This is a genomic window from Microcystis aeruginosa NIES-2549, from assembly GCF_000981785.2.
GTDB lineage: Bacteria > Cyanobacteriota > Cyanobacteriia > Cyanobacteriales > Microcystaceae > Microcystis > Microcystis aeruginosa_C.
Map to the genome: position 1 here is coordinate 1787982 of NZ_CP011304.1, position 56436 is coordinate 1844417.

Annotated in this window: 60 protein-coding genes, 4 pseudogenes and 1 other annotated feature (1 of these 65 cut by a window edge); of the genes and pseudogenes, 38 read left to right on the forward strand and 26 right to left on the reverse strand. The window is 42.6% G+C overall.

What is annotated here, in order from left to right:
* Positions 1–788: the 5' portion of an aspartate-semialdehyde dehydrogenase gene (locus myaer_RS08565; RefSeq protein WP_046661796.1), read on the reverse strand. It extends 250 nt beyond the left edge of the window; the window shows 788 of its 1038 coding nt (coding positions 1–788); its start codon is at positions 786–788; the stop codon falls past the left edge of the window.
* A 324-nt stretch (positions 789–1112) separates the two neighbouring features.
* On the opposite strand from myaer_RS08565, the gene tig reads away from it, so the two are divergent.
* From tig to myaer_RS08605, 7 genes are all read left to right on the forward strand, one after another.
* Positions 1113–2510: a trigger factor gene (gene tig, locus myaer_RS08570; protein ID WP_046661798.1), complete on the forward strand. Its 1398-nt coding sequence runs from the start codon at positions 1113–1115 to the stop codon at positions 2508–2510.
* Between the two features lie 291 nt (positions 2511–2801).
* On the forward strand, positions 2802–3503 hold the full coding sequence (clpP, locus tag myaer_RS08580; RefSeq protein ID WP_002797385.1) for an ATP-dependent Clp endopeptidase proteolytic subunit ClpP: 702 nt from the start codon (positions 2802–2804) through the stop codon (positions 3501–3503).
* A gap of 10 nt (positions 3504–3513) precedes the next feature.
* Positions 3514–4848 carry an ATP-dependent protease ATP-binding subunit ClpX gene (gene clpX / locus myaer_RS08585; RefSeq protein WP_046661801.1) on the forward strand — a complete coding sequence of 445 codons (1335 nt, stop codon included), beginning with the start codon at positions 3514–3516 and terminating at the stop codon, positions 4846–4848.
* 21 nt (positions 4849–4869) lie between these two features.
* Positions 4870–5079 (forward strand): hypothetical protein, encoded by a 210-nt coding sequence (locus myaer_RS08590; RefSeq protein WP_004160464.1) that lies wholly within the window; start codon positions 4870–4872, stop codon positions 5077–5079.
* A complete protein-coding gene (locus myaer_RS08595) occupies positions 5057–5914 on the forward strand; it encodes an alpha/beta fold hydrolase (protein ID WP_046661802.1) in 858 nt (285 codons plus the stop codon). The genes myaer_RS08590 and myaer_RS08595 overlap by 23 nt, the downstream gene beginning before the upstream one ends.
* A 15-nt stretch (positions 5915–5929) precedes the next feature.
* The gene (locus tag myaer_RS08600) at positions 5930–6154 is read left to right on the forward strand and encodes a peptidylprolyl isomerase (protein WP_103672700.1); all 225 of its coding nucleotides are present in this window, start codon (positions 5930–5932) and stop codon (positions 6152–6154) included.
* Between the two features lie 487 nt (positions 6155–6641).
* Positions 6642–7010 carry a helix-turn-helix domain-containing protein gene (locus myaer_RS08605; RefSeq protein ID WP_235614824.1) on the forward strand — a complete coding sequence of 123 codons (369 nt, stop codon included), beginning with the start codon at positions 6642–6644 and terminating at the stop codon, positions 7008–7010.
* 83 nt (positions 7011–7093) lie between these two features.
* On the opposite strand, the gene myaer_RS08610 is transcribed toward myaer_RS08605, so the two are convergent.
* Together myaer_RS08610 and myaer_RS08615 are read right to left on the reverse strand one after the other, a co-directional pair.
* Complete coding sequence (locus myaer_RS08610; protein ID WP_327348093.1) at positions 7094–7975, reverse strand: transposase family protein; 882 nt, start codon at positions 7973–7975, stop codon at positions 7094–7096.
* A 154-nt stretch (positions 7976–8129) separates the two neighbouring features.
* The gene (locus myaer_RS08615) at positions 8130–8324 is read right to left on the reverse strand and encodes a hypothetical protein (protein WP_046661804.1); all 195 of its coding nucleotides are present in this window, start codon (positions 8322–8324) and stop codon (positions 8130–8132) included.
* A gap of 112 nt (positions 8325–8436) precedes the next feature.
* Between myaer_RS08615 and myaer_RS08620 the strand changes: the two genes are divergently transcribed.
* From myaer_RS08620 to myaer_RS08635, 4 genes are all read left to right on the forward strand, one after another.
* Entirely contained in the window at positions 8437–8610 is a 174-nt protein-coding gene (locus tag myaer_RS08620; protein ID WP_235614853.1) for a hypothetical protein, read from the forward strand.
* A 57-nt stretch (positions 8611–8667) separates the two neighbouring features.
* Positions 8668–11382, forward strand: a complete 2715-nt coding sequence (locus myaer_RS08625) for a peptidase domain-containing ABC transporter (protein ID WP_046663662.1) — start codon at positions 8668–8670, stop codon at positions 11380–11382.
* 33 nt (positions 11383–11415) lie between these two features.
* Positions 11416–13110: an HlyD family efflux transporter periplasmic adaptor subunit gene (locus myaer_RS08630; protein WP_046661805.1), complete on the forward strand. Its 1695-nt coding sequence runs from the start codon at positions 11416–11418 to the stop codon at positions 13108–13110.
* Positions 13111–13189: 79 nt separating this feature from the next.
* A complete protein-coding gene (locus tag myaer_RS08635) occupies positions 13190–13927 on the forward strand; it encodes a peptidylprolyl isomerase (protein WP_046661806.1) in 738 nt (245 codons plus the stop codon).
* Positions 13928–14030: 103 nt separating this feature from the next.
* On the opposite strand, the gene myaer_RS08640 is transcribed toward myaer_RS08635, so the two are convergent.
* Complete coding sequence (locus myaer_RS08640) at positions 14031–14216, reverse strand: hypothetical protein (protein WP_046661807.1); 186 nt, start codon at positions 14214–14216, stop codon at positions 14031–14033.
* A gap of 444 nt (positions 14217–14660) precedes the next feature.
* On the opposite strand from myaer_RS08640, the gene myaer_RS08645 reads away from it, so the two are divergent.
* The gene (locus myaer_RS08645) at positions 14661–15023 is read left to right on the forward strand and encodes a DUF6972 family protein (RefSeq protein WP_002738203.1); all 363 of its coding nucleotides are present in this window, start codon (positions 14661–14663) and stop codon (positions 15021–15023) included.
* Positions 14983–15273: a hypothetical protein gene (locus myaer_RS08650; RefSeq protein ID WP_002737941.1), complete on the forward strand. Its 291-nt coding sequence runs from the start codon at positions 14983–14985 to the stop codon at positions 15271–15273. The genes myaer_RS08645 and myaer_RS08650 overlap by 41 nt, the downstream gene beginning before the upstream one ends.
* A 153-nt stretch (positions 15274–15426) precedes the next feature.
* Here the strand turns inward: myaer_RS08650 and myaer_RS08655 are convergent, their stop codons facing one another.
* Positions 15427–16530 (reverse strand): T3SS effector HopA1 family protein, encoded by a 1104-nt coding sequence (locus myaer_RS08655; RefSeq protein ID WP_046661808.1) that lies wholly within the window; start codon positions 16528–16530, stop codon positions 15427–15429.
* Between the two features lie 24 nt (positions 16531–16554).
* Positions 16555–17724 carry a phosphotransferase gene (locus myaer_RS08660; RefSeq protein ID WP_046661809.1) on the reverse strand — a complete coding sequence of 390 codons (1170 nt, stop codon included), beginning with the start codon at positions 17722–17724 and terminating at the stop codon, positions 16555–16557.
* 218 nt (positions 17725–17942) lie between these two features.
* Between myaer_RS08660 and myaer_RS08665 the strand changes: the two are divergent.
* A pseudogene (locus myaer_RS08665) lies at positions 17943–18383 on the forward strand (alpha/beta fold hydrolase); the annotation flags it as partial.
* A gap of 12 nt (positions 18384–18395) precedes the next feature.
* Here the strand turns inward: myaer_RS08665 and myaer_RS08670 are convergent.
* Positions 18396–19346: an undecaprenyl-diphosphate phosphatase gene (locus myaer_RS08670; RefSeq protein ID WP_046661810.1), complete on the reverse strand. Its 951-nt coding sequence runs from the start codon at positions 19344–19346 to the stop codon at positions 18396–18398.
* 272 nt (positions 19347–19618) lie between these two features.
* On the opposite strand from myaer_RS08670, the gene myaer_RS08675 reads away from it, so the two are divergent.
* Both myaer_RS08675 and dps read left to right on the forward strand, forming a co-directional pair.
* A complete protein-coding gene (locus myaer_RS08675) occupies positions 19619–20350 on the forward strand; it encodes a glutathione peroxidase (protein ID WP_046661811.1) in 732 nt (243 codons plus the stop codon).
* A gap of 213 nt (positions 20351–20563) precedes the next feature.
* Complete coding sequence (gene dps / locus myaer_RS08680; RefSeq protein ID WP_046661812.1) at positions 20564–21097, forward strand: DNA starvation/stationary phase protection protein Dps; 534 nt, start codon at positions 20564–20566, stop codon at positions 21095–21097.
* Positions 21098–21140: 43 nt separating this feature from the next.
* Here dps and myaer_RS08685 read toward each other — a convergent pair whose 3' ends face one another.
* Entirely contained in the window at positions 21141–22424 is a 1284-nt protein-coding gene (locus myaer_RS08685) for a protein kinase domain-containing protein (protein WP_046663665.1), read from the reverse strand.
* 194 nt (positions 22425–22618) lie between these two features.
* Between myaer_RS08685 and myaer_RS08690 the strand changes: the two are divergent.
* Positions 22619–22897 (forward strand): annotated as a pseudogene (locus myaer_RS08690) (transposase); the annotation flags it as partial.
* Between the two features lie 139 nt (positions 22898–23036).
* On the opposite strand, the gene myaer_RS08695 reads toward myaer_RS08690, so the two are convergent.
* The 5 genes and pseudogenes from myaer_RS08695 to gatA form a co-directional block, all read right to left on the reverse strand.
* A complete protein-coding gene (locus myaer_RS08695) occupies positions 23037–23222 on the reverse strand; it encodes a hypothetical protein (RefSeq protein WP_002731861.1) in 186 nt (61 codons plus the stop codon).
* Positions 23223–23491: 269 nt separating this feature from the next.
* A pseudogene (locus tag myaer_RS22465) lies at positions 23492–23894 on the reverse strand (tail length tape measure protein); the annotation flags it as partial.
* 368 nt (positions 23895–24262) lie between these two features.
* Positions 24263–26080: a protein kinase domain-containing protein gene (locus myaer_RS08705; protein ID WP_046661813.1), complete on the reverse strand. Its 1818-nt coding sequence runs from the start codon at positions 26078–26080 to the stop codon at positions 24263–24265.
* 499 nt (positions 26081–26579) lie between these two features.
* Positions 26580–27362 (reverse strand): Rpn family recombination-promoting nuclease/putative transposase, encoded by a 783-nt coding sequence (locus myaer_RS08710; protein ID WP_046661814.1) that lies wholly within the window; start codon positions 27360–27362, stop codon positions 26580–26582.
* Between the two features lie 205 nt (positions 27363–27567).
* Complete coding sequence (gene gatA, locus myaer_RS08715; RefSeq protein ID WP_046661815.1) at positions 27568–29019, reverse strand: Asp-tRNA(Asn)/Glu-tRNA(Gln) amidotransferase subunit GatA; 1452 nt, start codon at positions 29017–29019, stop codon at positions 27568–27570.
* A gap of 396 nt (positions 29020–29415) precedes the next feature.
* On the opposite strand from gatA, the gene myaer_RS08720 reads away from it, so the two are divergent.
* The 5 genes and pseudogenes from myaer_RS08720 to myaer_RS08735 all read left to right on the forward strand — a co-directional run bounded on the left by myaer_RS08720 (position 29416) and on the right by myaer_RS08735 (position 33025).
* Positions 29416–29778 (forward strand): ArsR/SmtB family transcription factor, encoded by a 363-nt coding sequence (locus myaer_RS08720; RefSeq protein ID WP_002738764.1) that lies wholly within the window; start codon positions 29416–29418, stop codon positions 29776–29778.
* A 52-nt stretch (positions 29779–29830) separates the two neighbouring features.
* Complete coding sequence (hetL, locus tag myaer_RS08725; protein WP_046661816.1) at positions 29831–30493, forward strand: heterocyst differentiation pentapeptide repeat protein HetL; 663 nt, start codon at positions 29831–29833, stop codon at positions 30491–30493.
* 371 nt (positions 30494–30864) lie between these two features.
* Entirely contained in the window at positions 30865–31326 is a 462-nt protein-coding gene (locus tag myaer_RS21605) for a HEAT repeat domain-containing protein (RefSeq protein ID WP_046661817.1), read from the forward strand.
* A gap of 182 nt (positions 31327–31508) precedes the next feature.
* Positions 31509–32267, forward strand: a pseudogene (locus myaer_RS22470) (DNA methyltransferase); the annotation flags it as partial.
* 137 nt (positions 32268–32404) lie between these two features.
* Positions 32405–33025: a PEP-CTERM sorting domain-containing protein gene (locus tag myaer_RS08735; RefSeq protein WP_046661818.1), complete on the forward strand. Its 621-nt coding sequence runs from the start codon at positions 32405–32407 to the stop codon at positions 33023–33025.
* Between the two features lie 90 nt (positions 33026–33115).
* On the opposite strand, the gene myaer_RS08740 is transcribed toward myaer_RS08735, so the two are convergent.
* The 7 genes from myaer_RS08740 to remA all read right to left on the reverse strand — a co-directional run bounded on the left by myaer_RS08740 (position 33116) and on the right by remA (position 38331).
* Positions 33116–33253, reverse strand: a complete 138-nt coding sequence (locus tag myaer_RS08740; RefSeq protein ID WP_002739211.1) for a photosystem II reaction center protein K — start codon at positions 33251–33253, stop codon at positions 33116–33118.
* Between the two features lie 50 nt (positions 33254–33303).
* Positions 33304–34428, reverse strand: coding sequence for a tRNA guanosine(34) transglycosylase Tgt (tgt, locus tag myaer_RS08745; protein WP_046661819.1), 1125 nt, complete (start codon positions 34426–34428; stop codon positions 33304–33306).
* A gap of 94 nt (positions 34429–34522) precedes the next feature.
* Complete coding sequence (locus myaer_RS08750; protein WP_046661820.1) at positions 34523–34984, reverse strand: hypothetical protein; 462 nt, start codon at positions 34982–34984, stop codon at positions 34523–34525.
* A gap of 211 nt (positions 34985–35195) precedes the next feature.
* On the reverse strand, positions 35196–35837 hold the full coding sequence (gene clpP / locus myaer_RS08755) for an ATP-dependent Clp endopeptidase proteolytic subunit ClpP (RefSeq protein ID WP_223210720.1): 642 nt from the start codon (positions 35835–35837) through the stop codon (positions 35196–35198).
* 18 nt (positions 35838–35855) lie between these two features.
* Complete coding sequence (locus myaer_RS08760; RefSeq protein WP_046661821.1) at positions 35856–37190, reverse strand: RNA-guided endonuclease InsQ/TnpB family protein; 1335 nt, start codon at positions 37188–37190, stop codon at positions 35856–35858.
* Positions 37191–37494: 304 nt separating this feature from the next.
* Positions 37495–38049 carry a guanylate kinase gene (gene gmk / locus myaer_RS08765; protein WP_046661822.1) on the reverse strand — a complete coding sequence of 185 codons (555 nt, stop codon included), beginning with the start codon at positions 38047–38049 and terminating at the stop codon, positions 37495–37497.
* A 12-nt stretch (positions 38050–38061) separates the two neighbouring features.
* Entirely contained in the window at positions 38062–38331 is a 270-nt protein-coding gene (remA, locus tag myaer_RS08770) for an extracellular matrix/biofilm regulator RemA (RefSeq protein ID WP_002737924.1), read from the reverse strand.
* 507 nt (positions 38332–38838) lie between these two features.
* Here remA and myaer_RS08775 point away from each other — a divergent pair.
* Both myaer_RS08775 and psbV read left to right on the forward strand, forming a co-directional pair.
* Entirely contained in the window at positions 38839–39045 is a 207-nt protein-coding gene (locus tag myaer_RS08775) for a hypothetical protein (RefSeq protein ID WP_004268575.1), read from the forward strand.
* A gap of 128 nt (positions 39046–39173) precedes the next feature.
* The gene (gene psbV, locus myaer_RS08780; protein WP_046661823.1) at positions 39174–39659 is read left to right on the forward strand and encodes a photosystem II cytochrome c-550; all 486 of its coding nucleotides are present in this window, start codon (positions 39174–39176) and stop codon (positions 39657–39659) included.
* Positions 39660–39711: 52 nt separating this feature from the next.
* Here psbV and myaer_RS08785 read toward each other — a convergent pair whose 3' ends face one another.
* Positions 39712–40413, reverse strand: a complete 702-nt coding sequence (locus myaer_RS08785; protein ID WP_002762377.1) for a DUF3226 domain-containing protein — start codon at positions 40411–40413, stop codon at positions 39712–39714.
* Positions 40406–41500 carry an AAA family ATPase gene (locus myaer_RS08790; RefSeq protein WP_046661824.1) on the reverse strand — a complete coding sequence of 365 codons (1095 nt, stop codon included), beginning with the start codon at positions 41498–41500 and terminating at the stop codon, positions 40406–40408. Before myaer_RS08790 ends, myaer_RS08785 begins: the two co-directional genes overlap by 8 nt.
* A gap of 180 nt (positions 41501–41680) precedes the next feature.
* Here myaer_RS08790 and myaer_RS08795 point away from each other — a divergent pair, with 180 nt between their 5' ends.
* From myaer_RS08795 to myaer_RS08825, 6 genes are all read left to right on the forward strand, one after another.
* Entirely contained in the window at positions 41681–43186 is a 1506-nt protein-coding gene (locus myaer_RS08795; RefSeq protein WP_046661825.1) for a UbiD family decarboxylase, read from the forward strand.
* A 375-nt stretch (positions 43187–43561) separates the two neighbouring features.
* Positions 43562–43678: a sequence feature (ribosomal protein L10 leader region), on the forward strand.
* Between the two features lie 98 nt (positions 43679–43776).
* Positions 43777–44325: a 50S ribosomal protein L10 gene (gene rplJ, locus myaer_RS08805; RefSeq protein ID WP_002737633.1), complete on the forward strand. Its 549-nt coding sequence runs from the start codon at positions 43777–43779 to the stop codon at positions 44323–44325.
* A gap of 43 nt (positions 44326–44368) precedes the next feature.
* Positions 44369–44761, forward strand: coding sequence for a 50S ribosomal protein L7/L12 (rplL, locus tag myaer_RS08810; RefSeq protein WP_016515259.1), 393 nt, complete (start codon positions 44369–44371; stop codon positions 44759–44761).
* A gap of 104 nt (positions 44762–44865) precedes the next feature.
* Positions 44866–44961 (forward strand): photosystem II reaction center protein T, encoded by a 96-nt coding sequence (locus myaer_RS08815; protein WP_012267019.1) that lies wholly within the window; start codon positions 44866–44868, stop codon positions 44959–44961.
* 127 nt (positions 44962–45088) lie between these two features.
* A complete protein-coding gene (nrdR, locus tag myaer_RS08820) occupies positions 45089–45604 on the forward strand; it encodes a transcriptional regulator NrdR (protein WP_046661826.1) in 516 nt (171 codons plus the stop codon).
* Positions 45605–45836: 232 nt separating this feature from the next.
* Positions 45837–46829, forward strand: coding sequence for a 30S ribosomal protein S1 (locus myaer_RS08825; protein WP_002737013.1), 993 nt, complete (start codon positions 45837–45839; stop codon positions 46827–46829).
* 138 nt (positions 46830–46967) lie between these two features.
* On the opposite strand, the gene myaer_RS08830 is transcribed toward myaer_RS08825, so the two are convergent.
* Positions 46968–48002 carry an adenylate/guanylate cyclase domain-containing protein gene (locus myaer_RS08830; protein ID WP_046661827.1) on the reverse strand — a complete coding sequence of 345 codons (1035 nt, stop codon included), beginning with the start codon at positions 48000–48002 and terminating at the stop codon, positions 46968–46970.
* A 51-nt stretch (positions 48003–48053) separates the two neighbouring features.
* Positions 48054–48755: a DUF3120 domain-containing protein gene (locus tag myaer_RS08835; RefSeq protein WP_046661828.1), complete on the reverse strand. Its 702-nt coding sequence runs from the start codon at positions 48753–48755 to the stop codon at positions 48054–48056.
* A gap of 161 nt (positions 48756–48916) precedes the next feature.
* Here myaer_RS08835 and myaer_RS08840 point away from each other — a divergent pair, with 161 nt between their 5' ends.
* The gene (locus myaer_RS08840; protein WP_046661829.1) at positions 48917–49585 is read left to right on the forward strand and encodes a hypothetical protein; all 669 of its coding nucleotides are present in this window, start codon (positions 48917–48919) and stop codon (positions 49583–49585) included.
* Here the strand turns inward: myaer_RS08840 and myaer_RS08845 are convergent.
* Complete coding sequence (locus myaer_RS08845; RefSeq protein WP_046661830.1) at positions 49582–50016, reverse strand: VOC family protein; 435 nt, start codon at positions 50014–50016, stop codon at positions 49582–49584. The genes myaer_RS08840 and myaer_RS08845 overlap by 4 nt on opposite strands.
* 16 nt (positions 50017–50032) lie before the next feature.
* Positions 50033–50548 (reverse strand): TIGR02652 family protein, encoded by a 516-nt coding sequence (locus myaer_RS08850; protein ID WP_046661831.1) that lies wholly within the window; start codon positions 50546–50548, stop codon positions 50033–50035.
* Between the two features lie 108 nt (positions 50549–50656).
* On the opposite strand from myaer_RS08850, the gene myaer_RS08855 reads away from it, so the two are divergent.
* The 7 genes from myaer_RS08855 (at position 50657) to myaer_RS08895 (ending at position 56390) form a co-directional block, all read left to right on the forward strand.
* Positions 50657–51208, forward strand: coding sequence for a gamma carbonic anhydrase family protein (locus myaer_RS08855; RefSeq protein WP_046661832.1), 552 nt, complete (start codon positions 50657–50659; stop codon positions 51206–51208).
* Positions 51209–51273: 65 nt separating this feature from the next.
* On the forward strand, positions 51274–51393 hold the full coding sequence (locus tag myaer_RS08860; protein WP_002747397.1) for a photosystem II protein Y: 120 nt from the start codon (positions 51274–51276) through the stop codon (positions 51391–51393).
* Positions 51394–51585: 192 nt separating this feature from the next.
* A complete protein-coding gene (locus tag myaer_RS08865; protein WP_046661833.1) occupies positions 51586–52920 on the forward strand; it encodes an FAD-binding oxidoreductase in 1335 nt (444 codons plus the stop codon).
* A 316-nt stretch (positions 52921–53236) separates the two neighbouring features.
* Entirely contained in the window at positions 53237–54532 is a 1296-nt protein-coding gene (gene purB, locus myaer_RS08870) for an adenylosuccinate lyase (RefSeq protein WP_045357973.1), read from the forward strand.
* Positions 54533–54604: 72 nt separating this feature from the next.
* Positions 54605–54937 carry a nucleotidyltransferase family protein gene (locus myaer_RS08875; protein WP_002781634.1) on the forward strand — a complete coding sequence of 111 codons (333 nt, stop codon included), beginning with the start codon at positions 54605–54607 and terminating at the stop codon, positions 54935–54937.
* 470 nt (positions 54938–55407) lie between these two features.
* A complete protein-coding gene (locus tag myaer_RS08890) occupies positions 55408–56055 on the forward strand; it encodes a COP23 domain-containing protein (protein ID WP_235614826.1) in 648 nt (215 codons plus the stop codon).
* Positions 56052–56390, forward strand: coding sequence for a hypothetical protein (locus myaer_RS08895; RefSeq protein ID WP_046661834.1), 339 nt, complete (start codon positions 56052–56054; stop codon positions 56388–56390). The genes myaer_RS08890 and myaer_RS08895 overlap by 4 nt, the downstream gene beginning before the upstream one ends.
* Positions 56391–56436 lie beyond the last annotated feature (46 nt).

The window sequence follows — 56436 nt, forward strand, 5'->3', positions numbered from 1 at the left end:
ATTTCTCTGGCCTTCACCACAGAAAAAGGCCGACTAAATTCTAGGTTAACCGATTCCGAATGGGCCCGCAGGACGGGAACCCGTACACAGGTGGCGCTAACCCGCAGTCCTGGACAAGCAAAAATCTTGCGGGTTTCGTTGACCATTTTCATTTCTTCCTCGCAGTACCCCTGACCATTAATCGGGGTATTGTGGGGAAAAAGATTAAAAGCGAGGGGATAGGGGAAGGAATTAGTGGGAGGTAGCCGATGCTCAAGAATTGCTTGTGCTTGCTCTTTCACTTCCTCCATGGCCCGCGCTCCAGCACCACTGGCGGACTGATAAGTAGAAACTACTACTCGCTCGATCGCCTGTACTTGGTGGAGAGGCCAGATCGCCACTCCTAAAAGAATTGTCGTACAGTTGGGATTAGCGATAATGCCCCGGTGATTGTCCACACTGTCGGGATTGATTTCCGGGACAACTAGAGGCACTTCGGGATTCATGCGAAAAGCGCTGGAGTTATCGATAATCGTCGCACCCGACTCGACAATAGTTTTCGCCCAAGCTTTCGAGGTGGACCCCCCCGCAGAAGCAAGAACGATATCCACGTCCTGAAAAGAGCGCTCGTTTACCGCTTCGATTAGGAGACTTTCGCCCTGAAAATCGAGGGTTTTTCCAGCAGAACGCTCGGAAGCGAGTAATTTTAGACTAGCGAGAGGAAATTGACGACTAGCTAATAACTCTAGTAATTCCGTTCCCACGGCCCCGGTGGCCCCTAAAATAGCGACCCGTACTTTTTGACTCAAATTGTGTGACCTCCTGACGAGTTGGGTGATGATAATGATCCGAAGAAATCGTTAAAGTAAAAAATCTTTTTTGTCCACCGAGTTATTCTAAAACTTGGCTTGATCGGCTTTTGATCGCCAAAAATTTCTGATTGGGCCTGACCGCCCCGAGGACGGAATAAATTAAATATACCCCATTGACCGCTAAAATAAAAAGATTGTGACAGCTTGGGGAACAACTGCAGCTATTCCCCTAGAATATCATGAGCGGGACGGATCCACCGCAGGCGCGAACACCGCTCACCCTATTATAAACGTTCCTTGTCGTAAGAGCTAGAAAAATCAATGAAAGTTATTCAGGAAAAGCTTCCTGCCAGTCAGATAGGTTTAGAAATTGAAATTCCCGCCGAAACCACGAAAAACACCCACGAGAAAGTGGTAAATAATTTAGCGAAGTCGGCCAATATACCCGGTTTTCGCCCCGGCAAGGTTCCCCGTCAGATTCTTCTGCAAAGATTGGGTTCTAAAGCTGTAAAAGCGGCGGTAATTGAGGAATTAATCGAAAATTGTCTCGAATCTGCCCTAAAACAGGAGGGGATCGAGTCCCTGGGTACTCCGCAGCTATTGTCTCAGTTTGAGGATTTGATCGCTGCCTATGAACCGGGTAAAGCTTTGACTTTTTCAGTTTCCGTGGATGTGGCCCCGACAATTATTCTCGGAGATTACGAAAATCTGAGCGTTACTGCCGAAGAAACCGTTTATGATCCCGAATCCGTGGAAAATTGGTTTAAAGAGCGTCAAGAACAGTTAGCGACATTGGTTCCCGTGGAAGATCGCGGGGCGCAGCTGGGAGATGTGGCGATCGTTGATTATCGAGGAAAATCCGCCGAAACTGGCGAAGATATCCCGGATATTGACGGCGAAGATCTGCGGGTGGATATGGAACCAGGACGCTTTATCGAGGGGATGGTAGAAGGAATTGTCGGCATGAAACCGGAAGAAGTCAAAGAGATGACTTTAACTTTCCCGGAAGATTATCCCAAAGAAGATGTGGCAGCAAAAGCGGTAATCTTTACCATTACGATGAAAGAGTTAAAAGCGAAGGAATTACCAGAGCTTGACGACGATTTTGCCCAAGAAGTCAGCGATCAGGAAACAATCGCCGAATTAAGAGCAAGTTTAGAGAAACGCTTCCAAGAACAAGCGGAGAAGGAAACCAAAGACAGCATTTATGATGCTTTAACTCAGGAATTAGTCAAGGGTGCGACTTTAGATTTACCGGAGACGCTGATCGAAAAGGAAGTGACGCATATTTTGACCCAAAGCTTCATGCAGTTCCAACAAATGGGGCTAGATGTCAACCAGTTGTTTACAAAAGATAATATTCCCAAAATGCGGGAAAGCGCTCGTCCCGATGCGCTCGAAAGTCTGAAACAGACTCTCGTGGTGCAGGAATTGGCTAAAGTCGCGGGCATTGAAGTCAGTCCCGAAGCGGTAACGGAAAAAATCGCTAAAATCATGGCCCAATTGTCCGATCGCGACATAGATAGGCAGCGTCTGGAACAGGTGATCACCGAAGAAATCCTGGCGGAAAACACCCTGGAATGGCTGAAAGGAAAAGCTACTATCACCCTCGTCCCCAAAGGTTCCCTAGAGGAGGAAGCAAGCGAGGAGGAGGAAACAGAAGAAACCTTCGCATTCACCGAAGTGGAAGTGTTGGCAGCCGAGGCTGAGGAAGAATAACCCTTGGCTATCTTGAAGTCGTCAGCCTTTTAGCCGTCAGCCGTCAGCCATCAGCTTTTTTCTCCCGATATCCCTGTTCACTGATGGCTGATAACTGATAACTGATCACTGATAACTGATAACTGATCACTGATAACTGATCACTGATAACTGATAACTGATTGCTGCCAACCGGGGGAAACTTAGGGCATAATAGATGGACAGAAGTGCTAAAGATGCTTAACATTTGCCAGTAAAAGCTCCACAGCCAAGCAAAACCCCTAAGATTGTGATAGCGGAACCGAAAAAATTATGCTCGAATCGAGATCACCTGACTACCCAATTACCAGTAATTGTCGCCCTGCTATCTACGCCAACACGGGGAGAAACTCCCTAGCTAACGTTTTACCCGTGGTAATCGAACAGTCTGGCATGGGTGAACGGGCTTTTGATATCTATTCTCGACTCCTGCGCGAGAGAATTGTCTTTCTGGGAACCCCCGTCGATGATCAGGTCGCTGATTCGATCGTCGCCCAACTCCTCTACTTGGAGGCAGAAGATCCCGAAAAGGATATCCAACTTTATATCAACTCCCCCGGTGGTTCCGTTTATGCCGGACTAGCTATCTACGACACCATGCAACAAATTCGCCCCGACGTGGCGACAATTTGTTTCGGTTTAGCCGCTAGTATGGGAGCATTCCTGCTTTGTGGTGGCGCGGCAGGTAAACGGATGTCCCTACCCAGTAGCCGGATCATGATTCACCAACCCCTCGGCGGCGCCCAAGGTCAAGCTAGTGATATCGCCATCCAAGCCAAAGAGATCCTCTATATTAAACAGAGACTCAATACCATGCTGGCTCATCACACCGGTCAACCCTACGATCGCATCGCCAACGACACCGAACGGGACTTTTTCATGTCCGCCGTCGAAGCTAAAGAATATGGGTTAATCGATCAGGTGATTTCCCGTCCCGAACTGCCCGATCCTACCGTTCCCGTTACTTCCCTGTAAATAATAAACTATGTCTAAATACGACTCCCACCTCAAGTGTTCATTTTGCGGCAAATCCCAGGAACAAGTGCGAAAATTAATCGCCGGGCCGGGGGTCTATATTTGTGACGAGTGTGTGGAACTGTGTAACGAAATTCTCGATGAGGAATTGATGGAACCGCCCAGTCCGGTCGCCCCAGTGGAGGAACGTCCCAACAAACGGCGATCGGGCCAAAACAAAACCACTTGGGAACAAATTCCCAAACCAAGAGAGATTAAAAAATACCTCGATGACTACGTTATCGGTCAAAATGAGGCGAAAAAAGTGCTTTCTGTGGCCGTTTATAACCATTACAAACGCCTCAAAGATATCCAAACCCAAAAAGCCGGTGGCGGTAGTCCAGAAGATAGCATCGAACTGCAAAAATCCAATATTCTGTTAATCGGGCCGACGGGATCGGGAAAAACCCTTCTAGCTCAAACTCTTGCTAAAATCCTCGATGTACCTTTTGCCGTCGCCGATGCCACCACTTTAACCGAGGCCGGTTATGTGGGGGAAGATGTGGAAAATATTCTCTTGCGTCTGTTGCAAGTGGCAGATTTAGACGTGGAAGAAGCGCAGCGGGGCATTATCTACATCGATGAAATCGATAAAATTGCCCGCAAGAGCGAAAATACCTCGATTACCCGGGATGTGTCCGGAGAAGGGGTACAGCAAGCTTTACTGAAAATGTTAGAGGGAACGATCGCCAATGTTCCCCCCCAAGGCGGCCGCAAACACCCCTATCAGGATTGTATTCAGATTGACACCAGCAATATCCTGTTTATCTGCGGTGGGGCGTTTGTCGGTTTAGATAAGGTGATCGATCAGCGTCTCGGTAAAAAATCCATGGGCTTTATTCAACCGGGAGATGGCCAAGCTAGTAAGGATAAGGTAGCGGCAGGGTTATTAAAACAAATGACTCCCGATGATTTAGTCAAATTTGGCATGATTCCAGAGTTTGTCGGTCGGATTCCCGTCCTAGCGGCGCTTTCACCCCTGGATGAGGAAGCTTTAATCGCTATCCTGACGCAACCCCGCAACGCTTTGGTGAAACAGTATCAAAAACTGTTGAAGATGGACAATGTACAGTTAGAGTTTAAATCTGATGCCGTCCTAGCGATCGCCCAAGAGGCCTATCGTCGCAAAACTGGGGCCCGGGCCCTACGGGGTATTGTCGAGGAATTAATGCTCGATGTCATGTACGAATTGCCCTCGCGCAAGGACGTGAAACGCTGTTTAATCACCCGCGAAATGGTGGAAAAACGTTCCACGGCAGAGCTATTGGTTCATCCTTCCTCTCTACCTAGTCAAGAATCCGCTTAAGGGGAAAAATCGAGGTTAACCATGCTGAACACCGTTCCTGCGATCATCAAAGAAGGCCGGATCGAACTCCTCGAATCCGTGCCGATTCCAGAGGGTACTAGGGTTTTAGTCACCCTCATCCCGGAGGAGACAAACTCGGATTTCTGGCAAAAAGTCAGCGAAACTGCACTGGCTAAGATTTGGGATAATCTGGAAGACGACATCTATCATGAAAACTCAAATAATCGATAAAACAGTCACTGTCCGCGGTGTTCCCCACTATTACGAGTGGATTCGACAGTCGGAATCTGCCCAGAAAAAGCCAGTCATGGTGTTTATTCATGGTTGGGGAGGATCGGGACGCTATTGGCGATCGACGGCTGCGGCAATTTGCGATCGCTTTGATTGTTTATTGTACGATATGCGCGGTTTTGGTCGGTCTAAATTGCCGGAAAAATCCCCCGATCTTTCCTACGATTTAGAAGAATATGCCCTTGATTTAGCATTGTTTTTAGATAGTTTGGAAATTGAAAAAATCTATCTAAATAGTCACTCTATGGGGGCATCGGTGGCGACTTTTTTTATTACTATGTACCCCGAAAGAGTGGTCAAAGCAGTTTTAACCTGTAATGGCATTTTTGAGTATAATAAAGCGGCTTTTGCTGCCTTTCATAAATTCGGTAAGTATGTGGTACAGTTTCGTTATGATTGGTTTTTAAAAGTCCCTTTTGCCGATCAATTATTTATGGCGAGATTTTTGCATCGATCGATCCCAAAATCAGAAAGAATTGCTTTTTTAGAAGATTTTTTAGCGGCAGATTACGAGGCCGCCCTAGGCACAATTTATACATCTGTGAGTGAAAAGGCAGTGGAAATTATGCCTGGTAAATTTGCAGAGATTAAGGTACCAACTCTTTTAGTATCAGGGGAAAAAGATATTATTATCCCTGCCAAAATGGGCAAAATGGCGGCGGATTTGAATAATAATATCCAGTATGTGGAGATGGCTAATACCGCTCACTTTCCCATGTTAGAAGATGCCCCTACTTATCTACAAAAATTGCAAGATTTTTTAGAAATTAATTAGGGTTTGCTAGGGGAAATGAGTTTCTATGATGTGACTGACAAGTATATTGAGGATAAAGAGTTACGCCGTCAGGGTGGATATTTGGGGGTACAGCGTCGCCAGGATTTAAGACCAGAAATATCTGCTGCTGTGTTTGCTACGAAACCTCCTCAGTTGCTTAAACCTATTGTGAAAGCTAAAGGGATAAGCTTGATTTTAGTGGAGGAAATTATACAGCGGAATTGGATGATAAGTACCTAAGCAAAATTAATTACACATATCTAACTACCTCTTACCTTCTGGGCTCTTCTCAAATTTGTGTGATAATTTTTGCTTATGTAAGGTTAAATGTTTACTGGTCAGGACTTTTAGGACTATTTTGAAAGAAGAAACTATCAGTATAGACCTCGTTTCCACACAGAAACCAGAAGAGCCATAAATGAACAACACTATGTTAAGGAATGTAAAAGAGGCGGTTTTCGCTGCTGCATACAGCTTTCTACCCTATTTACAAAACTTTATACAGCAGCGAAAACTTATGTCCGACTACTTAAACCAGAAGTATCTGGTATAATGCTCAAAAAGCATGGGCGACATACACCGTGCTAACTGCCCACCATCTGTTCTACGAGTACGAGGTAATACCCGTGTCTAATTGATTTATACCGCAAATACGCAACGCCAAATTTTGTTTTGCAAAGATGTCGCAGATTGTCCAAAATCCTCTAATGTCAATGAGTATCAGCTTATGAAATCATCTCAAATTGGTATTAATTTTCCCAATAACTCTGGTCGATTTCTCAGTGCTTTTCAGAGAAAACACTTAGAAAAAAGCCTAGAAAAAGGGTTGTCTAAGCGCCATTTTCAACGAATTCAAATTATGCTGCTGGCAGATGAGGGTAAAACCCAAACCCAAATTTGCCAAGAGTTGGGCTGTTCCCATAGTACAGCACGCCATTGGATAACCCTCGCCAAGTCTGGTCAGGCTCACCAGTGGAATATTGGCCCAATTGGCAGACCTCAAACTGTAGACGAGGAATGCTTGCAGCGTTTGAGGAAGTTAGTCAGTCAAAGCCCTAGAGAAGTTAAAGTCCCTCACCGTGATTTTAGTTATTAGACCTCTCCAAAAATTTATAAGTCAGTCACAGCAAGGAAGAGAGGCAGATTAGACCAAGAGTCAAAATTAGCTCTCAAAACCGATTAATCAGGGTTTGAAGAGACAAAATCCAATTTTGACGGAAAACTATGGCTAATTATAACGTCAATTACTTCCCCTGATTGCTCCCCTTCTATTACTTCTAAAATTAGCGCACTAATTCTCAACCTTACTAAGCCACAAACGGTCAGTAAAACCGATTTATATCGACTTTTATTTAATCTAAATCTTTCTTGAACTACTTTAAATACTTTGACAACTCGAATTAAATGCTCAACAAAAATTCGCCGAGATGATAAAACTTTATTTTCTTTAATTTGATTCTCGGTTAATTCTCCATTCTTAGGTTTTTTATCAGGAGTTCTGATTTGATTTTCTCCTAGGTAAGCTTTATCTCCAATAAAAGTTTGTTGAGAATCGAATTTGCTTAAAGTTTGCCGACAGATTTTTATGTCGCTCGTCGGACCAGGTTGACCAATAACTACATCAACAATATCTTCAGCTTTTGGCAAGACAATAAATTGACTTTTTAAAGTATGTCTTTTTTGCTTTCCCGAATAATATATTTTTTGTTCTTGATAATCGGTCGGCCTCTCCACGGGCTGTTCTGCGCTATCGACAATCAACTCATAATCCCTTAATTGTTCAATTATTATTTCCTCTTCTTGGCACTTCTTTATTTGTTCTAACAAACTTGGCGGTAACTCTCCTTCAAAAAGTTTTTGCCAATAGGTAAAGATATTATGAGCCGTTGATTCACTCACTTGAAATATTAGTCCTAAGATTTGAAAGCTTAGATGATGTCTTAAATAAACCAACATTAGAACAATTTGTTCCTCTTCTGATAATTTACTGACAGGGGGACAAGACCTCTCAAAGCATTGTCCACAAAGGTTTTGAGGCTCCTCAGTTACAAACAGATACATCGCTTTCAGCCAAAAAGCTAACGAAATAATCAGGGATTTGGGCGAGCTTACTAGAAATATTTATCAACAACGGGGGGTGAGCTGCATCGAACTTTTTCGCTCCAACACCCCAAAAAGCTTGTGATGTAAGGAGTTCAGCCAGCTTGTCCCCCTGTCAGGATAATTTAGGAGGTGTTCCGCTTCCTGGTTGATTAATCCTAATTTTGGTTTTTTCGATTTCTGATTGGTTTTTCCGATGTATAAGTTTTCCAAGTGCCATCAGTTGTTCTAGTTGTTGGTAGTCAATTCCTAATAGTCTTTTAGTTTGTTTCGGATATTTTTGAATGTATTCCCAAGTGTAGTTTTTCATGGCTTTTTTGAGTTACTATTTGTTTTATTATATCCTATATATTGTGATTTAATTAAATTATGGAGAGGTCTATTCGGCTTCCCGATGGACTGCTAAGAAACTCAGCGAGCACCTGAGCGCAGAATTAGGAATTAAAATCAGCGATCGCCATATCAACAGACTACTCAAACAAATGGGTTTATCTACCAGACCAAAATCGAATAACCTTGAAAAAAATGAGCCGAAAAAATCCAGTAAAAGCGGCATTGTGATTAGGGACATTCCAGAGGAGGTGGCATTTTCTTAATCATCATGAAAAATCTATTAAGTGCTATTAAGTGTTGGCAACACTATCGAGGGAGAAATGACTACCAAAGAATATCTATCTGGTCTAATCGGTCAATTTTTATCAGAAGAGGATTTAGCCAGTTTAGTTGAGTCGGCTGAATTTTCAAAACCTAACCCCGGTTTGTTGTTGGAAAGTATCTCAGCATCCGATGGCTTATATATTTTGGTCGCTGGCAAAGTAAGACTGGTTAACAGTAGCCTGGACTTAATTAGCACCCTGCATCCGGCTCAACTATTTGGGGAATGTACTTTGTTTCCTGAAGCCGGTTTTTTAGATTATGCTGTCAGGGTTTCGCCTCAAGCAGAGCTATGTTATATTCCCGGTAAAGTTTTGCGCTCTATCATTCATAAAAATTCCCGATTTAAGGAGTATTTGTACAATTTAGCTACCGCTAAAGATAATGAACAAAAAAGGAAATTTTCCATAAATACTCAACTAGATTTATCCGTAAACGACGACCAGGAACTAATTGCGGGAATTAGCACAATCAAAGATGAAATATATCTAAAAACCCACAAGCAAAAAGTTAACAAGGCTTATTTCCCTAGCCCCACTCAGCGCGTTACTCATCTATGGCAGCATATTACTAGACGCTATCCTTTTTTTGAGCAACAAAGTGGTTCTGACTGTGGTGCTGCTTGTTTAGTAATGGTTGCCCGTTATTGGGGCAAAAAGTTTAGTGTCAACCGCATTCGAGATATTGCTAATGTAGATGCCAATGGGGCTTCTTTGCGAGGACTATCCGCTGCGGCGGAAAGTATCGGATTTTCCACTAGACCAGTTAAAGCCAGTATTGACCAACTAGCTAAACAAAAATTACCCGCAATCGCTCACTGGGAAGGCAAACATTATATCGTAGTTTATGAAATCACTCGCAATCAAGTCATTGTTGCTGACCCTGCTATTGGTCAACGGAGTTTAACATATCCAGAATTTAAAACAGGTTGGCAGGGTTATACACTACTCCTACAACCGACAGCTTTAATCAAGGAACTCAAAAATCATACTACCCCATTTTGGCAATTTTTTAATTTAGCCAGTCCTCACGGTCAAGTATTACTAGAAGTATTTATTGCTTCCTTAGTCATTCAAATTTTCGGATTAGTTACCCCACTATTTACTCAGTTACTCCTCGACCGGGTAGTTGTTCAAGGCAGTACATTAACCTTAACGGCTGTGGGATTAGGGTTAGTCATTTTTGGTTTATTTCGGGTTGCTTTGACCGGATTACGACAATATCTCCTCGACCACACTGCCAACAAAGTAAATTTAGCCATGATTGTGGGATTTATTACCCACACTTTCCGATTACCCCTGCGTTTTTTTGAGTTTCGCTATGTGGGGGATATCATGGCCAGGGTGCAGGAAAACCGCAAGATTGAGAGATTTCTAACGGGTGAAGCCCTATCTATTGTATTAGATTTACTCACGGTCTTTATCTATGTGGGACTTATGTTCTGGTATAGCTGGAAAATGGCTTTACTGGCATTAGTCATTGTGCCACCTTTTTTCCTGCTTGCTATCATTGCTACTCCTTTCCTACAAAAGATATCCAGAGAAATATTTGCGGCCTTAGCGGAAGAAAGTGGTTATTTAATCCAATCTTTGACTGGTGTACGCACGGTCAAATCTCTGGCAATTGAGCAAGTAGTGCGCTGGCGTTGGGAGGAGTTTCTCAACAAGTCAATTCGCAAAAACTTTTCTGGGCAGATTATTAGCAACCGACTCCAAGTATTTAGCTTAACCATTGAATCTTTAGTGACCACTGGGCTGCTTTGGTTTGGGGCTTGGTTAGTGATTCAAGGAGAATTAACCATCGGGCAGTTGGTGGCTTTTAATATGTTAATTGGCAATGTAATAAACCCTTTTCAGCGGTTAACGGTTCTATGGAATGAGTTACAGGAGGTAATTATTGCAGTGGAGCGAATTAATGATGTGATTGATACCGAACCAGAGGAAGATTTGCAATCTCAGGCTCGTTATTATTTAACAGATTTACGAGGAGATATTATTTTTGACAAGGTGACATTTCGTTACCACCCAGAAAGCGAAACTAATGTTTTAGAGAATCTCAGCTTTGAAATCAAAGCCGGACAGACTGTAGCTTTAGTGGGGCGTTCTGGTTCAGGAAAAACTACTATTTCTAAGCTAGTTTTGGGGCTATATACCCCTACAGATGGGAAGATTTTCATTGATGGTCATGACATAACTAGCATTTCTTTATCTTCTTTGCGTCAAAGGGTTGGTGTTGTTGACCAGGATACTTTTTTATTTGGTGGCACAATTCGGGACAACTTGACCCTAGCGCGACCTTCTGCAACTCAGGCGGAAATTATCGAAGCCGCTCAATTAGCAGGTGCTGACGAGTTTATTCAAAAGTTACCGATGAGTTATGAAACCCAGATTGGTGAAGGTGGAGGGTTATTGTCTGGTGGTCAACGGCAAAGATTAGCCATCGCTAGGGCGTTATTAGGCAATCCTCGTCTATTGATTTTTGATGAGGCAACTTCCCACTTAGATGTGGAGTCGGAGCGAATTATTCAGACTAATTTGAATAGAATTCTTAAGGGACGTACTACATTAATTATTGCCCATCGCTTATCTACCGTTAGAAATGCTCATATAATTTTAGTTTTAGATAGAGGAGTATTAATAGAGCAAGGAAATCACGAGCAGTTAATGGCAAAAAAAGGGCATTACTACTATTTAAATCATCAGCAACTTAACTAATGTTCATAAATCTGAGCAAGATTTTCATAAATTATGACCCAGTTTAATGAGATTAACCAAGCAGACTTAAATGGTCGTAAAAGCGACCAAAATCTACCAGGAAGTAACCTAAATTCTTCGGCGGATTGGTCTTTTGCCACAAAGGAACTGTTGGATGCGTTACCTCAGCGGTGGACGCGAGGACTGCTCTATTTTTTAATCGTTTTTGTGGCGATCGCTTTGCCCTGGGGAATGTTGTCTCGGGTAGATGAAACGGGTAGTGCTAGGGGACGGTTAGAACCGCAAGGTGGTACAATTAAGCAAAAGCTAAATTTAACCTATACATCTGCGGCTCTTAATTCCCAAACGGCTAAAGTTGAAATGCTAAATATTGAAGAAGGAGACATGGTAAAAGCTGGGGATATTTTAATGGAACTGGACAGTCTCCCTATTCGTGAGCGAATTACCCAACTGCAAATTCAACTACAAAGTCAAAATAATCGGCTGAATGCACTAAAGCAACAAAAAAATCAGCTAGAAACCGAACTGCGTACCCAAGAACGGCAAAATCAGTCCCAACAATTAGAGAAACTATCTCAGGTAGAACAAGCTCGACAAACCTTTCAGTCTCTTAAGACAACATACAATTTGCAAGAACAGGAAAAACTGACTCAAATTGCTCAAGCGGAGCAAAATCTGGCAGCACTCAGAAGAACCTTAAATTTACAAAGAGAAGAGAAACTGACTCAAGTTGCCCAAGCCAAACAACAGTTAGAGGATAGCAACACCGCTTATAATTTAGCAGAATTGCGCTTACAAAAAGCCTTGAGGGAAGTCGAACGTTACCAGAATCTTTTCCATAATGGGGTGATAGCGGAAGTTCGGGTCGTTGAACAGGAAAATATCGCCGATGAAAGACAAAGTATTTGGAAGCAAAGTCAAGCAGATATTGAGCAAGCCAGACTGCGATTAGAAGAGCAGAAAAGCAGTTATGAGAGAATTGTTAATCAAGGGAAGGCGGATATTGAGCAAGCGGAGTTACGATTAATCGAACAAAAGAGGATTTATCAGAGAATTGTTAATCAAGGGGAAGCGGACATTGAGCAAGCGAAGTTGCGTTTAGCCGAGCAAGAGAATAGTGTTCAAACCCTTACTCATGCGGGGGAAATTGCTCTGTCTAAAATTCAAGAACAGCTAAAAAGTTTGGATAGCCAAATCAGTAGTCTTAAATCTGAGGTGACGCAAACAAAGAAAGAAATTGATTCTTTGAAGTTTGAGTTAGAGAAACGGATTGTTAGAGCCCAAGAAGGAGGCACTATTTTTAGTTTGCCGATTACTGGGGTGGGAGATGTGGTACAACAAGGAGGAATGATTGTAGAAATAGCGCCCCAAAAAGCGGATATTTTATTGAAAGCAGAAATGGCCACTACACAAAGTGGTTCATTACAGAAAGGAATGGCGGTTAAGATGAAGTTTGATGCTTATCCTTTTCAGGACTATGGGGTAGTTGATGGAAGTTTAATTAAAATTTCCCCAACCACCAAAATGCAAGAAACATCTCAGGGACGAGTAGCAATTTATGAACTAGAAATTGAGTTAAATAAAACTTGTATTCCTAGTGGAAATGACTGTATTCCATTACGTCCGGGAGATACGGCTACGGCTGAGGTGGTGGTGCGTCAGCGTCGCGTTATTGATTTTATTCTTGACCCATTCAAGAAGTTACAAAAAGGAGGTTTAGAATTTTAGAAAGCTTTTGTTCGAGGGCCTGTCATTCCCGCGAATTGCGGGAATCCATAAAAATGTTTTGATTACCCGGAGAAAGATTATGTCACAATCTGTTGCCATTACTGCTGAAGATATTCTGAAACAAGTTAAGCTATCTCTTCAAATTCCCGATATAATCGAGTCTATTATTAGTCGTCAGATTATTACTGATGCAGCTACGGAAGCCGGGATAACTGTGGATAATGAGGAACTTCAGCAAGCGGCGGATACTCTTAGACTTCTTCAGAAACTTCGTGGCGTACAAGAAACTTTTGCTTGGCTAGAGAAACACCATTTGTCTGTTGATGATTTAGAAGAAATTGCCTACATCACCGTTATTTCCGAAAAGTTGATGACTCATCTATTTGCCGAGAAAGTTGAGCCTTACTTTTATGAAAATCAATTAGATTATACTGGGGTAGTGATGTATGAAGTGGTGTTAGACGATGAAGATTTAGCGATGGAATTGTTTTATTCTATTCAGGAAGAGGAAATGAGTTTCTATGATGTAGCTCACCAATATATTCAGGATGTAGAATTGCGTCGCCAAGGAGGATATCGGGGAATATTGTCTCGTAAGGATTTGAAACCAGAGATTTCTGCGGCTGTTTTTGCGACGACACCACCAGAAGTTCTTAAACCGATTGTGACTTCTAAGGGAGTGCATTTGATTTTGGTGGAGGAGATCCTTCAGTCCGAGTTAGATAATAAGTTACGCTGTCAAATTGTTTCAGAGTTGTTTGGCGAGTGGGTTATCAATCAAATTGAGTCAGTGTCAGTTGTCACCAATTTGGGATGAATAGCACTAACACGAATATCATCCAGTCAGGTCAACCTAACTGGATGATAGAGATATTTTAGTAAAAACTGGGCTAGTTTCTTAACAAGAACCTGGAGTTTTTCTAATCCCAACAAATAGAGATAGAGCGCCATCTGGTTGTTTTATTTTGCCAACAAATAGTGATAGAACCACCGCCACCTAATGTATCAAGCATTTCCGAATCGGTCAAGTCAGTAAGGTAACTCTCAGAATCGGAGAACAAATCTGCACCAGCAGGACGTAAATCAGAAATAGTAATGTTAGCCATTTTCGGTTCCTCTTGGAATAAGTTTTACTTTGAGGTAATCAGATTAATTATGCTCTTCCTTTCCCTATGATTATTATTGTTGCCTAACTCTCAAATAATGACAATAGCTTGAGCAACTTTAAGGTTCATCTAACTAGCACAATTATGTCTCAAATTCACCGACCAAAACACCGTAATTTCATGTAGATTATGACCGCAAATTCCCATGATTTCGTATCACCGAGCTTTGTTTTTGAGACAGAACTAGCACAATTATGTCTTTTTTATATCTCTCTCCCCTGGGTTCGGGTGGTGGCGGGTCAAAAAAATAGCCCTATGCCCTAATGAGACTAAACTTTAGCGATGGGCCGATCGCTACTTTATTTTAAGATAGGCGATAAGCCTGACGGCATAGCGACCCTTACCGCTTTTTGTTATAGTAAGATGGCTAGTTAAACAAATCACATGAGTGGTATTAACAGAGAAATATATCTAGAAAACCGAACCAGTCTGATTGACAAACATTTACCCGAAACCGAAAAATCCCAAAGAGAACTGGAAATCGAAGGAATCGTCTATTTGTTTAACAATCGCCAGACAATGGAGAGAGTGGCAGAGGAAATTAAGCAAAGAGGAGAGAGAACGGGAGCAGCAGATTCAGAAGACAAATACGAACGCTATGGATTATTTTTTGCCGAACCAATTGGGTATATCCTAAAATTAGATGGAACGAGAATCCCTCTCCACTATGGAGAAATAAAAATAAAAAAAAGCACAGGAAAATATCATGTCATACCTCGTACCAGACCGCGCACCACAAAATCCTGAAAACGCAAAAACGCAAATTACGCCAACAGAAAAAACACAATGGGAATTTGCCGAAATCTGGGTAGATCCTTGGCTTTCACCCCCCTATATTCTGATGTTAGTTAAAGAACAATCCGGTAAATTCTCGATTCAAAATCCCGCACAAAACTATCAATCTATCTTTACCAGCGATACTTACGAAGAAAGTCTTATGTGGTTACTGGAAGATGAATATGAGCGAGTCACAGGTCGCTTTTGCCAACCAGAGTAAAAGCAAGGCGATAAGCCTATTTTACCCGAAAAAGAAACCCGGTTTCTGAGTCTCCGAGTTCTGCGCCAAGAAAGAAACCGGGGTTTTTTCTATGCTTTACCCAGAATAACTCAGGAAAATAGTAAAAACCCGGTTTCTGATTTTCTCTTAGCATCAGCTTGCCAACTCTAATCCCTGATAAACATCCTCAGAATCAGCATTCAAATAAGGACGCTGCCAATCAATCCCCAACCCAGAAAACTGCTCAGAAATAGCAGCAATCCGACCCGCCGCAGAATTGTCCTCCTGTTGCCAAGCCATCAACAACCCATTGGCTATAATCTGACAGCGATTCATCCCAAAACTTTCCTCACTGCCAAACTTTTTGTCCGGTTCCTCCGCTAACCCCAATCCCGGTGCTAACTCCAGAGTAAATAAAGGTATTTCAGGCTTAAAAACAGACTGATTCTGCTGATAAACATTAGCCACAACCTGCCTGACCAACTCATAATCTGTTTTGCCAAAATAAAGCACCCCAGCATCATACCGTTGATAATCAACCGGATTATACAAAGCCTTAAAACTAAAAGGAATGCCCCTCTCATTTAACCTTTCAGTCAACCCAGCCATCACAGCCACCGCACCTTCAGGAGTAACATTAAAATAGAGCCGCACCATCGCTTCCTCTCTCTGTAAACCGGCATTACCCACCGCCATATAAAAGCCATTTTGCACCAAATTCTTAGGCATCAAAATTGACACAACATCCCCCACAGCCGCCGCTTTTTCAGACTCTTGAAGATGCTTGTCCCGTTGGATATGCAGTCGCAAACCGCCCTTAGTCACAGCCAAACTGCCATCGGTTTCCTCTCTCAAAATTGACCAACCTGAATCAAAATATCCCTCCCCCTTGTTCGCTGCTTCCAACTGTAAATAAAAGTCCATAGCTACGCCAGCAAAACTATTATTCTCCAAATCTAATTGCTGACCCTTATTCTCAGAACCTAATGCTTGCGATGCCTGCATTGACCCATTATAATAAATGCCATAAAGAAAACTCCGCAACTGTAAGCTCATATATTTATCCTGTATTTCCTTCGGTAAAGCCTGAATCCTAGACAACATCTCAGCAGGCAGTTCCCAGGGTTGATAATCAGGATGACGAATCGAAAAATTAGCGGAAATTTCGACATTTTCAACAATATCTAACAAAACTTCCTTTAACCGACCTCTAACCTCAGGGGCTAAATGATGGAATTGAGAATTAAGTAATGACATAATTTTTCAAGATACTCAACGATATTAAACTTTGCCAACAACAGAAGAATTAATCTGATTTAACTGAGTAGCAGTAGCGCCAAAAATCGTGGGCATTGACGATTCAGGACGAGATAACAAAGCCTTGGCTACCTGAAGCATAGCAATCCCCGTATTATTAAAGGTTTTTTGATACTGAATCATTGCCAAAATCCCAATAATTAAAGAAAAACCAGCCAACTGTACCACTTGCTTTAAGAAATCAGGACGATATTCTAAGATTTCTGGGAAAGTTTCTAAATAAGCTAAAGTTAACCCACCGATAGATGGCTGCAGCAATTCTAGGGGAGTAGTGGCTAGTCGCAGAGACTCTTCAATACTGAGAGAATTACTAATCACCAAGCTACCCAACCAAATTTGTAGATAACTAGCGATTGCCATTCCCAAATCAAATGCTGGATCTCCCCAATCAGACCTTTCCCAATCAATCAACCGGATCGCATTTCCATTAATATCTTCCCAGTTTCGATTCAGAAGAATATTATTCAGCTTGATGTCATTGTGAGTCAGACAAATAGGAGAAATAGTTTCACTGGCTCGATGAACTGCTTCTCCTAAGCTATCATATCGTTGATAAAGTGCAAAAAATTTCAATCCATCCATCGGAGCCATACCAAAAATTTCAGGACCGATCCTTTCCAAACTCTCTAATAATAGCGGAGATACTTTCGGTTTTCCAGCAAACTCTTCTTTGACAAAAAATTCCCGATAAATACTCTGATTCCAGGTATCACGGTGAATTGTCGCCAAACAACTGCCGATTTGAGTAGCAACCTGAGCCGGAAAGAGATTCTCTTTAGAATAAAACTCTGCTAAATCCTGATAATTATCCAGATAAGTAGAAACTAAAATTGAGTTATCAGCATCGTGGAGCAGTAATTCTGGCAGAAAACTACGCCAATGGTCAATTTCAGGAAAGTTCTCTAGAAATTTGGGGATTCGCCATTCCCCAAAAAACTCACCCACCGTTTCCTTTTCTAAATTAATAAATTGTTCTTGTTTAACCAGTAACTTTCGCCCCTCTGGTAAAGTCACTAATAAGTTAAAATTTTTAGCCTGAATCTGCTCTACTCCCGGATTTTCTTGTGAGCGATCGCAGATTTTTTGGTCGATTAAATAGTCATAAACATTTTGAGAACTTAACACAAATTTCATAATTACAATTATTCTCAAATATCGCTGATCTGTTTTTATTGATTTTAATTATAATTGATGATAGCCTTATTGCCAAGCTATTCATCTGCATTAAAAAAACATAATTAACACAATTATGTCTAAACTTCAACTAATCGCGCCAGTCAACCTACCTGTTAGATTGGTTTAGGGCTAATTGCGATCGCTCCATAGACAAAGAAACCGGGTTTCTCCACAGGGACAAGGCGGCTTTTGCTGCCTTTCATAAATTCGGTAAGTATGTGGTACAGTTTCGTTATGATTGGTTTTTAAAAGTCCCTTTTGCCGATCGATTATTTATGGCGAGATTTTTGCATCGATCGATCCCAAAATCAGAAAGAATTGCTTTTTTAGAAGATTTTTTAGCGGCAGATTACGAGGCCGCCCTAGGCACAATTTATACATCTGTGAGTAAAAAAGCAGTGGAAATTATGCCGGGTAAATTTGCCGAGATTAAAATACCAACTCTTTTAGTATCAGGGGAAAAAGACATTATTATCCCTGCCAAAATGGGTAAAATGGCGGCGGATTTGAATAATAATATCCAGTATGTGGAGATGGCTAATACCGCTCACTTTCCCATGTTAGAAGATGCCCCTACTTATCTACAAAAATTGCGAGATTTTTTAGAAATTAATTAGAATGCCAAAAGGTCAGGAAAAACGCCCCAAGGCCACACCAATCAGGATAGTAACCCCGAAAAAGAGACGATACCAGACAAAAACCCAGGTACTCTGTTTTTTGAGATAATCTAATAACCAAGCGATCGAAAGATAGGAAAATAGCGCCGAGGAAATTACCCCAATAGCGAGGGGAATTAATTCACTGGTGTTAATCTGGTCGAGAACTCCTTTAAATTCCACTAAACCGGCTAAAGTTATCGCCGGAATCCCCAGCAGAAAGGAAAATCGCGCTGCTACGGCCCTTTCTAAACCCATGAATAACCCGGCAGTTAAGGTGGACCCAGAACGAGATACCCCCGGTATTAGGGCTAAAGCTTGGGCTAATCCCATTAAAACCCCATCTTTTTGTCGCAAAGTCTCGAAACTGCGTTTATGTTTCCCGATTTTTTCGGCCGTACCTAAGAGTAAAGACATGACTATAGAGGCACAGGCGATCGCAGTCATGCTTCTCAGGGGGGAATTATCTAAATCGGGAATGAAAAGTTTCATTAACAAACCGAAGAAAACGATCGGAATTGTGCCTAGGATAATCCCCAGGGCTAAACGAAAATCCTGGGAACGATAATCGGAACTAGCCACCGCTTTCACCATTCCCGTGGATATTTGCCTTAAATCCTGCCAAAAATAGGACAATACCGCCGCAATACTGCCCAATTGAATCACTGCCGTATAGGTGACACCGGGATCTCCCCAACCCAAAAAGACGGGAATCGCTTTTAGATGAGCGGTACTACTAATCGGCAAAAATTCCGTCACTCCCTGCACAAATCCCAAAAAAATCGCCTGTAACCAGTTAATTTTTGCCAGAGGTATGGCGCTAGTGGTTGATTGGGCAATGGCGGCGGGTGTAATCGCCAAAATCACCGTTATTATCGCTAGTCCTAGCCATTTATAGCTTTTTTTCAGCAAGGGAAACATCATTTTTCAGTAAAAAAAGGGGTTGGGTGTGGGGAGCTTTTTTCAGTTATCAGTAAACAGTAACCAGTAATCAGTGAAAAGACAACAGCAATTTCTCTTTTAGTAAACAATAAAAAGTAATCAGTGAAAAGAAGACTCCGGACTTGCCACTTAATACTATTCACCGATGGCTAATTTAAGTATAAATACTTGTTGACAACTCATAGTCGTTATGAGTACACTTAATTTAGACAAACTCGAAATGAGTACGACTTAGCAATTAGGAGTTGACGATTATGTTACCAAACCGAGAAGGACAGAGAGTTCCTGATGTCACCTTTCCCGTGCGTCAAAATAATCAATGGGTGAACATCACCAGCGAGGAATTATTCAAAGGAAAAACCGTTGTTCTTTTTGCCTTACCCGGGGCATTCACTCCCACCTGTTCCACCTCCCATTTACCCGGATATAACGAATTAGCCCCAGTTTTTCGGGAAAATGGCGTAGATACTATTGTTTGCTTGTCGGTGAATGATACCTTTGTCATGAACGAGTGGGCAAAAGACCAAGAATGTGATAATGTCGTCTTGATTCCCGACGGCAACGGCGAATTTAGCGCAGGAATGGGGATGTTAGTCGATAAAGCTGACTTAGGTTTCGGTAAACGTTCTTGGCGCTATTCGATGCTAGTCAAAGATGGTGTTATCGAGAAAATGTTCATCGAACCGGAAGAACCGGGAGATCCTTTCAAAGTCTCCGATGCAGAAACGATGTTACACTACATCAACCCAGAAGCCAAAAAACCGCCTTTAGTCTCTCTTTTCTCGAAAGTGGGCTGTCCCTACTGCCTCCGGGCTAAGAAAATGTTAGAAGAAAAAGGCCTACAATACGAAGAAATTATCCTCGGACGCGATGCCACCAGTCGTTCTCTGCGGGCCATGAGTGGTAATACCACCACCCCACAAGTCTTCATTGACGGCCAATTAATTGGCGGTTCGGAAGAATTAGCGGCTTATTTAGGAGCATAATTTGTCAGCTATCAGCTATCAGCCTCTGATTTTCCAATTAATTAGCCATTTTTCTAGTTATCCACACTACTATGCAGCTGAAGGCTGACGGGGATGTTAATCAATTCTGAAAGGGGATGTGTATAACTTGAGCTTAATTGTAGGATCAAAATCAGTCCCTTATGCACCCACAAGAATTATCGAGTATTTGTTAACTCATCAAGGAGAAAGATTATGGTAGCCACTCCAGTCAAAACCAAAACCACGGGACAATACTACTCCACCCGCATCGATTTAGCATTAGATATCCGCAAAGCTATTGTTGAAATCTTAAGCCAAACCCTTGCCGCTAGTTTAGACCTAAAAACTCAGGTTAAACAGGCCCACTGGAATGTAAAAGGTTTAAATTTCTACCAATTGCACAGCCTCTTTGACGAAATGGCCACGGAATTAGAAGGCTATGGGGACATGGTAGCAGAACGGATTACCGCTTTAGGTGGAACCGCTTTGGGAACAGCACGCATCGCCGCCGCTAACTCGATTCTGCCGGAATATCCGGCTGATATCGTCGATGGTAGTGAACATCTCGTTGCTTTAGCCGAACGTTATGCCTTATACGCTTCCCATCTTCGTTCTGCTATTGATAGCACTGGCAATCAAGGGGATGCCGACACAGCAGATCTCTATACGGAAATCTCCCGGGATATCGATAAACGTCTCTGGTTCCTAGAAGCGCATCTGATTAAATCGGAAGATGTTATCGGTTAATTTATAGATAAATTTGGGGTGTGTTAACGTAGCTTAATACACCTTAAATTCTCGTAATCGGTAAACGTAGCCAATCACTTAACTGCTGTGCCAACCAATCTAATTCGGCTTCGCTAACATCTTCACTGGCAGTGATAATATATTCTCGATGGTTGGCAACGAGAACCAGAGAAGGAGGAATAATATTAACATTTTCTCCCTGCATAGTGACAGTGACATTGCGACGAATGAGACTATAAATTTCCCAACTAGCGGCATCGGCAGTTAGTTTAAATTTCAGCCCCCAGAGTTTTTGATAGAGAGAAACTTTTTTGGGGGTAATTTTTAACTCTAGTTCCCCCTGCCAAAAAGATTTCCATAACTGCCAAGATAAACTAGAGGAGATTAAATTGAGCAGAAAAATTAGGATAATCGGGATTAAAAAAGCGACCAGTTTCAGATCATAAATACCGACTATAGTTAAGAGAATGATCGTAAAAAATAGGGATGGTAAAAACTGTCTTAACTGGGTTTTGAGATTGTTGAAAAACTTTTGTTTGGTTTTACTAGCTATTTTTATTTCTAGGAGATTATCTGTTTTATAAACAGTAACTTCGCTGCCGTAGGGTTTGGTCAGATTACCAATAGATACTAAGATCAATTGACAACTATATAAGCTGGCTAAAGCTTCTGTCACCGAACGAAAATGAGAGTCGGGGTGGGAGTTTGATAATCTTTTTAACCAATAGATGAAAAAAGCGCTTAGATTAGTTTTTTGCTCAAAGTTTTCGGGTATGTAACGATGCTTAATCCCCGTGGCTAAACTGATCAAAGTTTTGCCTATATCCTGTAAGTCGGTGGTGGGAGAATCGGAATCAAAGGCAAAATCAACTAGATAAAAACGATGGGACTGGGTATCCAAGAGGATATTACTAAGTTTAATATTGCCGTGGTTAATGGGGAAATCCTGCTGATGGAGATAGGAGAGAATCTCCAAAAGATATTTGGCAATTTGTTTGAGATCTTGTTCTGCTAATAAATAACTGGAGTTAAGATAGTTTTCTAAAGGCTGCGCCGATAAATAAGGTCGGACAATAGCGATGATTTGTTCCTGGGATGAATCTATCTCAAAGCTATCGAGGTATTTGGGGAGAGATGGGTGAGAGAGTTGTCGCAACAGGGCAATTTTACTGGTTATTTCTCCGATAAACTGATTTCCTTGCCCCCTAGGAACAGAAATAAGTTTAATGATAACTAACTGGGTGGTGTGTCTGTCCCTCGCTAAGATTGTTTTTTTTCCCAGTAACTGTTGGACTTGATAACGACTATGGAGAACTTGATCGAGCATGGGCGAGGATAGCATAAGTAGTACCTCTAGGATAGCTCACTCTGGAAACTCTATCCGCCATCTTTAGCATCCTTTTAATATTTTAACAATTGATTAAAAATTCCCGTCTTGCCTAGAAAGAATTGCTATAGTAGTCCTATTTAAGTTATACTTCGCACCTTCACAACTTAAACTTTTCCTTGTTAATATAGTTTCTCTATTTCCCGCCTTATTCGCCTAATCTTAATTTAATTGAAAGGCTGTGTAAATTCGTTAAAAATAAATGCTTATATGCCAAATATTATGAAAACTTTTCCGAGTTTTTTTCTGCTATTTATGGATGTCTGAATGATGCCTATTTGAAACATAAAAATGAACTGGATTCCTTGCTCACTCTAGGATTTCAGAAGTTTAATAAATCTCAGATTATGACCATCCAAAGCATAGACAACCAAAAAACTGGTGGTCTTATCTTTGCTGTCACGACAAGGTAAATGCCTACTGATGGACAGGAGACAATTCTTGCTCTTGCAGAAGCGGAGGCATCGAGATTAGTGACAGCCGCCGCAGAGGCAATTGTGGCACCTGTATTGCCTGTCCTTTGGCTCAAGCGACTATGCTAAAATCGGTCAACTAGAAATGACGAGAAACGATTTTTTCAATAGTCGCTTGGGTATCCTGCAGCAGTTTCTCGCGACTATCTCTAGTATTAGTCAGACTAGGCACGAGATTACGAGCTTGTAAAGCCATGTGAAGTTGTAGTTGAGCCACATACTCGCGGATATCTTCGCGGGTTTCCGATTGGTTAGGATGAAACATAGAGAAACTGGAAGGGTCTGTCTAGCTGATGGGGTCTTGTCGGTAACTCCTATACAAGTTATCACGAGAGCTTAGGTTCCCGTCAAGGGTTGGCTCAAACTCTACACATTTCTCAACACAACTTATAACAGTCATCTTAATGGTGAGGTATAAAGTTTTCGTTTTGGGGAGCCAGTCGCCAGTCGTCGATACCAAATTCTAGACTTCCCCGTTGACAAAAGGCCATAACCTGTGCTGTGTCAGGGATTAAGAGAATTTCCGCCGCCCCTTTACTGGCTACAAATCAGGGAACCCCCTAATAAATCTAACGCATGATTGTTGCAGTTCAGTCGGTCGAGTTATCTTAGAAAAACGATAACTTCCCTCCCCAATCGTACATTCTACTGTATTCAAGCAAATCGTCCCTAATTCCTCCAATAAACTCCGAAAACTATGCACAGGGAGGTTCTCTTGCTTCCGTTTTTTTCTCTCTTTAGACTGAGCGGATTGACTGGGATTCGCTTTAATCACATTTAGGGAACTCTCATCAATTTCTTCATCCTCAAATAATCAAGGATCTAAGGACTGTTTTAAATGCCATTCCACATAATAAGCCAACATACATAAAAAGATATGAGCCTTGACTCTATCTCCCTGATAATGATAGATAGGACGTACCTTTAAATCAATTGACGGGGATTTTTAACTGATTATTCTATCTAAACCTAATTTTTTAATCCTCCTCGGTAAGAATCTGGTCGAAGAACAGCAGCAGGAGAATTACGGTTAAGAACTTTTTCTATATACATGGCTATCATTTTAGCAAATGGAGAGAATTTTTGTCTATTAAGAAATATCACAATAAACATGGGACATTAAGAAAAGTCAATGGGTGTATCCATTGATGGATAAGGGGTTTCGTCTATTGTAATATATGTGTATGGGGGAAGTTCAGTTATAAATACTGTCTAAAGATGAAAATTTAACAGCAATGATTGTATCTATGGGTTTTATCTGAATTATTTTTCATTTTTTTGTTTCTACTTTGTGATTAATTCAACTTATCTACGAACTAAATTTTTAAGAGTTCTAGGGTTAGCTATTTTCCATGTTCCCTCGTCATTTTCAAGATTATAGCGAACTAATAAGGTACTTAAACCACTATTTTTTTGATCAATTTTACCCTGATTGTTATAGAGGGTTCTTTCTTCAGTAACCACCACATCCACTGTAGCTTGATCGCCAGAGGATGTAAAATTATTAACTGAATCTATTCTCTGAACTCCATAGATATAATAAGCACTATTATTAGCTAACCATTCGGAAGAACTTTCTTGACCATCAGAGCTTTTTATTTTGTCATTATAAGCTTTACCTGTAAGTAATTCTTCTCCTAAATAGGTTTGATAGGAAGGACCAAAAATATCTCTTTTTGCCTTTAACCAGCGCTCGATTAAATCCACCGCTTCTGAACGAGAAATAGAGTTAACTGTCTGTTGAGGAACAGGTGAATAGACGGTTTCAGGACTGGGAGAATAGACAGTTTCAGGACTAGGTGAGGTATCGATGACACCTTGGGTAATTTTAACTTGATTAAAGTATTTAATTAGTTGCCTTTGTAAATCTTGAGCGCGATTTAAGTCACTAAAAGTTGCTACCTGAATATTACCATCATTAACAAAAGCATCGCGACAAAAGTTATTTTTAACTCTCTCTAAACTATCCTCATCAGTTACTACAACTTTATAGTAAGTATCGGTGATATTCTCATCCCCACAGACAGATTTAGGAAACTCATTATTGATGGTAATATCTGAGTCTTGATTCTCTGGGGAAGGTGACGGAGAAATTGACTCATCTCCAGAAGAATTTGAGAGATAATAACTTAAGACAAAACCACCTAAAATGCCAGTACCGATCATACTCCCTATAATTATTGCTTTCACCCATTCAGGTAAAGTGCGGGGATTAGAAACAGGTTTTGAAGTTACAGGAGAAATTACCTGAGTAGGAGTGGGAGGAGTGGGGATAACGATATTTGTTGCTACAATTGATGGGGGAGTTTGTAGCACCTCCAACATCTCTTTTGCAGTTAAATAACGTTCGTTAGAGCGCGGTGAAATAGTTTTATCTAGCACGGCTGCTAAACTGATATTAGTATCTAAAGCGAACTGCCGCCAATAAATTTTTCCTGTCATCGGATCGCTCTCTAACATTTCAGGAGTTTTGCCAGTTAGTAGATAAATAGCCGTCAATCCTAAAGCGTAGAGATCACTACTATAAACCGGACGACCGATCGCTTGTTCTGATGGCATAAAACCTGGAGTACCGATAACAATAGAATTAAGAGAATGGCCCGAATTAGAAACCACTGTTCCCATAGTTTCTTTAACCGCACCGAAATCAATTAGGATCGGTAAATTATCATAAATCCGTAGAATGATATTATCGGGTTTTATATCTCGATGGATAATTTTTTGTCCGTGAACATAAATTAAAACCTGTAGAATACTAACTAAAATCTCTTTGACTTGATCATCGCTAAAAACTCCTTTACTCTGTATTCTTTGGCTGAGAGTTTCTCCCTCGATAAATTCCTCGACTAAATAAAATTGATTATTTTCCTCAAAATAAGCGTATAGTTTGGGAATTTGAGGACTATTTTCGCTCAATTTTTCCAGGATAGCGGCTTCTCGCTCAAACCTTTCTTTGACAAGATTGTGAACCTGGGGATTATCATTAATCGGTTTTAGCTGTTTAATCAGACAGAGACGTTTTGAAGGCATTTGGCTATCTTCTGCCAAAAAAGTCTCTCCGAAACCACCATCGGCAATTAATCGCAAGACTTTGTAACGATTTTGTAGAATTAAATCCGTCATGGGGAAATATTACTGTTTACTTAACAATCTCCACCGATAACTAATAACTGAGGTGATGGCAGGGCAAATCAGATAAAGAGGGTATTTAATTGACCATTTATGTGGATAATCTAAATCCATCTGAACCACAAATGTTGCATCCTGTAATAAAATTTAATATTTAGCAGTAGAAACATCCTATCGTGACAACATTTGTTAACATTTTATGACTTTATCTATCCAGTGTAAAAAGCTGATTTCTTGACACACATAAGCTAGAAGATAGCGCGTGATAAGCGATTGATAAAGCATAGATTTGAATGCCGATTTTCTTGAGATTTTTTGTGATTAGGACACTAGCAATAATCTAGGGTTCGTCCCAGGCACTTTTTGCTTTTTTTTGAAAACAGTTTAATCTTAATTGCGATGGGTTACGTTATGGTGACACATTTTACACTGTTGATTGATAGCGATCAACACTGGGAAACCATTATTAAAATGCGATCGCTTGGAACTTTTCCTATTCCCTTTGAGTTGCTTGTCTAACCTGTTCAATCTCTAATTCTAAAGCTTGTGCTATCTGTTCCAAGTTTAATCCTAAGACCAATAAACGAGGAATAGAGGCTAATTTTGCCGCTAATTCGCCTTCTTGTCGGCCTTCCTCTAAAGCTTCCTGATACACTTTAGTTTGTTTTAAATCACTTAAACTAAACATCGCTTCTATCTCCTTTCTACTGACTTGGGGTAACTTATAAACCAAAATTGTCTCTATCAATTCTAAAAGTTCTTGCTGTTGTTTGAACTTAGGGAATTCTTGTCTAATCCGTGGAATTAATTGTTTTCCTTGCTCGATCGCTCTGGCGGTTGGTGCTACAATTAATTGTAACATCGATATACCCAGGGATTCCCCTTCCCTTAATTCCTCGAGATAAAAACGTAAAATCCTGCCGGAGTTGATTAACTCCCCATAACGAGCAGTCTCTACGCTTTCCACTGAACGCCGAGGATAAATAACTACTCCCTGCCAGTTGTTGCTTAAGTCCGTTTGGTGGAGATAGAGGAAGATTTCACTGAAGAAACGGGAATAAAACCTATTATCTTTCTGAAATTGTACTTCTAGGAAATAAATAGGCTGATTGTTTGTATCAGGCAAAAAGACTCCATCGAGACGAAAGGACAATTGTTTAACTTCCACCGAGGAGAATTGATAAGAATTGGCGGTTTCGGGGGGAAGGTTCAACAAATCAAAGAAACAAGCGGGAAATCTTTGTAAGAGTTGATAGAAAATACTGTCAGTTTTCACGCAATTAAACTCAAAAAGAGGCCTCTAGTTTAGCAGAAGTTTTTTATTGTGTTCTTCAGGAAGCTCCTGTTTTTGAGCAATTGGGATGACGAAGTAAAAGCTTTTTCGGTAACTTATCCCCAATTAAAAGAAAGCTTGAGAAATTTTCATTGTTGCCGAGTTTTACTTGATGGCTACCGGCAAAAGATAGCCACCGGCAATTGTATCAATTTGTAAAAGATGGTTGACGTTTGTGCCAATCGGTGGCCTGTTCGTAGGCGTGGGCGACGTGAAATAATTGATCTTCGCGCAGCACATTACCGACTAATTGTAAACCGATCGGCAAACCTTGCCCATCAAAACCGCAGGGAAGACTTAACCCGGGTAAACCGGCTAAATTGACGGGAATAGTCATTAAATCCGATAAATACATACTCAGAGGGTCCGCCGTTTTTTCCCCAGCTTTAAAAGCTGTGGTCGGTGAAGTGGGAGAAACTAACACATCTACCGATTGAAAAGCTCGCTCAAAATCCTCTTTGATCAAAGTCCTGACTTTTTGTGCTTTCAGGTAATAAGCATCATAATAACCCGCCGAGAGGGTATAGGTTCCCAACATAATCCGGCGCTTAACTTCCGCACCAAAACCCTGAGCGCGAGTCTTAGTGTACATATCAATCAAACTATCGGCATCTTCCCGAATACCGTATTTAACCCCATCGTAGCGGGCTAAATTCGCCGATGCTTCCGAGGGGGCGATAATGTAGTAGGTGGGCAATCCGTAACGGAAACGGGGACAGGAAATCTCTTTAATTGTGGCACCGAGGGCCTTTAACTGTTCTAAAGCTTGATTAACTGCCTCAGCAACCACCTGATCCAAACCTTCCCCGAAAGTTTCCTTAATTACGCCAATTTTGAGCCCTTTTAAACTGGTTTTCAGGAATTGGCTATAGTCGGGAATCGGCAGATTGAGACTGGTAGAATCTTGGGGATCGTAACCTGCGATCGCTTGTAATAAAATCGCCGCATCTTCTACGGTACGACCAAAGGGACCGATCTGATCGAGAGAAGAAGCGTAAGCCACTAAACCAAAGCGAGAAACTAAGCCATAGGTCGGTTTTAGCCCGACAACGCCACAAAATGAAGCCGGTTGACGAATTGACCCCCCGGTATCCGATCCTAGGGCCACCACGCATTCTTGAGCGGCCACAGCCGCAGCCGAACCCCCCGAAGATCCCCCCGGCACCCGGGATAAGTCCCAAGGATTAGCAGTAACGTGATAACCGGAGTTTTCGGTGGAACTCCCCATGGCAAACTCGTCTAAATTGGTTTTACCGACGATAACTGCCCCTAAATCTCGTAATTTTTGGGTAACGGTGGACTCGTAGGGGGGGACAAAATTCTCTAAAATCCGGGAAGCGCAGGTGGTGGGGATACCCTTGGTGCAGAGATTATCTTTTAGTGCGATGGGAATACCTGCTAACAGATGCAGAGATTCACCTCTGGCGATTTTCTCGTCCACTTTTCGGGCTTGTGCGAGGGCTAAATCTGGGGTTAAATGGAGAAAGCTTTTTACTTGTGGTTCGAGCGCTTCAATACGAGCGAGAAATTCTGTGGCGATTTCGACGGCCGTTTTTTCTTTATTGACGAGTTGTTGATGCAGTTGACGAATCGAAGTCATGTTCAGTTACCGGTTACAACTACCGTCAGGAGCAAGCAACAACCCCAGACAGCAAAGACTATTTTAGCGTCAGTTTGGCTGTCGGTCAGCTAATCCCCTAAAATTAAGGGAATGCCTGGGAGGAAAACTAGAGTTATGACTTTTAATATCCGACAATTAGATAATTTAGACTACACACCTTGATCGAGTTTGGCTATCTCTATCAAGGTTATACCCTTACTACCATGACTAAGGCAGATGTGCAAATCTTCATGGAAAAGATTTTACCGCTCTCGATCGAGTTTGCCCACTAGACTCTAGTGACCTCTCCAGTTAAACTATAGTAGTCAATAGTTATAAAGTTTTAAACGATCACCTATTGTCAGCCTTTTTAACTGGTCACTTTATTACCTACCTATGTTAGACAGTTTCTCCCCCCAAACCTCTAGCGTCGTCCTCGCTTCGGTGGCGGACTATTTCAAAGTCCTGTCGGAAGTCAGTCGCCTACAGATTCTCAGTTGCTTGCAATTAGGCGCGATGAATGGTAAAGAAATCGCTGAAGCTACCGGACTAGGCCAAGCCAATCTCTCCAAACACCTGAAAGCTTTAACCCAAGCGGGAATTATCTCGCGGCAACCCCAAGGAGTCAGCGTTTACTATCAAATTACCGACCCTGTGATCTATGATCTCTGTCAGGTAGTTTGCGATCGCATTAGTCAGCAAATGCGTCAACGGGCCCGGGAATTCGAGAGTCTGCCGGCTTTCCATCTCCCTAAATAAAAATTACCAAACCCTTGACATTTTGCGTCAATTATGATAAGGAAAAATTTCCATGCTCCTAGAAGAACTTTGTCAACGCTATCGGGAGGGAGAAAGAGATTTTCGGGGGATTAATTTGCGGGAAGGCGACTTAACTAATATTATCCTCCCAGGAGTCGATTTTTGCCGTGCTGATCTGCGACAGGCGCGGTTAGGAAAAATACGCCTCGCGCGATCACTGCTGAGAGAAGCAGATTTAAGTGAGGCGATTCTCTGGGGAGCAGATTTAAGTCAAGTGGACTTTTATCGAGCTTGTTTACGCGATGCAGACCTAAGCGGGGCTAATCTCATCGAAGCCAATTTAGAAGCCGCTTATTTAACCAAAGCCGTCTTAAATGGTGTTAATCTCAACAGTGCTAATCTCCAGCAGGCCCTATTAATCGATGCGGATTTTCGCTCCACTTCCGACCAACGCACGGACTTAGGCAAAACTAACTTTTGCGGAGCCGATCTCAACTATGCCAATCTGAGCGGCTCCCTGTTATATCGAGCTAATTTCGCCGATTGCCGACTTTGCCGGGTTAATTTTCGTGCTAGTCCCGAAAGAGACGGATTTATTACCGATCTTACCGGGGCCAGTTTCCGGGGTGCAGATCTCAGTTATGCTGATTTGCGCGGGGCAGTTTTAGAAGATGTGGACTTGACTGATGCTGATTTAACCGGGACTTTGTTTTAACTTAGGCAATGAACAACGGAGAAAAAGTTCTCATTTTCCACCTCAGGAAAATATCTTAATCGATCGGAGATTCAATTATTCCCAAAAACTTGCCGGTTGGGTTTGACAACTCAATTAGCTGGAGTTTTTGGCTGTAAATTAAATGGTGCTATATAGCGCTTTTCACGTTAGTGAGGTATCGACAAGTTTTGCAAACAAAGGGTTTAAGCTCCTTGCCCATACCTCATTTTGATGAAAACTACTATAATTCAATTATACTGATTCTCGCCTCTGTCAGGCACAATTAAACCTTTGCTAGTCGGCTTTTCAGAATCGAGAATTTGACTGATGTTAACGGAAAACTCTAGACTGTCACCAAAGATTAAACAAAAATGCTCACTAAAGAAAGTATCCAGGAATTAAAAACAACTAATCCCGACTTTCTCGGCGAAATATTATCCCAAACGGAGGATAGTAAAAATCTGGTATTTATCTTAGAAAATCTCGGACAAATCCCCGATAATTTTAATCAAAATATCCTCATTAATCTCGCTCAACACTCCCAAGAACAGATCAGATTTTTGGCAATTAAAAATCTGGCTAAACTAGCGGATATAAGTTTACTTAATTTTTTCTTTGAGCTTGCGGTTAATGATCGAGAATCTTTAGTAAAAAGAGAAGCGGTATCGGCAATCGCTCGTCTGAGGAATGAGGAAACTCTTCCCTTTTTATTCCAATTTTTAACCGACAAAGACCCGAAAATTATCTTACAGACAATTCGAGGTTTATTAGTTTTTAAAAACAATGATGTAGTCAAAAAATCTCTAATTAAAATTAGCAGATCATCCCAATGAAATTATTCAATCAGTTATCAGAAAAGCTTTCACCGATAAAAAATCTTCTACCGATCAACTACCCCATCCCTTATCCCCAGAATTTATGAAAAATGTCGTGGTTAATAGCGATGTGCGAGAAGTATTTCCCTATATTCCCGATCAATCTATTCATCTAACTTTTACTTCCCCCCCCCTACTACAACGCTCGCGACTACTCCATTTATACCAGTTATCAAGCTTACTTAGATTTTCTCTGTCAATTGTTCCAAGAAACCCATCGAATTACTAAAGAAGGTCGCTTTTTAGTTGTCAATACTTCCCCGATTATTATCCCTCGTACCAGTCGCGCCCATGCTAGTAAACGGTATCCAATATCTTTTGATCTACACTATTATTTAGTTAATCATGGTTGGGAATTTATCGATGATATTATCTGGTTAAAGCCAGAAAGTAGTGTCAAAAACCGCAATGGATGCTTTGTACAACACCGTAAACAATTAGCTTATAAACCTAATGCTGTCACCGAATATTTAATGGTTTATCGGAAATAAACAGATAAACTGCTTGATTGGAATATGAAACAATACGATCAAGATATTATAGAGTAAAGCAAGGTTTGTGGAGATTATGAAAGTTCTAACGTTTGGCAAATTGATCCGACTTTTGATAAAATTACTACAGCAGTATTTTCCATAGAATTATGTAATTTGGTGATTAAATTCTATTCCTATAAAGGCGATTTAGTCTTCGATTCCTTTGGTGGTAGAGGCACTGTGGGAAAGACCGCTAGAAATTTAGGTAGATATTTTTTCTTAACAGAACAGGAATCTACCTATGTGGATAGAATGAAGATATATTTGGGGCAGCCGATGCTTTTTGAACCCAAACTAACCAAATTTTTATCTTTAGCAGAATTCTTCCAATTGAGTCAGGAACAAGAATATGATAACAATCACTGATAGTGTAATTCAGCGAATTATTCGTAAGTTCATTTTGTTAAAGATTATTAAGATGCGCTTACCCTGCGAAAATTCCTTGACTATCGCCCCCATCTAAGGTACTATGCAATAGTCCTATGGTTGGATAATAAATCGGAATGATCAACTTCAAATACCAATTAACTCTAATAACAGCTACTGCCATTGGTTTAAGCTTGGGAGTTGTTGAAACCGCACAAGCGAGTTTGCTCGTCAATGTAACGGGAACTGCCGGCAGTGGACAGACGATTTGGGTGTTTTCTGGATCTTCTACAGCTTCTTCTGATGGTGTATTTGGCCTTGCTCCAAGCGATTCCCCCGAGGAGTGGCGTAATGTTGGCGACTACGTTGCCGATACTTCACTTAATGCAATATCCATCTCCCCTAGTTCTGGAAGTGCCAGCATCACCAATAGTCAGGGGACTCGATCTATCAGTTTGATCGGGATAGATTATGATGGCAATAGTAGTAGTAGTAATAATGATGATTTTGGAATCGGGGTTGCCGACCAGTCCCTTAATATCATTGCTGGAGATGTGGTTAGTTGGACAGGGACTTTGCTCCTTCCTCTCGACATTACCCAATTTAAGTTGGGGACCTATGGTCCAGCACAAAGTGGTGCGATCGGTGGTTTGACTGATATACAGCTAACCTTACAATCTGTTCCTGAATCGACCAGTATTATTGGGTTATTGGTTGCAGGTACATTTGGTCTGGCTTTGTGTCGCCGTAAAGTTTAATCGGGTGTTGCCTCTTTTTGATGGCAGTTGCAATTGAAAAAGAGACGCTCTAAAAAACGTCTCTTTTTAATCAGATAATTGAGAGTCGATTTATTTAAAACCGACGGATGCTTGCCAAACAAAGGCCAGCAAGAGGAAAAATAGGGGAATCAGGGGCAAGACATCGACTAAGGGGTCGAAAATTTGGTATGCTTCCGGCAATTTGGCGAACAAAAGTGCAGTTTCCATCTCTCTATCTACCTTGACAAGAAAATTTTTAAACGTTTCCTGAAATTTTATCACGTTGGGGTAACATCTACGGCATCCTCAAGCCAAGGGGCAAAATCTTGGGCAAAAGTACCCACTAGGATAGATTGACGAATTTCACGGGTAAATCTGATTAATTCGGCGATATTGTGCAGAGATAAGAGAATATAACCCAACATCTCCCCCGATTTAATTAAATGATTCAGATAGGCACGGCTAAAGTGTTGACAGGTGTAACAGGGACAAGTCTCGTCTAAAGGGGCGAAATCCTCCTTAAAACGGGCATTTTTGAGGTTCCAACGCTCCCCCCGCACTAAAGCCGTGCCATGGCGACCAAAACGGGTGGGAATAACGCAATCAAACAGATCTATACCACTAGCGATCGCCTTGGCCATTTCTCCATAGGTTCCCACTCCCATCAGGTAACGGGGCTTATTTTCGGGGAGTAAAGGGGCAGTTATCCGAACAATGCGATGAATTAGGCTCGTTTCTTCCCCCACACTCACGCCCCCGATAGCGTAACCGGGTAAATCGAGTTTTACTAAAGATTCCGCCGCCGCTGCCCGTAAATCCTCATAGATTCCTCCTTGGACTATGGCGAATAAAGCCTGTTCTTGAGGTCGTTGATGGGCCCCCAGACAGCGCTCTAACCAGCGATAGGTGCGTTCTATGGATGCTTTCATGGTCTCATGACTGACTCCCGTGGGGGGACATTCATCGAAGGCCATAATCACATCAGCACCGAGGGCATTTTGAATCTGAATCGATTTTTCTGGCGTAATTTCGATGATTCTACCGTCCCGGGGCGATCGAAAGGTGACTCCCGACTCTTTAATTTGCCGGAGTTGACTAAGGCTAAATACCTGAAATCCACCCGAATCTGTTAATATTGGCTGATTCCACGCCATAAACTCGTGTAAACCTCCCGCTCTCTCGATAATACTTTCTCCAGGCTGCAGATGCAGGTGATAGGTATTAGCGAGAATCATTTGCGCCCCCGTGCTGGCGATTTGAGCGGGGGTCAAACCTTTCACCGTCGCTAAAGTTCCCACGGGCATAAAACGGGGTGTTTCTACCAGTCCGTGGGGAGTATGCCAAACCCCAACCCGCGCACCAGTTTGGGGACACTGGGCGATTAATTCAAAGGAAAATCCCACTGTTTCAGTTATCAGTTATCAGTTATCAGTTATCAGTTATCAGTAACCAGTTATCAGTAACCAGTTATCAGTTATCAGTATTTTTGCTCGCTGCCTAAAAGGGGCAATCGTTGTCGTCTTCGTCTTCAAACTGCACATCCCACTTAGCAGAAAGAACCTGAGTAACCATGGCTTCGAGGGTATCGGCATTGAGACGGGCTTTCATCTCGGGGTCTTGCAGTGGATTACTCAGGGGAATCAGCCGTAATTGCCGATTGTCTTGGATCAGATCAAAATAGGTTTCACCGTCGGGAGAGCGGTTTAAACGTAGATAATCGAAGCTATAGGTATTGAGATAAAGACTGTAGTTAGCAACTAAAGTGCTTTGCTGATAATCGGCGAAAACTTCCACTATCCATCCTTCCCCTTCACTCTGAATCACCCCTTCGAGACTATGGATGTAGCGAACTCGTCCGAGATCATCGAGGAGACGACGCATATCTTCTTTAGCGATGACCACGCCAGAATCAATAATACAGGGGGCGGGCAGGGGCTGTGAGGGTGGATGATAGTTCATAGGGATTGCCAGTAAAAAAATTTCCGTTAATAACCCACCGGGGGGGGTCCACCGATTCCTGTTGCAATTTTTTTCGGGTTACGTCTCGATCTTAACCCAATCCGCTAGAACTTTTCACTGTTACTTAAGATTAAGACCGAAGATCGATGATTAATTTCTGCTTACTAAATATTTACAAAAATCTGGGTAGACAGGGCCTACCCAATCATAATTATTTACTGGGGGGGTTAGAAGCGGAAGGACTGCGATCGATCACCTGATCGATTAAACCATAATCCAGAGCCTCTTCGGCGGACATAAAGAAATCCCTTTCCGTATCCTCGGCGATGAGGTCGAGAGGTTTACCCGTATGACTAGCTAGGTGTTCATTGAGTAGTTGTTTGAGATAGAGAATTTCTTTGGCCTGAATTTCGATATCGGTGGCCTGACCTTGGGCGCCGCCGAGGGGTTGGTGAATCATGATCCGCGAGTTGGGTAGGCTCATTCTTTTGCCCGGTTTGCCAGCGCTGAGGAGAAAAGCCCCCATACTGGCGGCTAAACCAATACAAATGGTGCTGACATCGGGACGGATTTGATTCATGGTGTCAAAAATCCCTAATCCGGCCGAAACGGAACCCCCGGGGGAGTTGATATACAAGTAAATATCTTTTTCGGGGTCTTCTGCTTCTAGAAAGAGTAATTGGGCGACGATTAGGTTAGCTAGGTCGCTGGTTACTTCTTGTCCCAAAAAGACGATTCTTTCCCGGAGTAGTCGGGAGTAGATATCGAAGGCGCGTTCGCCCCGGCCTGTGGTTTCAATAACGGTAGGAATCATTGCGCTTTCTTGTCTTGCTGCTGCGGTTAGTTTTTTGATTTTGACATACTCCCACCGTCAAGCTACGCTGTGACGGGGGATTCTTTCCAGATCACTATCGGAAATTCCTTGTTCAACGAGACAGCTTAGATTCTCAATGTCTCCACTGAAAATCCAGAGGCCGGACTCTCCCAAGGCGTTTGGGTCGGTTTCTGTTTGCCCAACAGTACCGTTGAGATGATTTCCCAAATATTTCAACCCTTTTTTAAGAATATTTATTGCTGCATTATGATCCCTATCTAAGACTGTTTGACAATTAGGACATTGATGAGTTCTAGTGCTTAAGGTTTTTTGAACTCTCGTCCCACAAACTGAACAATCTTGAGAAGTGAAATGCGGTGGTACAGCAACACAAACAATCCGATAAATCTTAGCAAAATAATTCAACCATTCAGTGAATTGATACCAAGAAGCATCGGAAATCGACTTAGATAGCTTACGGTTTTTGACTAAGTTTCTTACCTTTAAAGCTTCATAGACTACCAGATCATTAGACTGGACTAACGCCAAAGCGTCTTTAATTGCTTTGTCTTTACGTTGTCTTGATACTTTAAGATGAAGCTTGGCTACCTTTACCCGTTGCTTATGATAGTTTTTAGACTGTTTCTTTCCTTTACGGAATTTCTTAGATAATCGTCGTTGTGCTTTTTGAAGTCGTTTTTCTGACTTTCTTAAATAACGTGGATTCTCTACAGTATTACCTTGAGCATCGGTATAAAATTCCTTTAACCCTAAGTCAATTCCTGTTATTTGTCCCGTCGGTTTATGGTATTCTTGCCGTTCTACGTCAATCAGAAACTGGCAATAATAACCGTCAGCACGTCTAACAACTCTTACCCGTCTAATCTGTTGTTCTGAATAATAAACTAAGGTCTTTTGACTACACCATAAATCAAATTCTCCTGCTTTAAAGCCATCAGTAAATCTGATTTTACGTCGATCATCAGATAGTTTGTAGCCTGTTAGTTTATACTCAACATCTCGACTTCGCTCGACGTTGACCCTGAGCGAAGCCGAAGGGTCAACCGAACGACTATGCTTTTTGAACCGAGGAAAACCCTTTTTCCCAAGTATCTTAGCATGACAATTCTGGTAAAACCGATTAATTGATTGCCAGGCTCTATCAGCAGCCGATTGACGAGCTTGAGAGTTTAATTTATTAACCCAAGGTGTCTCTTTATTGTTAGCTAGTACCGAGCAAAGTTTTTGGAGATCATTGCGGGTTGTACCCTTATGATCCATCCAATAACGAACACAAGAGTTACGCACAAACTGAGATGTTCTAATTGCTTCATCAAGCCGGTGATATTGCTCTAGTGTCCCGTTTTTTAGCTTTGCTTCTACGACTAGCATCTAACAATTCTCGACCATTGGTTAAGTAGATTATAACACAGTTTGTCCACAGATGGTGGAATTAAACCGATACTCCGTTGCTGACCCTTCGACTTCGCTCAGGGTCATTGATATTCTGGTCGGATTTCATCCCCCGCTAATTTTTGTGAGTATCTTATCGAAAAATGTAGCGGGGGTATTCATCCGATATTTTAGGTAACTTAGGGAATGGGGGATAAGGATTAGGGGAAGTGGGGAAGTGGGGAATTTCAACTAAAACCCTAAAACCCTAAAACCCCAAAACCTAACACCTAACCCCCAACAGCTAACGGCTAAAAATAATCTTCTCGACGGCATCTAGGGCGCTTTCTAGGTCATCGTTGACGATTTGATAGGGGAATTCCTCGCTGGCGGCTAATTCTTCTCGGGCGCGTTCCAGACGACGGGCGATCGCTGTTTCGGCATCTTTGCCCCGGCCGCGCAAACGACGTTCTAATTCCTCGAAACTGGGGGGTAGGATAAAGATTCTCCTCGCTTCGGGGAAGCTTTGACAGACCTGTCTGGCTCCCTCCAATTCGATTTCTAGAATGACGGTCTGGCCTGCCGCTAATTGAGCGGCGATCGCTGATTGGGGGGTCCCATAGTAGTTGCCCGCGTATTCGGCCGATTCTAGAAATTCTCCAGCTGCCATTTTCTCCTCGAAACTGGGACGGTCGAGAAAATAGTAGTCTTCCCCCTCAATTTCACCCGGTCGAGGTGGGCGCGTAGTAGCGGATACTGACAGGTAGAGGTTAGGGAAACGAGTTAGTAAATGCCGTACTAGCGTACCCTTGCCCACACCGCTAGGGCCAGTAATGACGATTAATTGACCGGGTTGCATGGGGTTAATAACTTAGTTGCTACTATTAACAGGGGCTTCCTTGTTGACCACGAAACGGTGAGCCACGGTTTCCGGTTGAATGGCCGACAGCACCACATGACTAGAATCGGTGATGATCACCGCACGAGTCCGTCTTCCGTATGTAGCATCGATTAAACAGCCTTTATCCCGAGCATCACTGATGATGCGTTTGATAGGAGCAGATTCTGGGCTAACGATGGCGATAACCCGATTAGCGGAAACTATATTACCGAAGCCAATGTTGATCAGTTGTATATCCATAAGTTAACAAAGGTGTAGTCCTTTGTACAAAAGAGTGTGGAGGTATGATTACAATGTTATCGAGAAAGATTTAGCCTTACAACGCTAAAAATAACATTCTTAATCACATTTTAGTATTTTTTCAGGTTTTTTGCGATTTTAATTAAATTTGTTTACACGAGTCTCTATCTTAGGGAATAAAAAAGCAAAAGTCGGGAAAATTAGGGAATTTGGGGGGCGTGGGGTGTGGGGTGATGGGGAAGTGGGGTGTGGGGTGTGGGGTGTGGGGTGTGGGGTGTAGGGTGTGGGGTGTGGGGTGTGGGGTGTAGGGTGATGGGAGCTTTTTTCAGTGTTGCCAAAGGCACGGCGTAGCCGTCCAGTAAACAGTAATCAGTGAACTGAAAACTCACAACTGATCACTGATAACTGATCACTGATAACTGATCACTGTTAAGAATGTCCCCAGCAATGGCATGATAATTATGGTAACTAATAAGTATTCTCTATCCTTGGTGGGTGCGTTAGACTATGGGGTTTGCTGATCTATCGATCGCTGATATTGCGGCAGAGTACGATCTGGCCGATGAATCTGTGTTGTCACTTTGCGACCAATTAGGCATCTCCTATAAAGATCGGCAGACTAATCTCGCCCTAGAAGATGCTAAAGCAATTATCTCACTGATTTTATCCAAACGCTCAGGAGTAACCGCCTCGAAAACGGAAACGTCCCCTTGACTTTATTCCCAACTGCGATCTTCTCGGTGTCCGTGATCACTTAGAATCGATCGACACCCTCCCATAGGAGAAAATTTTTTAGTCACCTTAAAATCCCCCCTCTTGGAACAATTGCGAGTAGGAGAACAATGATCAAACGTTTGATTGTGGCAGCGATCGCTGTAGTCTTTTTTGTATTACAATTCAATCTTAACGGCGCTAGTGCCTTAGAACTCGATGAAGAAACCCTCACCATCACCCTCAATGATGCGGGGGGATCGGTGACTTTGACTTCTGAACAAGCGACGGAAGGACAGAAACTTTTTATCGCCAATTGTACTAAGTGCCACCTGCAAGGTAAAACCAAAACTAATAATAATGTCAGTTTGGGTCTGGCCGATCTGGCCAAAGCGGAACCCCCCAGAGATAATCTGTTAGCATTGATTGATTATCTAGAACATCCCACCAGTTACGATGGTGAAGATGATCTAAGCGAATTTCATCCCAATGTTAGCCGTCCCGATATCTTCCCAGAATTACGCAATCTGACCGAAGATGATGTGTATAACGTCGCCGCTTATCTGTTGGTTGCTCCCCGTCTAGACGAGCGCTGGGGTGGCACAATTTACTTCTAAATTGCCCTCCATATATCCCTCTATCCCTCTAGATTTCTAGGGGGATTTTTGATTAGACAGCAAATAGTTGTAAAAATTCTTTGAGTTCATTTAATACCTCATGCTCAAAGTTCCAAATATGACGTTTGTTTTTCATAACATAATCAAATCCATTCATACTGCATTTCCTGCCAGCTTGTTTTTTGTCTTCTGTGGAACAGGTATCAAATCGTAAATAGTTACTAATCCAAAACTTATCAAAATCTTTGTCTTTAATCGATTTTTCTTGCTTGTTTAAACAATTTCTCCAGTCTTCTAAACAATCCGCATAGGTGGAATCTTGATTTTTAATCTTCTTGAGAACTGTTTCTAGTTCTCCTTGTCCTTCCACATTGGTAAAATAACAAGCAAATTCTGTGATTTGATCTTCTATTGTTGTCAATCTATAAAGCTGACTGGTTTCCCTAATATCTTCCGCTTCTGGATACACCTTTTTCAGACAATCATTAAGCCAATTTAGTCGCTCTGTCTTAGTATCAGAATCTTGATCGATAATAATACCAACTTTAGGGATAGCTTTTTTACCAAGAGTCGCCTTAATTTCATCGAAAGTGCTGGTTAATTTAGCTTTATCTAAACCCTGTAAACATTTATAGTCATCTTCCTCAAAGCAAATCGGTTTATCTAACTGAATTTTGTTAATATTTAAGTATTTTACTAGGGCTTCGATAAAAATTTTATCATTCTTGCTCTCGACGATTAATAAGTTACTCACCTCTCACCTCATTGCCATGTTTTAAGGCGTACTCTAAAGTGCTTAATTGTCTTTTAATACCAATAATTTTATCAGTTCTGGGACTCCTTGCTAGTTCAAAATAGGCCCCCTGTTCTGGATAATATTCTAACCCCACATCGGCAAAAGCTTGGATCATCTCTAAACTATGGGTTGTGGCAAAAATTTGGCTATCTAGTTCGATAGCTAATCGGAATAAAGTTTTCCAAATATCTGGGTAAGCAGTATAGTGAAGACCATTTTCTATTTCATCGATAAAAATAATTTTTTTAGGATTGATGAGTAGAGCAAAAATCATCTCTATCAGACGATTAATAGCTTCACCAAACAGAGATACGGGTAGGCGTTTTCTCTCTTTTCTTTTCAGATATAAATTTGGTTCACCCAGAAAAAAACTTTCTATTTTTTCAATGGACGGATCGAGAATTTGTAGAGCTTTTAGCACTTCTTCTTCCTGTTCATTAAAAACTATTTTAGTATAGGACTCGCTCAATTCTTCCAAAGATTTATTGACAGATGCGGCAATGATTACTGGTTCCTCATCACCCCCATTAGGTAAAGCTAGTATCTCCTTAGAACTAGCAATTAAAAAATAGTTCAGTTGCTCATCATTTGAGTCATGATCATGGTCAAAACTTGTGTGAATATTTAAGATAGAAATAACTGATTTATCTTTAGCGATAAAATCGTATAATTTTTGCCAGTCTTCAGAGATGCCTAGAACACTATCTTTAAGAGAACCAGAAATCGATATTTTTACCAATTTGTCTCCTTGGTTAGATTGGGAGCCTTTTAACTCAATAATATTTTTTCTATCAAGATTGAATAATAAATCATCCCAAGCATTTTTGGGAACAGCCCGAACAACTGCTAAAGATTGCCTACGAATGATTCCTCTGATGTAGGGATGAATAGTATTTGGATAGGGATAACTATACAAAAATATTGCCTCTAACAGGGCAGTTTTCCCTGAATTGTTTTTACCACCAATTAAATTAACTCGCTCAAAACCTTCAATTTTGGTATGCTCAAAACATCTAAAATTACTAATTTCAATATCCTTAATCATGTTGACCTCTGGGCTGAATAAGCATAAACTTAGGGTTAGGAATAAAGCTGGCAAGATAGGGATTTTTTTACTTAATTCTAGACGAGAATTGCCTCCAACTCTGAAAACGGTGACTATCCCCCACCGAAACTGCCGCCCTAAGAGATAATAGAAACAGGGATTTATTTACATTTCTTCATCATGGCTAGAGACTTACGAGGATTTATTAAGCTTTTAGAAGAGCGTGGGCAATTACGCCGCATTAGTGCATCGGTCTCTGCCGATTTAGAAATTGCCGAGATCGCTAATCGGATGCTACAGGTAGGGGGACCGGCCCTACTGTTTGAAAACGTGCAAGGGGCCGAGTTTCCCGTCGCTATTAACCTAATGGGAACCGTAGAACGCATCTGTTGGGCGATGAACCTGAATAAACCCGAAGAATTGGAAGATTTAGGCAAAAAACTCGCCCTCTTGCAACAACCGAAACCGCCGAAAAAACTCTCCCAAGCGATCGATTTTGGTAAAGTGTTGTTTGATGTCCTGAAAGCCAAACCCAGCCGTAACTTTTTCCCCCCCTGTCAACAGGTGATTTTAGAAGGGGATGAAGTAGATTTAAAGAAAATTCCGATGATTCGCCCCTATTCCGGCGATGCAGGTCAGATTATCACCCTAGGGCTAGTAATTACTAAAGATTGCGAAACGGGAACCCCTAACGTCGGTGTCTATCGCTTACAACTACAGTCTCACAATACCATGACCGTCCACTGGTTATCCGTGCGCGGTGGGGCGCGTCACCTGCGAAAAGCGGCACAGATGGGCAAAAAATTAGAAATAGCCATCGCTTTAGGGGTTGATCCTCTAATTATCATGGCCGCCGCCACTCCTATCCCCGTAGATCTCTCAGAATGGCTGTTTGCGGGATTGTACGGTGGTTCTGGGGTACAGTTAGCCAAGTGTAAAACCCTCGATTTAGAAGTGCCGGCCGACTCAGAAATCGTCCTCGAAGGAACAATTACTCCCGGAGAGGTATTGCCAGATGGACCCTTTGGTGATCACATGGGTTACTATGGCGGTGTGGAAGATTCACCCCTGATTCATTTCCACTGTATGACCCATCGTCGCGACCCCATTTATTTAACCACTTTTAGCGGTCGTCCTCCCAAGGAAGAGGCGATGATGGCTATCGCTCTTAATCGTATTTATACGCCGATTTTACGGCAACAGGTGTCGGAAATAAGAGATTTTTTCCTGCCCATGGAAGCTTTAAGCTATAAAGCGGCGATTATCTCCATTGATAAAGCTTATCCCGGACAAGCGCGGCGAGCGGCCTTAGCTTTTTGGAGTGCCTTACCCCAGTTCACCTATACTAAATTTGTCATCGTCGTCGATAAGGAGATTAATATTCGCGACCCCCGGCAAGTGGTTTGGGCAATTAGTTCTAAAGTGGATCCAGTTCGCGATGTGTTTATTCTCCCAGAAACCCCCTTTGATAGCCTCGATTTTGCCAGCGAAAAGGTCGGTTTGGGGGGGAGAATGGGAATTGATGCCACCACTAAAATGTATCCCGAAACGGACCACGAATGGGGGGAACCGTTGGAGTCGGATCCGGCCATGGCGGTCAAGGTTTCCCAACGCTGGTCAGAATACGGTTTAATCGATATTAATTTACAAGAAGTAGATGCCAATAAATTTGGCTACGAAATGTAGATTTATTCGACTAGGCTGTTAGCTAAGACGCATTTTAAAAGATTTAGAACCTTGTCTTCTGACAAAAGATTCCTAAACTCCAAACAAAAATGATTCTACAGATAATGGTAAACCCAAACGTCAATGTAGAGATTGTGGTGATCGGTGAGTGGGCAACCCTAACAATAAAATTATTTCGCCAGAGACTGAACCATAGACCTCTTGTAAAAATCAAAAATTGGCTCTTCTAGGTTCTGTGTGATCAGTTTAACTTACTCTATGATCGATCGATCTTTGTGTCCTTTGTGTCTTTGTGGTTCGTTCCACCCACTCGCCAGCAGCACTGTGTCTTAGAATACATATCGTGCTTGACATAAATCCCGCAATAGTGCTACAATGAAAAGCTGGCTTAAGCCAAAGACAGCAGGTGCCAAACAGCTTAAATACCCTGCCGAGGTCAAAGCGAGAAAACAGCAGCCAAAAAGACCAAAGAGAGATTTTTTCTGTCTCGGTCGTGACTGAACTGATTCTCTCCACTCAACCCCGGCGCTACAAGGGGTTATTTTTGTGCCTGTGGAACCGGTCCCCCGCATACAGGAGGTGAACAAGGGATGGGGAGAAGCAGAGAAAGCAAGGGAGTAATTCTAGAAGAATTAAAAACCTCCCTTAGCGAAGCTCAATTAACGATGGTCATCGACTATCAAGGTTTAACCGTCGCCGAAATCAGCAATCTACGCCGCAAATTGCGCCCCACGGGAACGATTTGTAAAGTCACCAAAAATACTTTGATGGGATTGGCGATCGCTGAAGATAGTGGCTGGGAACCGATGAAAAGCCTTTTATCGGGAACATCCGCCTTTCTGCTCGTAAAAGAGGATATCGGTGGAGCTTTCAAGGCCTATCAAGAGTTCAAAAAAGAAAGCAAAAAAACCGAATTGCGTGGCGGTGTCCTCAAAGAAGGGACAAAAGGTCAACTGTTGACAGAAGATCAGATCAAAGCGATCGCTGATTTACCGTCGAAAGAACAGTTAATCGCTCAGGCTGCCGGAGCAATCAACGCCATTGCCACCAAACTGGCCCGCAGCATCAACGAAGTTCCCGCATCTTTGGCCCGTGCCGTCGATGCCGTGGCCCGTCAAGAAGAAAAAGAAGCGGCTTAATACCGCGCCAATCGATCACTTAAAACAATTAGGAGTCTAACCCATGTCTGCTGTAGCTGAAATCTTAGAAAAACTCAAAACCCTGACCCTCTTAGAAGCTGCGGAATTAGTCAAAGGTATCGAAGAAACCTTCGGAGTTAGTGCCGCCGCTCCAACTGGTGGCATAATTATGGCCGCTCCCGGGGCTGCTCCGGCTGCCGCCGCTGAAGCTGTGGAAGAACAAACCGAATTTAACGTCGTTCTCGAAGAAGTTCCCGCCGACAAGAAAATTGCTATCCTCAAGGTAGTGCGCGAATTGACCGGTTTAGGACTCAAAGAAGCGAAAGACCTAGTAGAAGCCGCTCCCAAAGCGGTTAAAGAAGGCACTAACAAAGACGAAGCCGCCGCCATCAAGAAAAAACTGGAAGATGCCGGGGCAAAAGTTAGCGTTAAATAGATTGCCACTGATTCTGGGGATGTAGATTACATCCCCAGACAAGCTGAAAAGCTCATTTCCTGATACTATAGGATTGTTATAGCAGTCTTGTAGGATGTCTAACCATGGAAAGCGTCGCTTACATTTTAGTTTTAACTATGGCTTTGTCGGTAATTTTCTTCGCCATCGCCTTCCGGGAACCTCCCCGGATTCAAAAGTAAATTTCTTAACTCCGTTTAGGTTAATAATTTTCTTCCCTGAGCCGCCCGCTTGTCAAAAGCAGGTTAGCGGCTCTGGTTTTCGTATTTAAAGGCTTAAATTAAAGGTTCCCCTCACCGAGCGCCTCCTATGCAATGCCCTAATTGTCAGCATACCGATAGTCGCGTTTTAGAGTCCCGTTCCTCCGAAAACGGTCAGAGCATTCGTCGTCGTCGTGAATGCTTACAATGTAAACATCGCTTCACCACCTACGAGCGCATCGAATTCGTGCCGATCACGGTGATTAAAAAAGATGGTAAACGGGAATCCTTCGATCGCTGCAAACTGCTGCGCGGGATCGTCCGCGCTTGCGAAAAAACCGGCATTCCCCACTCAAGATTAGAGGCGATCGTCAATGATATCGAATCCCGTCTGCAGCAAGACTCAAAACGGGAGGTAACAAGTCAGGAGATCGGTCAATTAGTCCTAGAATATCTCCGGCAAGAATCGGAAGTGGCCTATGTGCGCTTTGCTTCGGTTTACGGCAATTTTCAGGGAATTAGAGACTTTATCGCCGCTTTAGCTCTGCTGCAATCCTCCGAAATCGAACGCGCCTACCCTTCTTGGTCTCCAGTGGAAGAAGCCAGCGTAATCACCTCGTCTTAAATAGTTCCCGATTCAGTTATAATTAGGATCCCTTGTGCTATTTCAAGCCCAAGCTCTGGTTAGATTCTTAAAAGTCATTCTTGAGGCGGATTGCCTTCAAGAAAGCAGGATGCGGCAGTTCATCCCCTAGGCCCTGCCTAGAAACTAAATTGGGAGGCATCTCCTTTATTTAGAAACTGTACATCACATAGGAGGAAAAACCTACGGAACTTCCGAGGCCCAAACAACGTACATGACCACCCAAAAAACCGCAAACAAAAACATAGGCTTTACCCATGAAGATTTTGCCGCCCTTCTAGACAAATACGATTATCATTTCAGTCCGGGAGATGTTGTCGCCGGGACTGTTTTCAGCATGGAACCCCGGGGAGCGCTCATCGATATCGGTGCTAAAACCGCCGCTTTTATCCCCGTGCAGGAGATGTCGATCAACCGCGTCGATAATCCCGAAGAAGTTTTACAACCCAACGAAACCAGGGAATTTTTCATTCTTACCGACGAGAATGAAGATGGACAGCTAACCCTGTCGATCCGTCGCATCGAATATATGCGCGCTTGGGAACGGGTGCGTCAATTGCAAAAAGAAGATGCTACCGTGCGCTCGAATGTTTTCGCCACTAACCGTGGTGGGGCATTAGTCAGAATTGAAGGTCTCCGCGGCTTTATCCCCGGTTCTCACATTAGCACCAGAGAAGCGAAAGAGGATTTAGTCGGTCAGGAATTGCCCTTAAAGTTTTTAGAAGTGGACGAAGATCGCAACCGTCTGGTTTTAAGTCATCGTCGCGCTTTAGTGGAACGCAAGATGAACGGTTTAGCCGTGGGACAGGTGGTAATCGGTTCCGTGCGCGGAATCAAGCCCTACGGTGCTTTCATCGATATCGGTGGAGTCAGTGGTTTACTGCATATTTCCGAAATTTCTCACGATCACATTGACACCCCCCACACGGTTTTCAATGTCAATGATGAGTTGAAAGTGATGATTATCGATCTCGATGCCGAAAGAGGTCGCATTTCCCTCTCGACTAAACAATTAGAACCCGAACCGGGAGATATGCTAAAAAATCGCCCGTTAGTGTTTGAAAAAGCCGAAGAAATGGCGATTAAATACCGAGAAAAACGTCTAGCGGAAGCGGAAGGCCGGACCGTCTCGGAAGTGGTCGAAGAAATCGAAGTTCCCCCCGCCTTGGAGGAGGAAGATTTAGTTCTCGCCGCCACCGAGGAGTAGGTCAGCTATCAGTTATCAGTTATCAGTTATCAGTTATCAGTTATCAGATTTGAGTTTTAAGTGTACAGTATTAAGTAGGGTCTGCGGCAATCCCCCGTGAAATAGGAAGCTCTCAACGACCTTGAGAGTAGTTCACTTTCAATCTTCAAAACCGACACTGCCGACAACTCCTGTAATTCCGGTCATCTCCTCACTACTGTTGGCATCGAGGAAACGATCCAAGTCATCAAAAGTGGTTCCGTAGGTAATAGTGCTATCGTGGTATCCTTTCAGACTGACGGTATGTTGAGCAAAAACTTGCTGGAGATGGGGTAAACCGATGAGATAACCGTAGGTAGTAGCTCCGATGGCTAAATCCTTGCCCATTTCTTTAGTAGCCGACTCCAAACGAAAAGCGGCGTTGACTGTATCGCCGATCGCCGTATAATCTGGATGTTCACCGCTGCCAGTATTGCCGACCATGGCATAACCAGTATTCACCCCCGCACCGATGCGTAATGGGAAAGGTAAGGGATATTGTGCACTTAAAGTGCAAGTCATGTTATGTAGTTGCGTAATTGCTCGGAAAATTTGCAGGATATCGTCTTGATTGACTTCCTGTTGGCCGTGAAACCAGATGGCCATGATCGCATCACCAATATATTTATCTACCCAACAGCCGGAACTGCGGATAATATTCCCCGCATGGCGAAACCAATTGCCAATCAGAGAAGAAAGCACTTTTTCGTCTAATTGCCTGGTTAAAGCCGTAAAATTCCGCATATCTACCACCATCACCGATGTTAAGCGCCGTTCATGGAGGACGGAGGTGAGGGTATCCCATTCTAAATTGCGCGGTTGCTTGCTTACATTGGTGGGAGCAGGACGATAGAACTGCACCTCGGTTTTGCCAAAGGTGATCTGCTCTTTGCTATGGATAGTCACTGGAATGCCTACCCTTCTGCCATTGACAAAAGTTCCATTGCGACTACCGAGATCGATCAGATAAAAATCCCCTGTTTCCGTGGATTGTAAAATAGCGTGATTACGAGAGATACAGTGATCTTTAATCACGATATCGTTATCTTTGCTCCGTCCGATTGTCCAGTAAGATCTCCCCACGAGAGGGAAAAAACGCTGGCCCTTCTCGGTATGGAGTAGTAAATAGGGATTTTGTCCTGGTAGTATATCCACGGGTGCATAAGCGGCAATAGATAGACTGCGTTAATTATATAGCCTATTGTCTTAGGCCAGAGAGGCGGTAATCCAAAATAAACCATCGACTAAAATTGTACTCAATACAGCCCCGCTAAATGCCCACCAATGACATACCCTTTTTTGCAAAGGATAAATACCGATCGCTAAGAGCAGGTTGAGCAGCACGATCGCCCAACTGATGCCCCAGGGGGTCTCAATTTGGGCCAAGGCGTTATGAAATATCGGCGATACTAGGTTGGGGTCTAGTTCCACGGTCATTAATTGTCGCCAGTAGGGGATTAGTCCCGTTAGATAGAAATATACATCGGTGATGGCCGTTCCTAACAAAGAACCCAGATAGAAAAGATTGCCCACTTTGCCGCGACCTTTGTATAATCCCCAGAGAACAAAGGGCAGCCCGATCGCTTCCATGGGAATATGGATTAACGGTTCCCAACGCCACCAACCCCAGTACAGAGAACCTGCTAACCAACTCCAACTAAAGCCCAAAAGTAAATCCCCCCAAAGACTGATTTTTGCTTGTTTGAGCAGCCAAATCCCTAACCCCACCCAGAAAAAGGTTAAAACTAGGCTAACTTCGGGATAGTAGCGCACTAGGGGCGCTTGCATGAACACGGGAACCGAGACCAGAAATGCTGCTGTCCAAAAGACGGATTGACATTTTTCCCAGTTGGGGACTAGGGGTTTCAGGCGATCGGGATTGCTGGGAACTAGAGTAGAGTTGAGCAAAGGATTTCAGAATTGTTACGAAACTTTACTTATATTAAGATACATCATTTTCTCTCCACTATATCCCCTCTAGAAGATTTTGATAAATTAAAAAGGAAAATTGAGGCAGTGCTATCCTGTTAGAATCGAAACGACAGCAGCGATCGAGGAGTGAAAAAAATATGCCGGCGGGCTATGAAGAAAATCCCAGAATGCCCTTAGATAAAGTTATTTTTGTCATTGCTTGCCTCTATCTAGGTTGGGTGGTGGCATGGCTAATCAGTCAAAAAAATGCCCCCATCTCTCAAAATAGCACGATTTCCCGAGAAGATCAAAAATTTATTGCCTATCTGCAATCATCCCTTGCTATTATTGATCGCCAAGGTCAAACTTCATCCCCCGATCCCAATCCTGCTGCCAAAAATAACCCTTCTCCAGTAGCCACAGTTCCACCACCACCCCCCGCTAATTTACCAGTTAATAATACTCCCCAGATCATAGAAAGAATTTACGTTCCCGTTTATCCCCAAACCCCTGAAACTACTGCCAAAATTGCCCCAGTTACACCCTCAAGTACCGACATTTCTGCACCACCATTACCAGCTGCTCCCCAAGGGAATCGACCAGTGGCAGCGGTTATTCCTACCAATAATCAGGTGAAAAATATTCTGGTGGGGGTGATGGATTTAGGCGATCAATCTTCAGCTTTATTTGATAATAAGGGCATAACTACTCGTATTTCTCCGGGGGAATTTATCAATGGTTGGACTTTAGTGGAAGTTGGTAGTCAACAGGTTATTTTGTCTCGCAACGGTCAAACAAAAGTCTTAGAAGTGGGACAATCTTTTTAGGTTAAACGACGGATAAATTCTAGGGGTAAACCGTCTGTATCGGCAATAAAGGTGACTTCATAGACATGATCGCCGATCATCTGTTGTTGGGGGGGCAAAAGAATGTTTAAAGGTTGATATAAATCGGCATCCTCTTGATGGGCTTGCTGAAATTTATTTGTTAATTTTTCTAACCATTCTGGTAGATTGCTGACATTTTCTGTTAGGTCAAAAGACAAGTGATAATAACCGACATAATGCTGATCGCTAAAGGCATCGGGGGCGGGTTTCGGTTCAGGAATTTGGATTAATTCGATGCGTCCGTTTAATCCTGTTAGCCAACAGGCCAAAGTATAACCCGTGGTGAATCTTTCCTCTAGGTTAAAACCGAGAAGTTGGTAAAAAGCGATCGCCCGATGGATATTAGCGGTACGAATAGAAGCATGGTGCATTTTCAGTAATCAGTAATCAGTCAAAAAGACGAAAATAGGGATAACGTTTGGGAACCCCCGGTTCTTTTTCCAGATCAAAGTTAATTACATCCCAACAGGGTTCATCGGGGGCATCGGGACTAAATTCTACCGGTAAACCGTAGAGACGGGGAATAGTGGCTTCACCCGGTTCATTACCGCGCCAAGTGGTGTTACGTTCTAGGTAGGAACTAACTAGATCGCGATAACGGTTGGCAATAATCACTTTAGTCGCTTTAAATCCTTGAGTATAGAGGCGATCGAGTGCTTCGTGAATCTCAAAACGAATACCATCCGGGTGGGTGTGTTGACGATACCACTCACCATTCCAGAGTCGCCAATGCCGTCCTGACTGCAAGTGAACCAACTCACCCGTTTTGGGATCGGCTTCAAAAGCCCCATGGCGCGGACACAAATAGGTATCCGTCAAAGTGAGGGCGGGGATTAGCTGCCGACAGTGAGGACAATGGATATCGGGGCCAAAAACAGGGTATTGTAAACTTGCATTGATCATGGAAGAACCTAAACTAAAAATTGCTATCTTTGTACCAATAAGCCTATATATATTATACCCAACCAAATTGGACGGGTATTCTCTTTCGACTTTAGTGCAGATCCTCCCATGTCTTTAGATAACTTAAGATCAACTTCTAATTTCTGGCCCCTTGTCGATGTCAGTCAAGCGGCTTTTATCGCCCCCAATGCCACGGTAATAGGCGATATTTCCCTAGCTGTGGGGGTGAGTGTTTGGTATGGGGCGGTATTGCGTGCCGACGTGGAACGCATCGAAATTGGGGCCTATACTAATATCCAAGATGGGGCGATCCTACACGGAGATCCGGGCAAAATTACTATCCTTGAAGATTACGTTACCATCGGGCATCGGGCGGTAATTCACGCAGCCCATATTGAGCGCGGTTGTTTAATCGGCATTGGGGCAGTGATTCTCGATGGTGTGCGCGTCGGGGCGGGTAGTATTGTCGGGGCGGGTAGTATTGTGACAAAAGATATACCACCGCGATCTTTAGTGGTGGGCATTCCCGCTAAACGCGTCCGGGAAGTGTCGCCACAGGAGGCTCAAGAGTTGATCGAACACGCCGAGCGCTATGCTAAACTTGCCCTCGTTCATGGGGGAAAAGGTACTGATACTGGATTCCCAAAACGGGCGGATTAGGGTATAAATATAAAATGAGAATCAAGTAACAATCTTTTAAGCACTGACCGAGGAGAAGGAAATCTATGGACTGGAGAGTGTTAATCGTTTTAACCCCTTTGCTTATTGCTGGTGGCTGGGCTGTCTTCAATATCGGCGCTGCCGCTATTAGACAAGCTCAACAGTTTCTCAGCAAACAAAGTTAATAAAAGTTTATAATTCTTAGTAAAACCGACCGCCTAGGCGATCGGTTTTTAATTTTTCCTTTTTGAATTATGAATTATGAATTGGGGTATGGGGAGAACAAATAAAAATAATCTCCTGACTCCTGAATCCTGTCTCCTGAATCCTGACTCCTAACCCCACCAATACACTTTTTCAGCAAACCCTACCTAACCATGAAATCTAACTGTCAAAATCTCATTGAAGAACTTTCCCATCTGGAAATTATCACCGATCCGGGGCAAGTGGCGAAACTTTCCTTAGATTATTATCATTTTAGTCCCATTTTAGAAGCACAACTGCAAGATAAACGGGCTGATTTAGTCATTCGTCCCCACAATAGCCAAGAAGTTATTGACATCGCTAAAACCTGCGTTAAATACCAAATTCCTTTAACAGTTAGAGGTGCGGGGACAGGTAATTATGGTCAATGTGTTCCCTTACGGGGAGGAGTAATTTTAGACACAACCAAACTAACAAAAATTATCTCGATCGAACCGGGTACAGCACGGGTAGAAGCGGGGGTAAAAATGGCATTTTTTGATAAACAAGCTCGCGCAATTGGGTGGGAATTAAGAATGGCTCCCTCTACCTATCGGACGGCGACAATTGGCGGTTTTATCGGGGGTGGCAGTGTGGGCATGGGTTCAATTAATTATGGACAATTGAAGGATAGAGGCAATCTGCAAGCAGTGCAATTAGTCACCCTAGAAGCGGAACCAAAAATTATCGAACTACGGGGGGATGAGGTAGAAAAAGTCAATCATGCCTACGGAACAAATGGCATTATTACCGAGTTAGAAATAGCCCTCGCTCCCTGTTATCCTTGGGCAGAATTTATCGTTACTTTTGCCGATTTTATCACCGCCGCTAAATTCGGTCAAGCTCTCAGTGATAGTGATGGCATTGTCAAGAAAATGGTTAGTGTTCACTCTTGGCCAATTCCTGCTTATTTTACTGCTCTTAAGGATTATTTACCCACGGGAAAAGCGGCAGTTTTGTTAATAGTATCGGACAGCGATCGAGTCGCATTAGAATCTTTAATTAAAGAATATAATGGTGAACTTACCTACTATAAAACGCCAGAAGAAACTCAAAAAGGCAACAGTATCTTAGAATTTACTTGGAATCATACCACTCTCCATGCGCGTAGTTTTAACCCCAAGATAACTTATCTACAAGCTTTTTATTTTAATCTAGCCACGGTAGAGAAACTCTATAATTATTTTGGGGAGGAAATAATGATGCACCTAGAATTTTTGAGATTTCAAGGTAAAGTTATTCCCGCCGGTCTTCCCTTGCTAGAATTTACCACAGAAACTCGATTAAATGAGATTATTGCTATCTATGAACAACAGGGGGCAGCTATTGCCAATCCTCACACTTATATCATGGAAGATGGCGGCAGCAGACAGATTAATCCGCTACAACTAGAATTTAAACAACTCGTCGATCCCTACGGATTGAACAATCCGGGTAAAATGCGAGCATGGGTTGAAGCAAGGGGGTAGGGGTTCGATTCAGGCTAAATTAAACAAGATAGTTCACCGCGGCTCTCTTGGATTTGGTGGGTAAAATGTATTCTAAGATATAATCCTCCTAGAGAGGGGGTGGAACGAACCACAAAGACACAAAGGACACAAAGATCAATCAATCATATTGTAAGTTAAACTTATCACACACAACCTAGAAGAGCCTCACCGCTACTACCGAATCACTAACCGGAAAGAAGGGAGTGGGGAAAACAAAACTCCCCGCTGCCCCCTGCCTATTCCCAGACTTACCCCGATCCGATACAATTAAACGGTTGTCTTGGAATAATTAATAGTGATCGAGCGTTATACTCTCCCTGCGATGGGGAATTTGTGGACGGATAGATATAAATATCAAACATGGCTAGAGGTAGAGATAGCCGTCTGTGAAGCGCAGGCAGAATTAGGCTATATTCCCGCGGATGCAGTGGAAGAAATTAAGGCAAAAGCTAATTTTGATCCCGATCGCATTTTAGAAATAGAAGCAGAAGTGCGCCACGATGTCATCGCCTTTTTAACAAATGTTAACGAATATGTGGGCGAGCCGGGGCGTTATATTCATTTGGGTTTAACCAGTTCTGATGTACTAGATACCGCCCTGTCCTTACAATTAGTCGCCAGTTTAAACCTGATTTTAGAACAATTAGAAGATTTTATTCAAGCCCTGCGTTATCGCGCCCAAGAACACCGTTATACAGTCATGGTGGGACGTTCCCACGGCATTCACGCCGAACCGATCACCTTTGGCTTTAAACTAGCGGGATGGTTAGCGGAAGTGCTGCGAGGACGCGATCGTTTAATTCGCTTGCGCCAAGACATCGCCATCGGTAAAATATCCGGTGCAGTGGGAACATATTCCAATATTGATCCCAAAATTGAGGCGTTAACCTGTCAGAAGTTAGGATTAGAACCGGATACCGCTTCCACTCAAGTGATCTCCCGCGATCGACACGCCGATTATGTGCAACAATTAGCTTTATTGGCGGCTTCGATCGAACGTTTTGCCGTGGAGATTCGCAACCTGCAAAGAACCGATGTCCTAGAAGTGGAAGAATACTTTTCCAAAGGACAAAAAGGCTCCTCCGCTATGCCCCATAAACGTAATCCCATCCGTTCAGAACGCTTAACGGGAATGGCGAGAATTATCCGTAGTCATAGCGTTTCCGCTTTAGAAAATATCGCCCTCTGGCACGAAAGAGATATTTCCCATAGTTCCGTAGAACGGGTGATGCTGCCGGATGTTTGCATTTTAACCCACTTTATGCTCAAGGAAATCACCGATTTAGTCAAAAATCTGCTGGTGTATCCCGAAAACATGAAGCGAAATATGAATGTTTACGGTGGCGTGATTTTCAGTCAAAGAGTTCTTTTAACTTTGGTGAGTAAGGGAATTAGCCGGGAATCTGCCTATAAAATCGTCCAAGAAAACGCCCATCGCGCTTGGAACACCGATAACGGCAATTTTAAAGCTTTTATCAGTCAAGATGAACGAGTTACCGGCATTTTATCCCCCGACGAGATCGAAAGTTGCTTTGATCCCCAGCAGCACCTAAATCATCTTAATAGCATCTACCAAAGGTTAGATATTTAGGGAGCTTTCAGTTATCAGCTATCGGCCACGTTTTTGAGATCGGCAATTTGAAACCTTGGGAGTAACAATGTCATGACCATTACTGCGAGCGACCTACCGATGGAAAAAATTGCCCAGTTTTGCGATCGCTGGCAAGTGACCGAATTCGCTCTATTCGGCTCCGTCCTGCGCGAAGACTTCCGCCCCGACAGCGACATTGATGTTATGGTGGAATTTCATCCAGAGGCTCATCCCACATTCAGCACCCTAGACCAAATGGAAGCAGAGCTAAAAACCATTTTCCATCGAGATGTTGACCTGATTACCCGCCAAGGCATTGCCACCAGTCGCAACTACCTACGCCGTAATCAAATCCTTTCTTCGGCTCAAGTGATTTATGCAACGGGATCCCCAATTCCTGCTTGATATGCTGCAATCCGCAGATTTTGTCAGGTGCGTTTCTTGCTGCGACGACAGGGAACGCACCTTACCGATTATCGAAAATTTGGGTTAAAACCCCGTCCTTTTAGGACGGCTTTAAGCTAGAATAAAAAAGCGATAACCAAGCTAAAAACTGAACCTTGACAACAGATAGTAGGGGGTTTTGTTCAGAAAAGAATTCAAATTCGGCCTTGAACGAGTAAAACTTTCTAGGAAATAAGGTTGAACATTAGATTTTTTCGACTTGTTCAAAGTGGCCGGAGGGCATTCGGACACTCAAAACGGACGTGGAGAAAGAGTCAGACTTAAGCAATTAAGCGTTTTTCGGTGAAGCGTCAACCCCATTCAGCGACCACCCTAAAAAAGTGGCGTGGTGAGGAATCGCCGTCCGTTTTACGGCGGCGAGGATGTCAAGATACAATCGCGGCATATACTTCTCGCTTGCGACAACCGCGATGAATGTTTTCTGGCGCTATTTCCCCTTGGCATTTGTTGTTATGCTTTCTAATGGTTTCACCCCACACGCGATGAATGTTTTCTGGCGCTATTTCCCCTTGGCATTTGTTGTTATGCTTTCTAATGGTTTCACCCCACAACAAGGGCGAACGGAATCACCCAAAGTTACCTGTCAAATAGAAAGCTATCCCTCCACAAAGCAAAAAGTTCCCACGACAATGATCCAGAACGGAACGGGAAATTTAGTACCATTTATTTATTGGGTAGAGGAAGTTGCGGGGGAAAAGCCACTAGAGCGGTGCAAGGAAGTTTCTGAGATTATTCAAGCAAGATATGACGATAAAACCTGGAGTCGTTCTTTTTTACGGACGGGAAAATCGAGTGATAATTATCCGATCATTTGTTTTGTCAAGGAACCCAAAGATAAAGCTTGCGATACCGAAAGAGAACTTATCGTTAAATTAAAGCGAGGGGAAAACGCGGAAAGAGTTTTAGATAAGATGTTAGCCCTTCGCTATCGGTTAATAAGAAGAAACTTTCTTACATTCACGGATAATTTTATTTTTTATTCTGGGGGAGCCAACCTTTATATTGATGTTGATAAGTTTCTCGAAGAAGTGGAGCGATCAAGGACTGAAAGACAATGATAAAAAGATGGTTCGCTTGGTTGGGTATTGTCTCGATATTGATACCTTTTCCTGTGGCAATCGCTCAGTTGGATCAATCACAATTAAAGGAGATTACCGTCAGAATTGATGTAGAAGGAAGCTATAAAGAGGATGGGGGTTCTGGGGTAATCGTTCGCCAGCAAGGACAATTCTACACGATTCTAACAGCATATCATGTGGTGCAAGAAAAGAGAAACTATAAAGTTTTAATTTTTAATCCTTCTAATCGGCAAATAATCGGTAGCCACATCATTAATGAGAAAAATATGGTTCTTCGGTTTGTGTTATGCGATGGATGGGGTTACAAGGGATGAAAACCTTATATAGAAAGACATTCGGAGATTTATGTCAATTGTTTTC

Excerpts from the sequence above, each read along its gene's own strand:
- myaer_RS08590 (WP_004160464.1), top strand. The coding sequence starts at position 4,870 with ATGCTGAACACCGTTCCTGCGATCATCAAAGAAGGCCGGATCGAACTC.
- myaer_RS08760 (WP_046661821.1), bottom strand. The coding sequence starts at position 37,190 with ATGCTAGTCGTAGAAGCAAAGCTAAAAAACGGGACACTAGAGCAATAT.
- myaer_RS08610 (WP_327348093.1), bottom strand. The coding sequence starts at position 7,975 with ATGTATCTGTTTGTAACTGAGGAGCCTCAAAACCTTTGTGGACAATGC.
- myaer_RS08895 (WP_046661834.1), top strand. The coding sequence starts at position 56,052 with ATGATAAAAAGATGGTTCGCTTGGTTGGGTATTGTCTCGATATTGATA.
- myaer_RS08660 (WP_046661809.1), bottom strand. The coding sequence starts at position 17,724 with ATGAAATTTGTGTTAAGTTCTCAAAATGTTTATGACTATTTAATCGAC.
- myaer_RS08890 (WP_235614826.1), top strand. The coding sequence starts at position 55,408 with ATGAATGTTTTCTGGCGCTATTTCCCCTTGGCATTTGTTGTTATGCTT.
- clpX (WP_046661801.1), top strand. The coding sequence starts at position 3,514 with ATGTCTAAATACGACTCCCACCTCAAGTGTTCATTTTGCGGCAAATCC.
- myaer_RS08775 (WP_004268575.1), top strand. The coding sequence starts at position 38,839 with ATGGGGTTTGCTGATCTATCGATCGCTGATATTGCGGCAGAGTACGAT.
- myaer_RS08605 (WP_235614824.1), top strand. The coding sequence starts at position 6,642 with ATGAAATCATCTCAAATTGGTATTAATTTTCCCAATAACTCTGGTCGA.
- myaer_RS08855 (WP_046661832.1), top strand. The coding sequence starts at position 50,657 with ATGTCTTTAGATAACTTAAGATCAACTTCTAATTTCTGGCCCCTTGTC.
- myaer_RS08825 (WP_002737013.1), top strand. The coding sequence starts at position 45,837 with ATGACCACCCAAAAAACCGCAAACAAAAACATAGGCTTTACCCATGAA.
- myaer_RS08795 (WP_046661825.1), top strand. The coding sequence starts at position 41,681 with ATGGCTAGAGACTTACGAGGATTTATTAAGCTTTTAGAAGAGCGTGGG.
- myaer_RS08845 (WP_046661830.1), bottom strand. The coding sequence starts at position 50,016 with ATGCACCATGCTTCTATTCGTACCGCTAATATCCATCGGGCGATCGCT.
- myaer_RS08670 (WP_046661810.1), bottom strand. The coding sequence starts at position 19,346 with ATGATGTTTCCCTTGCTGAAAAAAAGCTATAAATGGCTAGGACTAGCG.
- clpP (WP_002797385.1), top strand. The coding sequence starts at position 2,802 with ATGCTCGAATCGAGATCACCTGACTACCCAATTACCAGTAATTGTCGC.
- myaer_RS08650 (WP_002737941.1), top strand. The coding sequence starts at position 14,983 with ATGTCATACCTCGTACCAGACCGCGCACCACAAAATCCTGAAAACGCA.
- myaer_RS08615 (WP_046661804.1), bottom strand. The coding sequence starts at position 8,324 with ATGAAAAACTACACTTGGGAATACATTCAAAAATATCCGAAACAAACT.
- myaer_RS08860 (WP_002747397.1), top strand. The coding sequence starts at position 51,274 with ATGGACTGGAGAGTGTTAATCGTTTTAACCCCTTTGCTTATTGCTGGT.
- myaer_RS08675 (WP_046661811.1), top strand. The coding sequence starts at position 19,619 with ATGTTACCAAACCGAGAAGGACAGAGAGTTCCTGATGTCACCTTTCCC.
- myaer_RS08600 (WP_103672700.1), top strand. The coding sequence starts at position 5,930 with ATGAGTTTCTATGATGTGACTGACAAGTATATTGAGGATAAAGAGTTA.
- myaer_RS08865 (WP_046661833.1), top strand. The coding sequence starts at position 51,586 with ATGAAATCTAACTGTCAAAATCTCATTGAAGAACTTTCCCATCTGGAA.
- remA (WP_002737924.1), bottom strand. The coding sequence starts at position 38,331 with ATGGATATACAACTGATCAACATTGGCTTCGGTAATATAGTTTCCGCT.
- tig (WP_046661798.1), top strand. The coding sequence starts at position 1,113 with ATGAAAGTTATTCAGGAAAAGCTTCCTGCCAGTCAGATAGGTTTAGAA.
- myaer_RS08740 (WP_002739211.1), bottom strand. The coding sequence starts at position 33,253 with ATGGAAACTGCACTTTTGTTCGCCAAATTGCCGGAAGCATACCAAATT.
- myaer_RS08625 (WP_046663662.1), top strand. The coding sequence starts at position 8,668 with ATGACTACCAAAGAATATCTATCTGGTCTAATCGGTCAATTTTTATCA.
- myaer_RS08595 (WP_046661802.1), top strand. The coding sequence starts at position 5,057 with ATGAAAACTCAAATAATCGATAAAACAGTCACTGTCCGCGGTGTTCCC.
- myaer_RS21605 (WP_046661817.1), top strand. The coding sequence starts at position 30,865 with ATGCTCACTAAAGAAAGTATCCAGGAATTAAAAACAACTAATCCCGAC.
- gatA (WP_046661815.1), bottom strand. The coding sequence starts at position 29,019 with ATGACTTCGATTCGTCAACTGCATCAACAACTCGTCAATAAAGAAAAA.
- myaer_RS08815 (WP_012267019.1), top strand. The coding sequence starts at position 44,866 with ATGGAAAGCGTCGCTTACATTTTAGTTTTAACTATGGCTTTGTCGGTA.
- myaer_RS08850 (WP_046661831.1), bottom strand. The coding sequence starts at position 50,548 with ATGATCAATGCAAGTTTACAATACCCTGTTTTTGGCCCCGATATCCAT.
- myaer_RS08750 (WP_046661820.1), bottom strand. The coding sequence starts at position 34,984 with ATGAACTATCATCCACCCTCACAGCCCCTGCCCGCCCCCTGTATTATT.
- myaer_RS08630 (WP_046661805.1), top strand. The coding sequence starts at position 11,416 with ATGACCCAGTTTAATGAGATTAACCAAGCAGACTTAAATGGTCGTAAA.
- myaer_RS08735 (WP_046661818.1), top strand. The coding sequence starts at position 32,405 with ATGATCAACTTCAAATACCAATTAACTCTAATAACAGCTACTGCCATT.
- myaer_RS08640 (WP_046661807.1), bottom strand. The coding sequence starts at position 14,216 with ATGGCTAACATTACTATTTCTGATTTACGTCCTGCTGGTGCAGATTTG.
- myaer_RS08695 (WP_002731861.1), bottom strand. The coding sequence starts at position 23,222 with ATGTTTCATCCTAACCAATCGGAAACCCGCGAAGATATCCGCGAGTAT.
- myaer_RS08635 (WP_046661806.1), top strand. The coding sequence starts at position 13,190 with ATGTCACAATCTGTTGCCATTACTGCTGAAGATATTCTGAAACAAGTT.
- dps (WP_046661812.1), top strand. The coding sequence starts at position 20,564 with ATGGTAGCCACTCCAGTCAAAACCAAAACCACGGGACAATACTACTCC.
- myaer_RS08720 (WP_002738764.1), top strand. The coding sequence starts at position 29,416 with ATGTTAGACAGTTTCTCCCCCCAAACCTCTAGCGTCGTCCTCGCTTCG.
- myaer_RS08655 (WP_046661808.1), bottom strand. The coding sequence starts at position 16,530 with ATGTCATTACTTAATTCTCAATTCCATCATTTAGCCCCTGAGGTTAGA.
- myaer_RS08685 (WP_046663665.1), bottom strand. The coding sequence starts at position 22,424 with ATGCTCGATCAAGTTCTCCATAGTCGTTATCAAGTCCAACAGTTACTG.
- rplJ (WP_002737633.1), top strand. The coding sequence starts at position 43,777 with ATGGGGAGAAGCAGAGAAAGCAAGGGAGTAATTCTAGAAGAATTAAAA.
- myaer_RS08705 (WP_046661813.1), bottom strand. The coding sequence starts at position 26,080 with ATGACGGATTTAATTCTACAAAATCGTTACAAAGTCTTGCGATTAATT.
- myaer_RS08875 (WP_002781634.1), top strand. The coding sequence starts at position 54,605 with ATGACCATTACTGCGAGCGACCTACCGATGGAAAAAATTGCCCAGTTT.
- hetL (WP_046661816.1), top strand. The coding sequence starts at position 29,831 with ATGCTCCTAGAAGAACTTTGTCAACGCTATCGGGAGGGAGAAAGAGAT.
- myaer_RS08840 (WP_046661829.1), top strand. The coding sequence starts at position 48,917 with ATGCCGGCGGGCTATGAAGAAAATCCCAGAATGCCCTTAGATAAAGTT.
- psbV (WP_046661823.1), top strand. The coding sequence starts at position 39,174 with ATGATCAAACGTTTGATTGTGGCAGCGATCGCTGTAGTCTTTTTTGTA.
- nrdR (WP_046661826.1), top strand. The coding sequence starts at position 45,089 with ATGCAATGCCCTAATTGTCAGCATACCGATAGTCGCGTTTTAGAGTCC.
- rplL (WP_016515259.1), top strand. The coding sequence starts at position 44,369 with ATGTCTGCTGTAGCTGAAATCTTAGAAAAACTCAAAACCCTGACCCTC.
- myaer_RS08645 (WP_002738203.1), top strand. The coding sequence starts at position 14,661 with ATGAGTGGTATTAACAGAGAAATATATCTAGAAAACCGAACCAGTCTG.
- gmk (WP_046661822.1), bottom strand. The coding sequence starts at position 38,049 with ATGCAACCCGGTCAATTAATCGTCATTACTGGCCCTAGCGGTGTGGGC.
- myaer_RS08790 (WP_046661824.1), bottom strand. The coding sequence starts at position 41,500 with ATGATTAAGGATATTGAAATTAGTAATTTTAGATGTTTTGAGCATACC.